Consider the following 56,247-nt stretch of genomic DNA (forward strand, 5'->3'; position numbering starts at 1 on the left):
GGCTTTCGGTCTTGGCCTCAGCCTCTTCAGACTTCTCCGCCTGAACCTTCGAGGCCTCCGCTTGCGCTTCAGCCTCGGCCTTTTTCGCCTCTTCAGCGGCTTTTGCTTCCGCTTCGACGCGCGCCGCTTCCGCGGCAGCCGTTTCTTCCGCTACCCGTTGCGCTTCGGCCTCGGCTTCCGCTTCCGCCTGTGCTTCCTGAGGATCACGCTTCACGTAGGTGCGTTTTTTACGCACTTCCACGTTAACGGTCTTGCGCGCGGAGCCACTGCCCGTTTTGAGGGTAGTCGTGGTTTTACGCTTGAGCGTAATTTTCCGGGGCCCGTCCGAGGACTCACCGTGGCTGGTTTTGAGGTAAGTCAGCAGGGTTTGCTTCTCCTCGTCAGACACCAGCGCGTCTTCGGTTTTCTGGCTCAGGCCGGCCTCTTGCATTTGCTTAAGCAAACGCTCGACCGGTGCGCCCACAGATTTGGCGAGTTCGCTAACTGTTACTTCTGCCATTATGTATCCTCAGTGTTGTTCGTTGCCCGCGATGCTCGACCTGAATAACAGCTTCAGGGATCAGGCAAACCAGGGCTCGCGCGCCTTCATAATCAGCGCCGCTGCGCGCTCTTCGTCCATGCCTTCAATCTCCAGCAGATCGTCAATCGCCTGCTCGGCCAGGTCTTCCATGGTAACGATGCCGCGCGCCGCTAGGGTTTTGGCCAGGGCCTCATCCATGCCCTCCATGTTGAGCAGGTCTTCCGCCGGTTCAGAGTCGCCGTGCTCCTCCGAGGCCAGGGCCTGGGTCAGCAGGGCGTCTTTGGCTCGTGCTCTGAGTTCTTCGGCAATGTCTTCATCGAACCCTTCGATGGCCAGCATTTCATCCAGCGGTACGTAAGCAACCTCCTCCAAAGAGGTGAAGCCTTCCTCGACCAACACGCCGGCGACGTCTTCATCCACGTCCAGAGCGTTCATAAAGAGCTCGATATAGCTGCCGGATTCCTCTTCCTGCTTGGACTGCCACTCTTCCAGGCTCATCACGTTGATGTCCCAGCCGGTCAGTTCACAGGCCAGGCGAACATTCTGCCCGCCGCGACCGATCGCCATGGCCAGGTTGTCTTCGCTGACGGCCAGGTCCATGGAGCCAGCATCTTCATCCACCACAATGGATTCGATTTCGGCGGGGGACATGGCGTTGATGACAAACTGCGCCGGATTGTCGTCCCAGAGGACAATATCCACCCGCTCATTGCCAAGCTCGTTGGAGACCGCCTGCACCCGCGAGCCGCGCATCCCAACGCAAGCCCCCACCGGATCAATTCGGCCATCATTGGTGTTGACCGCAATTTTGGCACGCAGCCCCGGGTCGCGCGCGGCGCCCTTGATCTCGATGACTTCTTCGGCAATTTCCGGAACTTCGATTTTGAACAGCTCGATCAGCATTTCCGGGCAGGAGCGGCTCAGGAACAACTGGGGGCCGCGAACTTCGCTACGCACGTCCTGCAGCAGGGCGCGCACCCGATCACCGACACGGAAAATTTCCCGCCCTACCAGCTGATCGCGTGGCAATAGACCTTCGGCGTTATTGCCGAGGTCCACAATGATACTATCGCGCGTGACTTTTTTCACGCTGCCGCTGACCAGTTCACCGACCTGATCCCGATACTCTTCCACCATTTGAGCCCGCTCGGCTTCGCGCACTTTCTGCACGATGACCTGTTTGGCGGTCTGGGCGGCGATGCGACCAAATTCAACGTTCTCGATTTTTTCCCGATACACGTCGCCCACCTGGAGGTTCGGGTCTTTCTCCGCAGCCTCCTCGGTGGTCAGCTGGGTACCGAGCTCGGCCAAAACGTCGTCGGAAACCACTTCCCAGGTGCGGAAGGTTTCGTAATCGCCCGTGGCGCGGTCAATCTGAACGTCGATGTTGGAATCTTCGTCAAACCGCTTTTTGGTGGCCGTGGCCAGCGCGGACTCAATGGCCTGGAAAATAATCTCTTTTTCCACACCTTTTTCGTTTGACACCGCATCGGCGACCAACAAAATTTCTTTGTTCATGAAATTGCCTCGTTAAACTCCATCACCTGACATTGCAGGGCTTCTAACAACCCGACAACGCAGAGGGCTAGAAGCGTGGGACCAAATTCGCTTTTTCAATCGACCCGAATGACAGTACGTGCTCTGCACCGTCCACTATCAAAATTACCGAGCCCCCTTCTACGGCCTTCAGCTGGCCTTTAAATTTCCTCCGCCCGGCAATGGGCGCCCGGGTCTTCAGTGCAACCACCTCACCAACATAGCGACCATATTGCTCGGGTGTAAATAACGGGCGATCCATTCCCGGCGATGACACTTCCAGGGTGTAGCGACTGCTGATGGGGTCTTCCACATCCAGCACACTGCTCACCTGGCGACTGACCCGCTCGCAATCTTCGAGCGTAACGCCTTCTTCGCCCTCGCGGTCGATATAAATACGCAAGGTGGAATAGCGGCCCTGGGTGAGAAAGTCCAACCCCCAGAGTTCGCAATCCAGTGCCGCGACAACGGGCGCGATCAGCGCATGCAGCTGTTCTTGTTTGGACGCCATGAAACAAATCACCTGTGTGGCGGGGTGCCGCCCAAACAAAAAATGGGCCAGAGGCCCATTTTTTGAAACTGCGGCCACAGGCCTCTGTGGCAGGGGAACACCCCTTTTTTCAAATACAAAAAAGCCCCATAACAGGGGCTTATTCGAGCGCCGGCTTCTTTAAAGGCCGACTGGGAAAGCTGAAAACCGTTCAAAAGGTCCCTCATCAACTTTCCGAAAAGTGGTAGCGGGGGCTGGATTTGAACCGACGACCTTCGCCGGCTTTGCCGCCCCGGTAGAAAGCGAGACCGACTCGTCGGGCTGCTAACTACTGGCACTACACTAGAATTTGGTAGCGGGGGCTGGATTTGAACCAACGACCTTCGGGTTATGAGCCCGACGAGCTACCAGACTGCTCCACCCCGCAACTGCAACTCAGCGAGCAGGTCACTGCCCGTCTGAGGTGGCGCATTATAGGGGTAGCCCCTAGGTGGGTCAACCCCGATTTCAGTTTATTTCCAAGGACTTGCCCATAATCGTTCTTTACACTCCAAACGGCCGGTTCAGGTATCGGTTTGGGGGCAGCCTCCCTATAATGGCCCGCAATAAAGTCAATCCCATTAATGCACGGAGGTTTTTCATGACACACCCACTGCGCACGCTCACCGCCACCGCGCTGCTGAGTCTTTTCGCCCTGGGCTCCCAGGCGCAAAGCGCGTACATCATCTCCCCGGCCGACGGGGAAACCGTGACCAGCCCAGTGACGATCAAGTTTGGTCTTCAGGGGGCGGGCGTCGCACCCGCTGGCGTGAAACAGGACAACACCGGCCACCATCATCTGCTGATCGACCTGGACAAGCTCCCCGCACTGGACAAGACTATTCCAGCCGATGACCGACATGTGCACTTCGGCGGCGGCCAGACCGAGGCCACCATTGAGCTTGAGCCCGGCGAACACACCCTGCAGCTACTGCTGGGCGATCACATGCACCAGCCACACACGCCACCGATCATGTCGAAGAAAATCACCGTAACCGTCGAAGAGTAACACCTCTACTCAGCAGTCCGCCGGCCCACACCTGGGCCGGCCTCTCGCTTCCTTTCTTTACACCACCCCCTGAGTCCAGGCGATGAAGTAACTGATGCCGCTGAGGAGGGTCAGCACCACCAGAATCACACCCAGCAGTAGCCAAGGGCGAAAAGGCTTGCGCTCCACACTATTGACTCCGCGATGTACAACGGCATCGACTCGGGCTTGGTCTTCCGGGGAAAGTTTGGGTTTATGCACGAGTAGCCTCCAACAAAGGTCGTCGCAAACCGGGCTCGCGTCCGGCAGTCAGGGAGAAAGAAGTATAAAGGGATTACAAGACAGATGTCAGCGAATAAGAACGCGGACGGTGGGTATTATACGCGCTGATCCAGGCGGCCACCCGACTCTCGGGGTTCCGTCAGCGCGGATAGCTCAACCAGCTGAACATAGGTGTCAATGTGGCGACGACGGGCGTCCTCCGCGATCACTTGGCGAGTGTCTTCACGGGCTTCCCGATCGCTCTCTTCCCGCCGCGACCCGTCAGACTCCACTGTCTCGGACCGGACCTGCTCTACCGAGGATTTCTCGGAGGCGGCTTCGGTCTCCGGGCGACTTGCCTCCATTTGCTGTTGACGCAGTTCCACCCGGGCTTGCGCCTCCAATTGAGCCGCTTCCGCCGCCACCCGGCGATCGGTGTCCGAGGGCTCCGCCGGCGCGAACGCGGCGCGGCGAATTTGCTGCGCTTTTTCAATCGTGGCCTGGGGGTCATTGGGCACGGGACTGGTATCGATAGGCACTTCGCCCGATACCGCATAAGAGACGCCGTCGGGTCCGCGCTCATACTCGTACTGCGGAGCCCCGGCGTAGCGGCCTCCCAATGCGGCATGCGCCTGCTCATGCTGGCGAACCTCGCGGTCTCGCGCGACCAGTTCGCGAACCTGCTTCTGCACTTCCAACTCTTCTTGCCGCTCAAGGCTGGCCCGAATATCACCCTCCGCCCGCGCCTGATCTTCCGCCGTTTGCGCCTCGGAAACACGCTGCTGCTGAGCCGAAACCAGGGGCCGCTCAGCTACATCAGGAAGGGGGGCCGAAGCGGCTTCGGACGCGAATGCCGCCCGGCCGCCACGGGATATGGAGACGTTGTCCGCGCGGGGCCCTGCGCCTTCGGCGCCAAGGCTTCGGCCATTGTCGTCGCTACGGCGACCGAGGGCCAACCGGGCCTGCTCTTCGGTTTGTCCGGCACGATGATCGGGAGAGCGGCCGTTCTCCCCCCGGGCGGCTTCCGCCGGCTGCTCCAGCGGTTTAAGGGTGCTGGCGCGTAACTCCTCCGCCTCCTGGCCAACAGGCGCTCCGCCCAGCGGCGCATAGGGCGCTACGGCATTGGCGTAATTGGAGGGGATTGAAGGGGTCATTGCGGCGGCGCCTGAGCTTATGCTGTGGTGTCAATCAGGCGGCCGAGGTTCTCGTCGGCGGCTTCAAGGACACGCGCCGAGCTGTCAAACACCTGCTGCTGAGCTTCGATGTTCATCAGCGGCTCGACAATCTGCATGCTGGAGGCGGGCTGAGTGGCCGGCGCGGCCGAGACCTCGGCGATTTGCTGCGCCGAGCTGGTCATTTCTGACTGGCTGCGCTGCATACCGATCAGCGCTTGGTTAACCGCTGCACCTATTTCCATCGTTCACTCCCACTAAACATTGCCCGAGGGCATGTAGACATTATCCAGGCCCAGAGAAGGTTGGCGCCCCAATGGACCTTTGGTCTTTATAGTTTAGCCGCTTGCCTGCTCAAAAAACAGTCAGAATCGGCAAACCCTCAGAGCATTTGGGATTAAAACGGGAATTTATAGAACAAAATGGATGGCCCAATTCATGGCCGCTCTGGCTCGGGCTGCAGCGGTGCCAATGACAGATGCTCGGCCACGGCGCTGGGCGAGGGGTCCGTCAGAAAGGGCACGCAGCCCAGGCAGGGGGCGCGCAAGCGCTGCCCCAGGGCATCAACATTCTCACGCAGGCGAGGCATTTCCGGGTCGATAATATTGGCGACCCAGCCGGCGAGCTTCAGTCCGTCCCGCGCGATGGCTTCGGCGGTGAGCAAGGCATGATTCAGGCAGCCCAGCCGCACGCCAATCACCAGAATGACCGGCAGGCCGAGGGCGCGGGCGAGGTCGGCCAGGGTTTCAGCGGGGTTGAGGGGCACCCGCCAGCCGCCGGCCCCCTCGACCAGGGTGAAATCCGCCTGGCCCAATACGCCCCGGCAGTAACCCGCCAGACGATCGGCGGAAAGAGGACGGCGCGCTTCCAGCGCGGCGATGTGGGGGGCGATAGCCGGCTCCAGCGCCACCGGGTTGATCTGCTCGTAGACCATGGGACGGTTGATCACCGCTTGAAGCGCCAGCGCGTCCTCGTTGCGCAGGCCCTCGGGCGTGGTATCGCACCCCGCCGCCACCGGTTTCAGCGCGGCGGTGCTGAGCCCCGCATTGCCCGCGGCTTGCAGCAGCCCAGTGGCAATGGCGGTTTTGCCGACACCGGTATCGGTGCCGGTCACAAAAAAAGCGGATCGTGACATGGCTGTTCCCTAGAATGTTGGCGTCAAAAGGTTGCAGTCGGTGGCGTCTGGGACGCGGAACCGGCCGGTTTAGTGGCGCGAATATAGAATACTTCGTAACTGGCCGGCAGGCGGCCGTCTTCGCGGCGAAACCCTTCGTAGGCGGACTTGAGCGCCATCACCTTCTGGCGGCCAGTCAAGCCTTCAGGCTGGCCGCGGTTGACGTTGTGGGCTCCGAGCGCTTTCAACTCCCGGGTCAAATCGCTCAGGGAGTCATACGCCAGCACCCGCTCTTCCGTCTCATGGACGACCTTGGAAAAACCCGCCCCTTCCAGCGCACTGGTAACGCTCGTCTGGGCTGAGAAGCGGTTGACATGCACATAGCCATCTACCGCCTGCCATGCGCTTTTCAGCTCCCACAGGGTACGGGGCCCAAGGGTGGAAAACACTATTTGGCCTCCAGGGCGCAACACGCGCCACAGTTCGCCAAACAGACTGGGGAGGTGTTCGCACCACTGCACCGCCAGGCTGGAGAACGCCAAATCGACGCTATTGTTCGCCAACGGCAACGCCTCCGCGTCCGCGCACAGCCACACCGCCGGGACCGACCGCTCGCTGCGGGCAAAGCTCAGCATGCCTTCAGCGATATCCAGACCGATCAGCTGCACCTCGGGCAGTCGTTGAGAAAGTCGCTCGGCGAAGTAGCCGGTGCCGCAGCCCAGGTCCAGCACTCGCTCGGCTCCCGCCGGAGCCACCTTACCCAGTTGATTGAGCAGCGTTTCCCCGACGGCCCGTTGCAGGCGGGCCACACTGTCGTAGCTGCCCGCCGCGCGGCTGAAGGAATGGGCCACCCGCCGCTTATCCAGTTGCCCGGCGCTCAGGCGCAGGAACTGCAAAATGCTCTCCCCCACCCGCGCGGGCTGACTCCAATGGGGCGCATGCCCGGCGCCCGCCACCACCGAGACGCGCTGGCGCTGATTGAGCGTCGGGATGGGGCCGGCGGCCGCCTGCGGAACCAACGCATCGTGCTCACCCAATAAGTGGAGGCCGGGTTGTCGCAAGCGGGCCAAGTAGTCGGTGTTGTCCAGGTGCGCCAAGCAATGCAGCGCATCGGCCCAGCCTTCGCTCCTTTGCTTCCAGGGCTCGAAAGTCGACAGTTCGGCGCGCACAGACCGCTCGTGGTCATCACCGTGGGCCACCAGCCCCACGAACCGCTTCAGCCCCTTTTCGGGGGAGCGCTCGAAATCGGCGTTAAAGCGACAATTCACCGAGGCGGCCATGGCATGCGGCCACTGCTTATCGGCGACAAAGCGCACATTCGCCGCAATGGTCACCAAACGTGTCACGCGCTCGGGGTGGCGCGCCGCCAGGGCCACGGCCAGCATGCCCCCGAGGGACCAGCCCATCAGCGTCGCCCGCGCGGGAAGGCTGCGCAGAATCTGCTCCAGCACCGCCTCCAACTCAAACCGAGCACCGGCTGGGCTGTCTCCAAACCCGGGCAAGTCCAGAGCGATCACGTCGCTGAACTGGCGCAACTGAGGGATAAGGGGCTCCCAGCTACGACTGTCGAAGCCCCAACCGTGCAGTAATACGATGGGCTCTTCGCCGGTCGGGGTCAGCGCCGGATAGTAATGGGCCGCCAGGGCCGCATCTTCCGACCGGGGAGCCGTGATGGGAGTCATGGATTCGTTCACGGTGTCTCCAAGCTTTTTAGAGGCCGCCCTGGGCCAAGCTCTCCCCCAGGGCGCTCAGCAGGCCATTGACCTGGGCTTCGGTATGGGCGGCGCTGAGCGTCACCCGCAGGCGAGCACTCCCAGCCGGGACCGTCGGCGGGCGAATCGCCACCACCCAGTAGCCGCGAGCTTCCAGGGCCGAGGCGAGGGCCAGCGCCCGCTGCTCATCGCCAATCAACAGCGGCTGTACCGCGGTCTGGGAATCCATCAGGGTCAACCCTAGCGCTCGCGCGCCTTTGCGAAACTGAGTAATGCGGGCCTGAAGGACATCGCGCCGCCATCCCTCTTCACGGACCAGGCGCAGGCTCGCGCGGGTGGCGGCGGCCACGGCGGGAGGCAAGGCGGTGGTGTAGATGTAAGGGCGGGCGAATTGAATCAGCGTTTCGATCAAAGCCTCGCTACCGGCCACGAACGCGCCGGCGGTGCCCAGAGCCTTGCCCAGCGTGGCCATATAGACGGGAACCTCGGCCCCTCCCACACTCTGGAGTTCGGGCGTCCCTCGGCCTTGCGCCCCCAGGCAACCGAAACCGTGGGCGTCATCGACCATCAGCCAACCGTCGTGCCGGTGTGCGGCCTCAGCCAGATTCGATAAGGGCGCGCAGTCGCCATCCATACTGAAGACCCCGTCCACCACCACCAGCTTGCGCCGCGCTTCCGCGCGGGCCAGGCGGCGGTCGAGGTTGTCGGTGTCATTATGAGTAAACCGTTGGAACCGGGCGCCGCTGAGCAACCCGGCATCCAACAGGGAAGCGTGATTGAGCCGGTCTTCAAAGATGCCATCCCCCTTGCCCACTAACGCGGTAACGGTGCCCAGGTTGGCCATGTAACCAGTAGAGAACAGCAGGGCGCGTTCGCGGCCGCAAAAATCGGCCAACTCTTCTTCCAGTGCATGGTGCTCTCGGGAGTGACCGCATACCAAGTGGGAGGCGCCGCTGCCTGCCCCGAGGGAATCCACACCGGCTTTGAGCGCGGAGCGGACCTGCGGGTGGTTGGCCAGGCCGAGGTAATCGTTACTGCAAAAGCCGATGTAGGCCCGCCCGTCCACCACGACTTCGGCGCCCTGGGGGGACTCGATAACACGCCGCTGGCGGTAGAGCGAGCGGGCCCGGCGCTCCTCCAGAGCGGGCCGCAGTGCCGCATCGAGAGAAGCGCCGGCCATGGGCTTACTTGGCGGCGTTGTAGAAGTAGGGGTCGTTGCGGACCTCTTCCACCATGCCGGCAAGCTCGACTTCGTCCTGCTCGGCTTCGTCCACATGCACTTCGCGCTCTTCGGGCTTGATGCCCAGGCGCTTGAACAGCTGCATGTCTTTGTTGGCTTCGGGATTGGCGGTGGTCAACAACTTTTCGCCGTAGAAAATGGAGTTGGCGCCGGCCAGAAAGGCGAGCGCCTGCATCTGATCGTTCATATCCTCGCGCCCGGCGGAGAGCCGCACGTGAGATTTGGGCATTAGGATACGGGCCACCGCGATGGTGCGAACGAATTCGAAGGGGTCCAGCGCGGCTTCTTCCGCCAAAGGAGTGCCGGCCACGCGCACCAGCATGTTGATGGGAACGGATTCGGGGTGATCCGGCATATTGGCCAGTTGCTGCAGCAACCCGGCCCGATCGGTCTGCTCCTCACCCATGCCGACAATACCGCCGCAGCAGACCTTCATGCCCGCCCGACGCACGTTGTCCAGCGTTTCGAGCCGATCCTGATAGGTGCGGGTAGTGATCACCTCGCCATAGTATTCGGGGGAGGTATCCAGGTTGTGGTTGTAATAATCCAGCCCGGCATCGGCCAGGGTTTTGGCCTGTTGCTCGTCCAGCATCCCCAGGGTCATGCAGGTTTCCAACCCCAGCGCCTTCACGCCCTTGACCATATCGGTGACGTAGTTGAGGTCCCGGTTTTTGGGACTGCGCCAGGCCGCGCCCATACAGAAGCGACTCGCGCCCCCCTCTTTTGCCGCCTTTGCCTCTTCCAGCACCTTTCCCACCGCCATCAGGCGCTCCCGTTCCAGGCCGGTGTCGTAGCGAGCGCTCTGGGGGCAGTACTTGCAGTCCTCGGGGCAGGCGCCGGTTTTGATGGAGCAGAGCGTGCTTACCTGCACCTGATTCGGGTCAAAGTGGGTACGATGGACGCTCTGCGCCTGAAACATTAGGTCGCTAAACGGCAGATCGAACAGGGCGAGAATCTCGTCCCGGCTCCAGTCGTGGCGAATCGGCGGTTGGGCAATGGCGTTCATGGTTCTGTCCCGAGTCTGGTTGTGTTCCAAAAGCCCTCTATACTAGCGGGCCTTCCGGCGCTGTCAACCTGGAAAGCACTTTTTGGTTTACCGCCAGACAGAGTTCACATTGGCACAATTTTGTCTTCCAGGCGCTGGACTTTGAGTGCCCGCTCTAGCATCATGTGTTCTATTAATGAATAACAATCCGCTCACGGAAGGATTCAAACCATGTGGAATGGACTCTTGGCCCAGTTCCCCTCGATTCCTCAGCCCTGCTTGCTGTGCGATCAGCCCAGCTCCGAACGCCTGTGCCAAGGCTGCCGTTTTCAACTGCCGTACCTGACCCGGTACCGGCATCGCTGCGTCCTTTGTGCCTTGCCGCTGAGCACGGATAGCGCTTACTGCGGCCACTGCTTGCGGGAGCCGCCACCGTTTGAACGCTGCCGCCTGGCCTGCAGCTATGAATTCCCGCTCGACCACCTGATCCACGCCTTCAAATATGAACGCCGACTCCCCGCCGGGCGAGCCCTCAGCGAGCTGTTGATCGAACACCTACAGGCCGAACGGGCGGAGACGGATGAAGGCGACTGGCCGCAGTGCTTGATTCCCGTCCCCATGCATTGGTCGCGACGCCTTAAGCGCGGATTTAACCAGACCGAACTGCTCGCCAAGGACCTCGGCCGCGCCCTGGCCCTGCCGGTACACCACCGCCTGTGCCGCAGGCATCAGCGCACCCGGGCCCAACAGGGGCTCACTCGAACCGCGCGTATTCACAACCTGCGACACGCCTTTGAACTGCGCCCGAGCGCGAGCCGAAAACTGGCCGGAAAACGGGTGGCCCTGGTGGACGATGTGGTGACCACCACGAGCACCGTGCGCGCCTTAAGCCGCCTTCTGGCCGATGCCGGTGTGGCCTCCGTTGAGGTCTGGGCCCTGGCTCGAACCCCGGAAAGCCAGTAACCCCGTTCACGAAGTCAGTGTGTGTCAGTCAGGCTTGAGTGAGTGGTGACTTGGAGCGCAATTCACGGAGCCGAGGTGTTCATTGGAGAGCGGCGCTCGCTAGAATGAGAACTCACAAAGGCCGCCCCATAACCGTTACAATGAACGTTTGGGAGGGCAGCCATGAGTGATATACCAAGCACACACCCTTACGAAGCGCTCTCGCCGGATCTGGTTCTGGATGCGGTGGAGAGCTCCGGTCACCTCAGTGACTTGCGCATCCTCGCGCTGAACAGCTACGAGAACCGGGTCTATCAGGTGGGCATGGAAGACGGTCCACCGTTGATCGCCAAGTTTTATCGCCCGGAACGCTGGTCCGACGCCCAAATTCAGGAAGAACACGACTTCACCCAACAGCTTCTGGACCTGGAAGTGTCGGTGGTGCCACCCTTACCCGATGCCGAGGGGAAAACCCTGCGGGAGTATCAGGGCTTTCGCTTCGCGCTCTACCGCCGCCAGGGCGGTCACGCCCCCAACCTGGACGACTTTGATGCTTTGCTGACCCTGGGCCGGGTCCTTGGGCGAATTCACGCCCTGGGGCGCACGCGGGAGTTTACCGAGCGCCCCACCCTGGATATTCAAAGTTTCGCCGTTAACAGTTACGAGTTTCTGCTCAGCAATGACTTTATACCGGGCGGGCTGCGCGAGTCCTACGAGACCTTGGGCGCGGACTTGATTCGCCGACTCGAACGAGTATTCGCCGAGACGGAATACACCCCCATCCGTTTGCACGGGGACTGCCACCCCGGCAACATTTTGTGGCGCGGAGACGCCCCGCACTTCGTGGACTTCGACGATGCCCGAAACGGGCCCGCGGTTCAGGATTTGTGGATGTTGTTATCCGGCGAACGCGAGCAGCAAACCGCCCAGCTATCGGAAATCATGGAGGGGTATCAAGAGTTCTGTGATTTCAACTTTGGCGAGCTGAACCTGATAGAAGCGCTGCGCAGTTTGCGCATTATGAACTACAGTGCCTGGCTCGCGCGCCGCTGGCATGACCCGGCCTTTCCGAAAAGTTTCCCCTGGTTTAATACCGAGCGGTATTGGGGCGAGCATATTCTGGAGCTGCGCGAGCAGCTGGCGGCTCTGGATGAGCCGCCACTCGCGCTGTTCTGATCAGCACTGCGTGTTGATCAACGCTCTTTGTTTTCCACGTAGCGGAAGAAGTCAGAGTCCGCACGAATCATTAGGGTGGTGTTATCGCCCAGGTTGGAATAGGTTTCCAGAGTACGTAAAAATGCGTAAAACTCTGGGTCCGCCCCGAAGGCTTCACCGTAAATTTTGATCGCTTCGGCGTCGGCCTCACCGCGAATTTCCTCAGCTTCGCGAGCCGCTTCGGAGTTGATCTTGCGCAGCTCGCGCTCCATTTCACCGGTAATTTCCAGACTGCGGCCCTGCCCCTCGGCGCGGAAGCGCTCGGCGATGGCCTGGCGCTCGGAAATCATCCGGTTTTCCACCTGGCGGCGAACCGAGTCGATGTAATTCAACCGTTTAATCCGTACATCCATCAGCTCAATACCCAGGCTCGGGGTCATTTTAGCGGCACTTTTCAGGATCTCCGCCTCAAGCTTTTCCCGGCCCAACTTCGGACGTTTTGTAAGTGCCACATCGTCCCGGTCCTGCTCGACTTCATCGAGATCCTCAACATTCACATCCCAGTCACCGGAGCGGACGATCTCCTCCAGCTCCGTACCCGAGACGATATCCCGCACTACCGAATCGACAATATCGTCCAGGCGGTTGCGACCACCGCGCTCATCGCGCACGCTGCGCAAGAATTCCAGGGGTTCGACAATACGCCAGCGCGCGGTGGTGTCCACCTGAATGAATTCCCGCCCGAGAGTCGGTATCTGGGTAACGTCGCCGTCCCAAATTAACAGGCGCTTATCGAAGCGGCGCACTTCCTGAATGAAGGGCATCTTCCAGTGAAGCCCGGGCTCGCTGACCACCTCGCCTTGGGGTTCGCCGAACTGGACGATAATGGCCTGTTCCGCCTCATCCACCACAAACGCGGCAGAGAATACGGTCAGGGCGACAATGGCAACAATAATTCCGAGGATTCCGGCTTTCATTATTTGGCCTCCTGGCGCGAGTCACGAATATTCATCAGAGGCAAGGGGCCGACCTGATCTTCCTGAACCATCAAAACCTGGCCTACCTTGGGCAGCAGCTCACCCAGGGCCTCCAGGTACAATCGCGAGCGGGTGACCTCCGGCACGTTCTGGTATTCCCCAAGCATGGCGCGGAAGCGGGCGGTTTCCCCGTAAGCGCGATTGACCCGCTCGGTGGCATAACCCTCCGCTTCGGACACCAAGCGCAGAGCCTCACCCTCGGCGCGGGGAATCTGCTGGTTGGCGCGCTTGGTGGCTTCGTTGATCATCCGCTCGCGCTCCTGCCGAGCTTCATTGACTTCGTTGAACGCCGGGCGCACCGCCTGGGGCGGGACCACATCCTGAAGCTCCACGGTAATGATGTGCAGCCCGGAGTCATAGCGATCCATTACCTGTTGTATTTCTTCCCGGGCGAGCTGGGCAATTTCCACCCGGCCCACGGTCAGCACTTCCGAGCCCAGTCGGTTGCCCACGACCCGCCGCATGACCGACTCCGAAATATCCCGCAGGGTGGTGTCCGGCTCACGCTGTTCATACAGGTATTTGATCGGGTCCTGAATGCGGTACTGCACCACCCACTCCACATTGATGACGTTGAGGTCGCCGGTCAGCATCGCAGACTCGCCATCGAAGTCCTGGTTGGAGTAACGGCTCGCTTCATTGCCGCGCTGGCCGACGGTGCGAAAACCAAACTCCTGCTTGAGCACCCGTGCCGAGGCCACGCGCTGTACCTTGTCAACGCCAAAGGGGATCTTAAAGTGAAGGCCGGGGTCGGTGATGGCCACCACGGCACCAAAGCGTTTGACCACCGCCTGCTCTTCGGGCTGAACGGTGTAAAAACTGGTAAAACCACCCCAGAGAACGATAAGGGCGAGGGGAATCAGTAACCCCAGACCGACACCCGGAAGACGAGGGAAATGCTTGGTAAGATCGGCAAAGTCGTCCTTCAAGTTTCGTTGTGAATTGTTCATTGTTTGCTCCATGGTCAAAGGCGGGGCCTATCGGGCCAGGCCCGCCGAGCGCAGACCATAACAGAAGCCGGGGCGAGTGTCGCGCGCCCCTAAAAAGGCCGGTAGTTGGTGAGCACCTCATCCACCCCCGCTTGCAGCGCCCACTCCGTTTCTCGCTCGGTCTCGGGCAGGAAGGCCAGCACTCGGCCGTCGCGGCGCTGATAGCGGTCGACCACTTGCGGCTTTAACAACCGCACGCCCCGCAACTGAGGCGGTAAGGAGTAGGTCATTCCGGGGCGAATGCCCGCCAGGGGCGGCACGCCCGCGACGCACGCCAGCCCGGCGCGCCGGCACTCTGGCATGGGCGCCATGCACTCGATTTCGGGCTGGCGGTCCAGTAAAAGCCGCTGCTGAGCATTGTCCCAGAAAAGAAACCGGGCGCGCTTGTTGAGCAGGGCTCGTCCCTCCCCCTGCCAGTGTTGAAGCAGTGCCTCCAGCGTCCGGTGACCCTGCTCGGGCTTAATATCCAAAACCCAGTTATAGTCTCCGAACTCTTCCAACCATTGGTCAAAAAATAACAGCGGCTCCCCGCCCTGCAAACGCACCTGCTCAAGCTCCTTCCGGTTCGCTTCGGTCACCTTGAGCGGCACCCCCGCTACCCGGCTGAGGCTTTCATCATGCGCCAGCACTAGGTGATTGTCCGCGGTAATGCGCAAATCGGTTTCCAGGTGAGTGAACCCCGCTTCAAGCGCCGCCCTAAAAGCGTTGGCGGTATTCTCGGTGGCGTACTCACACAAACCGCGATGGCTGATCCAAACGGGATCGGGCATAGTGGGAATCCTTGTTCAGTGGTGGTGTTCAATCAGCACAGTGGCCGGCGGCATACACGCTTGCGACCGCCTTCATGATACCCCGCTGTCATTTCTTTGTGGGCTCAATGCGGTAGCATGGGCGCCAAGATACCGATTTTCAGCCAAATGGAATGCCTATGTTCTATTGGATTGTCGCGTTATTTCACCTAATTATTATGCCGGTGGCCGCGATCCACGCCCTGATCTACAAGCGAGACCACCGCGCGGCACTGGGTTGGATCGGCGTTATTCTGATTTTCCCGGTGGCCGGGCCGTTGCTGTACTTTCTCTTCGGCATCAACCGGCTGCGCACCAAGGCCCAGCTGTTCGCCGGCCACCATTTACCGGTCATGTTTTTCGGCTACGACCGCAGTAGCCCGCCCCTACCCTACAAACACCACGATGCGGCCGAAGAGCTGCCTTACCCCCAACTGGCCAGAGTCGGCGGCCGCGCAACGGGGGCGCCGCTACTGCCGGGAAACCAGGTACGGCCACTGATCAATGGGGAAGGGTTTTTCCCCGCGCTGCTGGAGGCCATCCAGGGGGCAAAGCACTGGATTTTGCTCTCCAGCTATTTATTCGGTCATAAAGGGGTCGCGGCAGAGGTCATCAGGGCGCTGACCGACGCCCGCACTCGGGGCGTTACCGTCTACGTGCTGGGCGATGGCATCGGCACCTGTTACTCCTGGCGCGTGGCCATGCGCCAGTTACGCCGGGCCGGCGTTGAGGTCGCCCTGTTTACGCCGCCCTCGCTAGCGCCCCCTTCGCTGGATATCAACCTTCGCAACCACCGCAAAATTGCGGTGGTGGATCAACGGCTGGGCTTTTTCGGGGGGATTAACATCGACGCCCGCCATATGGTGACCGATAAGGCCAACCCCCACCCTACCGAAGATGTGCACTTTCTCGCCGAGGGGCCGGTAGTCGCCGAGCTGAGCCGGCTTTTCTGCCATGACTGGGAACTGGTCACCGGACAACCTCCGGACCTGGAGAGGCTCCCCTGCCCACCGGCGGGGCAGAGCTGGTGTCGGCTGATTGACGACGGCCCGCACGACAACCTCAATCACTTGTCGATGACCCTGATTGGCATTTTTTCCGCCGCTCGTCAGCGCATTCGAATTATGGTGCCCTACTTTCTGCCCAATCACGAAATGGTGGCGGCACTACAGGCGGCCGTGCTGCGTGGGGTCAAGGTAGAGGTGATATTGCCGGAGCGGAGCAATCTGCGCTTTGTGGACTGGGCCTCGCGCAATATGTTGTGGGAGCTGCTGCTTTGGGAAATGGACGTGCGTCTAAAACGCGCTCCGTTCGCCCACACCAAACTGATTCTGGTGGACGATCACTACGCCATGACCGGCTCAGCCAACCTGGATGCCCGCAGCCTGCGGTTAAACTTCGAGCTGGGTGTGGAGTGGTTCGATAAGATACTCGCGGCCGAACTGCACCGCTATATGGATGAGGCGCGAAGCAACAGCTGCGCCCTCAGCCTGGATGAGCTGGACCGCCGCCCCTTTTGGCAGCGGTTACGGGATGCGTTTTTCTGGCTGTTTTCCAGCTATCTTTAGCCCGCTGAGCGCCGCTATTGCACATCGTTGCGCCAGCTGATTTTGCCCCCTTGAACGCGGCAAGCGTCAATACCGTGCGCCCCCAAAGGTTCGATATGAACGGTAGCCGTCACACCGATGCCCGCCAGTTGGCGCTCGGCCAGATCCGCCAAATCATGGGCTTGGTCAACGCTCCAGTCCCCGGGTACTTGCAGGTCCACCTCGGCAAACTGCTGCGCGCCGGCCGCCCGGGTACGCAACCGGTGAAAGGCACAACTGTGGGGCGCGGTCTCTTGGAGCAGGCGCTCCAAACGGCTCACTTTTTCCGGGCTCAGGGCGCGATCCATCAACCCATTGGCGGATTTCACCAAAAGGCCGCCCCCTTCTTTCACGATGTTGATGGCCACCCCGATGGCCACCAGCGGGTCCAGCCACAACTGTTCCGTCCACTGAGCCAGCGCCACGCCCACCACAACACCCGCGGTGGTCCATACATCGGTCATCAAGTGCTTGCCATCACCCTCCAGCGCCGGAGAGCGCAGCTGCCGACCGACGCGCAGCAGCAAGCGAGCCACCACCAGGTTAATAAGGCTTGCCAGCACTACCAGCACGGTGCCAATGTTGAGTGACTGCAGGGGCTCGGGGTTGAGCAGCCGCTCCACCGCCGCGATCATGATTGCCACCGCGGCAATCACGATCATCCCGCCTTCAAAGGCCGCCGCAAAGTACTCGGCCTTGCCGTGGCCGAAGGGGTGGCCTTCATCGGCGGGCCGCCGGGCGTAGGTAAACATGGCCAGCGCAAACGCCGCCCCCAGCAAATTGACGATGGATTCCATCGCATCGGACAAGTAACCCACCGAGTCGGTCAGGTCCCACGCCCAGGTTTTCAAGGTCATGGTCGCCAACGCGGCTGCCAAGGACAGCCAGAGAACCTGCTGCGCTCGTCGATTGGTCATTTGTGGTTTCCGGTGTGAATAAACGCTCAGTGTAACTCAACAGGGGTGGAAATCCTGAGCCCATGGCCCAATAATGGCCCCTGAATATTCCGCAAACCCGACAGGATAGCCCCATGACCGCCCAGCTCGCCCCCGTGACCAGCGACCCCGTGTGGGAGGAAATCCGCCGCCAGACGCGCGCCCAGGCCGAGGCGGAACCGGTACTGGCGAGCTTTCTGCACACCACCATTCTGAACCATGACACGCTGGAAGCGGCGCTGAGCTTTCACCTGGCCAACAAGCTCGACAGCCCCGCCATGCCCGCCATGCTGATGCGTGAGGTGATCGAGAAGGCGTTGGGGGACGATCCCTCCATTGGGGAGGCGGTGCGCGCCGACCTGCTGGCCATCAATGAACGCGACTCGGCCTGCGACTCCTCCAGCACCCCCTTTCTCTATTTTAAGGGTTTCCACGCCCTGCAGGCCTACCGGGTGGCCCACTGGTTGTGGCGGCACAAGCGCGAATCCCTGGCACTGTTTCTACAGAATCGGATTTCCGTGGTCTTCGCCGTGGACATCCACCCGGCGGCCCGTATTGGCAAGGGCATTATGTTCGATCACGCCACCGGCATCGTCATCGGCGAAACCGCCGTGGTGGACGACAACGTGTCCATTATGCAATCGGTCACCCTGGGCGGCACGGGAAAGGAAAGCGGGGACCGCCACCCGAAAGTGCGCAAGGGGGTGCTGATCGGCGCGGGCGCCAAGATCCTGGGGAACATCGAAATCGGCCAATGCGCCACCGTAGGCGCCGGAAGCGTGGTACTGAAATCCGTGCCACCGCGCAAAATCGCGGCCGGAGTGCCCGCCAAGATCATTGGAGACACCCGTTGCCCTCAACCTTCTCGCACCATGGACCACCGTCTGGAGGACTCACCATGACCCGACCGTTGCATTTGAGCGTCGCTCTAACCCTATTACTGGCTCTGGGCGCCTGTGGCGAAACCGCCGAGCCGGAGACCACTGCCGAGGCGGACCCGCCCGCTTCGGAGCCCGCGAACGATGCAGAAGCCAAGGCGCTGACGATCTACAAGAGCCCCACCTGCGGCTGCTGTGGGGACTGGGTTACGCACATGGAAGAGGCCGGCTTCCAGGCCAGCACTGAACACCCTCAACAAATGCGGGCCATTAAGATGCAATTGGGCATCGAGCCGGAGTATAGCTCTTGCCATACGGGGGTATCGGATGAGGGCTACGTCTTCGAGGGCCACATCCCGGCCAAGGTGGTGCAGCGCTTTTTGGAAAACCCACCCGAAAATGCCCTTGGGCTAGCGGTACCCCGTATGCCCGTGGGCAGCCCCGGGATGGAAATGGGTGAGCGGTTCGAGCCCTATGATGTGCTTCTTCTCAAAGAAGACGGCAGTAGCGAGGTGTACGCTCACATTGACACTGCGGAGGAGCAGTATTGACCAAGCTCGCACTAGGGTGGTGCAAAACTTTCTCACTTCACTCTCCCCCACAAGGAAGGACGCCTTAGCCCCTCCTGTGGCACTGAGGTCCGGGTCGAGGTAAAGCCTCCCGGGACCGTAGAGCGCGGGATTCGCGGTTGCGAGCCTACAGGGACGTATTCATGGCGTGTCCCGGGAGGCTTTACCTCGACCCGGACCGGAGCTCTTCCCACTTCCAGTATCAGTCCAGCTCTCACCCTCCGCGTCAATGGCCAGCTTTTTGCAGCATTTCCCAGCCGTTCGCTTCCCCAAGTCGGAGACTGGAATGCAGTACACCAAGCCAATGATTGAACTGGTGTTTGAAATCCGTCGGCGTGTGCCCGCCGACATGAAGCCCGCCGTAAAGCTGGCCAACCCGGAACTGCTGGACGAACTGGTCCTGCACCACCGGAAAAGCAAGGACGTGATCAGCCAAACCCTGATAAAGGAACTGCTACAGCTGGCGGGAGCGCCCTGGGACCAGGCCCTGAGCGATGTGGCACACGATGAGGAAATCGCCAAACGGCCCAGGCAGGTCATCAAAGTTTACCGAGGGCAGGTAACGCTGGAGGAGACACCCCCCAAAAAAGCCGCAGAGCCCCACCGCCGCAAACGGGTCTATCGGGGGCAGGTCATCGACTGATGGCTGGCCGTTCGTCCGAAGAGCTCAGACCATCAACGCCATTTCAGCCCAGTCCCGCCGACGGGAGAACTGGGGCCGTAAAAACTCCATTTGATCGCCCCGGATGCGGTCGCTGTTGATCAACGCCAGATACTCGGCCGTGTTCGGGCAAAAAGGCAGGGCCAGCAACTCCATACCGACTTCCGAGAGCAGGTGATTCCCCTTGTGCTGATTGCAGCGCTTGCAGGCGGTCACCACATTATTCCAGCGGTCCCGGCCACCACGGCTGATGGGGTGCACGTGATCCCGAGAGAGGTTGGCCGGTTCGAACAGGCGGCCGCAATAGAGGCACTGACGGTGGTCGCGGGCAAACAGGGCCGCGTTGGTCAGTGGCGGCACCAGCCGCATTCGCGCCAGCCGGTTGCCGCCGCAGGCAATAATCGCCGGTAGGTCAATTTGGGTTCGCAGCCCCGTGATCCGGGAGTGACCGCCGTAGACCCGTCGGACGTGACCGCCGTGGCTCCAGCGAACCAGATCCCGAGCGTAAAGGCAGACCGCATCTTTCCAGTTCAGCCACTCGATCGGCTGACCCGCAATATTGAGTCGTAAAATACGCGCTTCCATCGACACCTCCAGTGACCGCTCGGTGCGCTCACGAAAGCCGACTAACTGCGGTCTGGAACCGCCAGCGTCCGTCGCGTACCGGCGTAGACGTCGTACCGATACTCTGTACCCTAACTATGACGCGAATATGTCAAAAGTTCTAGTAATTTATCTGAGGAATATGCAAGAAAGGCGTTTCGAGGGGTGGGTGCAGGCACGTCCATGTGCTAACCACCGCGCCGGAGAGGAAAGCGGCACACAGACGTGCCCTTTCCACCAAAGGCGTGAACGGGGCTCCCTGCCAAAAAAACCCCGCGATAGGGGGTTATCGCGGGGGCCATTCGCTTACAGGATGGGGCCCGTCCCGGGCCGGGTTGGCTCGCATCCGTTCATTTCCGTGCCCTGCGTCCAGTGCCTGTTTCCATAAGCACTCATTATGCCCACAGGACCGGTGGCCCTCCAGTGGCCAATGGCGGAAATACCTGTGCGAGATATCTCACAAGCCGCCGACTAAAAGATCTCCTCCGGCTCCAGATCGAACATGTACTCCGGGGTAATCTCCATGTTGCGCAGAATATCCTCCCCTTCTTCTTGCAACAGCTCTTGTTCCTGTTCATCCAATTTGTCATCCAGGCCTTGCTGCACCACTACCTCTACCCGACGGTTGCGAGCGCGGTTGGCGGCGTTTTCGTTCGGGGCGAGAGGTCGGGTATCGGCAAACCCCGTCACTTGAAAACGCTCTTCATCAATATAATCCCCTTCCATCAAACGGTGGGCGACGGACACGGCCCGAGCGGCGGACAGCTCCCAGTTGGAGCGGAACCGAGGGGAGTTAATCGGAATGTCATCGGTGTGCCCCTGAACTTTAATGCTCCCGGACTGGAGCATCAGCACCGCCTGGATTTCATCGAGAACGTCGTCGTAATCCTCGGCCAGCTCCGCCGAGCCGGAACGAAAGGAGCCCTGCTCCCGAATGCGGATAATAATCTGGCGCCCCCGGGTTTCGATTTCGATCTGGCCGGCTGAAATTTGAGGCTGCAGGCGGCGAGCGAGCGCCATGGCGTCCTGCTCGGTCTCCTTGACCAGCTCTTCCAGCCTCTGCTGCAACTGCCGACGGGCGGCCTCGTCGTATTCCGGATCGCCCTGCTGAACATCAAACTCCTCGGCACAGTAGACTTCGAGGCTCATCTGGGTCTGATCCTCGGTACTTTGAAATATCTCGTTAATGGGGGTCGGCTCCGGCTTGCCGGGGCTAAACTCCCGGGCGATGACGCTGGTCCCCTTCGGCACTTCAGTGACCTTCAGCTCCGCCTGCACCCCAAAAGCCTGAGCCAGGGAGCCGGCCAGGCGTTTGAACTTCATGGCGTCCATTTCCGAGAAGGAGAGCAACAGCACGAAGAAGCACAGCAACAGCGCCATCAGGTCGGCAAAGGTCGCCATCCAGGCGGGGAGGCCCTTGGAGTCTTTCTTCCGAGGCAGTGCGTCATCATCCATCTCTTACCTCCTAAGCCGCACCGGGGTCGGTCACATCCCGCTTACCCGTGGGAAGGTAGGTACGTAGCATGGCATCGATCACCCGGGGGTTCTGGCCACTCTGGATCGCCAGCAGGGCGTCGATAATCAGGCTCTTCACCTGCACCTCTTCCTCCGCCCGCAGGCGCAGCTTATCGGCAATGGGAAGAAAGACCACGTTGGCCAGCAGAGTACCGTAGAGGGTAGTCAGCAAAGCAATCGCCATGGCGGGCCCGATGGATTTAGGGTCTTCCATGTTGGAGAGCATCGCCACCAGACCGATCAGGGTCCCGATCATGCCCATGGCGGGGGCCACATCCCCCATCGCCTGAAAAATGGAGGCTCCGCGGTCGTGACGTTCATACGCCAGGTAGCGGTCTTTGGACATCATGGCCTTCACCACCTCCGGGTCGTGGCCGTCCACTAACAGCTGAATGCCCTTTTGCAGAAAATCACTGCTCACCTCCTTGCCCTCCAGCGACAGCAGACCGCCTTTGCGCGCGGCATCGGCCAGCTCCACAATCTCCTCGATCAGCTCCGCCGGGTCTTCGAGCTTGAACACAAAGCTCTTGGTCGCCACCTTGGTTGCGCTGAAAAATTGCCCCAGGCTGAATTTTGCCATGGCCGCGAACAAGGTGCCCCCGACCACAATCAGCAGCGAAGGGGCATTGATGAAAATGCCGAGATCTCCGGACATAATCATCGAGGCGATGATTAGGCCCAACGCGCCGATAATACCGACGAGGGTTGCTAAATCCACGAGTGACTCCTCACACTATATACCTGGACGGCGGACCAAGATCCCGACACAAGGTACCATGGCCGCGTTTAACCGACGGATAAGCCTGCATCTTAGCAGCAGTCCGTTTATAATTGCGCTCTTTCCCCAAACAGACAGCCCGCCAGGGTTATATCGGCCGGAGTCGCGAAAACTTCACCGGTTGCCTGGCCCAACCGACACAATTGACAGGTGTGCCATGCCCACGAAAAAGAAGTCCGTGGACTTTGAACAGTCTCTCAGCGACCTCGAAGCGCTGGTCAACCAGATGGAGCAAGGCGAACTCTCGCTGGAAGAGTCCCTGAAGGCGTTCGAGCGCGGAATTCAGTTGACCCGCGACTGCCAGGAGCGCCTCAGCGCCGCCGAGCAGCAGGTACAGACGCTGATGGAGCAACATGGGCAAATTACCCTCCAGCCCATGGCGGACGCCGACGGCGAGAACCCTGCTGAATGAGCCCGGAATTCGACCATTACGCTCGCCCCTGGCGCTCGCGTTTCGAGCCGCTATTGCGCCAATACCTGCCCCAGCCGGACCCGCAGCGCCCGGCACTGGCCGAGGCCATGGCCTACAGCCTGGGCAGCGGAGGCAAGCGTATCCGGCCGATGCTGGTCTACGCCGCGAGCGCGGCCCTGAACCGGGCGCCGGATTCGTCACTTGACCGTGTGGCCCTGTCGGTGGAATGTCTCCACGCTTACAGCCTGGTCCACGACGACCTCCCGGCAATGGATGATGACGACTTGCGCCGGGGCCACCCCACCTGCCACATCGCTTACGATGAAGCCACCGCCATTTTAGCGGGCGACGCCCTGCAGGCCCTGGCCTTTGAACTGCTGGCCGGCTGCGAGACGCTCACCGCCGCGCAGCGGGTTGCTCTGGTCTGCGATCTGGCGCGAGCCTCCGGCGCCTCGGGCATGGTGCTGGGCCAGGCCATCGACCTTGGGGCCGTCGACCAGCAGCTGACTTTGACAGAACTCGAGCGCATGCACCGGCACAAAACCGGTGCCCTCATCCGGGCCAGTGTCACCATGGGGGCCCGGGCCAGCGAGGCCGGGGAGCGTCAGTTGGTTAATCTGATTGAGTATGCCGAAGCGATCGGGCTGGCCTTCCAGGTGCAGGACGACATTCTCGATGTGACCGCTGATACCGGTACCCTGGGGAAACGCCAGGGGGCCGATGTCTCCCGCCACAAGCCCACCTACGTCTCCCTTCTGGGCCTGGATGGCGCCCGCGCCAAGAGCCATGAGCTTCTGGAGCAAAGCCTGGGCGCATTGAATGATTTTGGCGCCGGCGCGGATGCCCTGCGCCACCTGGCCCGGTACGTTGTCGAGCGAGACCACTGACAGAACGCTAGGCAGACACCCTTGAGCCCCCTACAATGGCCCCTTTCCAATAACGACGTGACCCATGTTTGACGAAATCCCCACAAGCCGACCGGACACACCCCTGCTGGACCGGGTCGATACCCCTGCGGACCTGCGCGAGCTGAGCGAGAAAGACTTGGCGCCCCTGGCCGAAGAGCTGCGCGCCTACCTTCTATACACCGTGGGCCAGAGCGGCGGGCATTTCGGGGCCGGCCTCGGGGTCGTCGAACTGACGGTCGCCCTGCATTATGTCTACCATACCCCGAAAGATCGGCTGGTATGGGACGTCGGCCACCAGACCTACCCCCATAAAATCCTCACCGGCCGACGCCATCGTATGGGCTCCATTCGCCAGGGGGGCGGGCTGGCCGGTTTCCCGAAGCGAGGGGAAAGCGAATACGACACCTTTGGCGTGGGGCACTCCAGCACCTCGTTGAGCGCCGCCCAGGGCATGGCCATCGCCAGTGCCATGACCGAGAGCGAGCGCAAATGCGCCGCCATCATCGGCGATGGGGCCATGACCGCCGGCATGGCGTTCGAGGCGCTCAACCATATCGCGCACACCGATACCGACCTCTTGGTGATTCTGAACGACAACAACATGTCGATCTCCCCCAATGTGGGCGGGCTGGCGACCTATCTGTCCAAGGTCTGGGGCAGCAAGTTCTATAACTCCCTTCGGGAGGGCAGCAAGCAGGTGTTGACCAAGCTTCCCTCGGCGTGGGAGTTTGCCCGGCGCACCGAAGAGCACTTCAAAGGCTTTATGTCCCCCGGCACGCTGTTCGAGGAAATGGGGTTCAACTATGTGGGCCCCATCGATGGCCACGACCTGGGCAGTTTGGTGCGCTACCTTCGCAACTTGCGTGGCGTCAAGGGGCCCAAGCTTTTGCACATCATTACCCGCAAGGGCAAAGGCTTTGGGCCGGCCGAGGACGACCCGGTGGGCTACCACGCCCTGAACAAACTCGAACCCAAGCCCACCCCCAAAAAACCCAGCGGCCCCAAATACCAGAAGGTGTTCGGCGACTGGCTGTGTGATATGGCGACGCTGGATGATCGCGTGGCCGGTATTACCCCCGCCATGTGCGAGGGCTCAGGCATGGTGGAGTTCGCCCAGTGTTTCCCCGAGCGCTTTTACGATGTGGCCATTGCCGAGCAGCACGCCGTTACCTTGGCGGCGGGCCTCGCCTGCGAGGGCCAAAAGCCGGTGGTGGCGATTTACTCCACCTTTTTGCAGCGGGCCTACGACCAACTGATTCACGATGTCGCGATTCAAAACTTGGATGTGACCTTCGCCATCGACCGGGCCGGCCTGGTGGGCGAGGACGGGCCCACCCACGGCGGCGCCTTTGACCTGACGTATTTGCGGTGCATCCCGAATATGGTGATCGCCGCCCCCAGCGACGAGAACGAGTGCCGGCAACTGCTGTACACCGCCTGGTACCACAAGGGCCCGGCGGCGGTGCGTTACCCGAGAGGCACCGGCCCCGGCGCGAGCATTGAGCGCGAGATGACCGCCCTCCCCCTGGGCCGCGGCCGCGAATGCCGACAAGGCAAAACCGTCGCCATCCTCAACTTTGGGGCCTCCTTGCGCACGGCCCTGGAGGTGGCGGAAACACTCGACGCCAGTGTTTGCGACATGCGCTTCGTCAAACCATTGGATACGGCGTTAATCGAAAAAATGGCGGCCAATCACGACCTTCTGGTTACTCTGGAAGAAAACGCCATTGCCGGCGGCGCCGGCTCGGCGGTGAGCGAGTACTTGGCGCTACAGGGCATTACCACGCCCTGGTTACCGCTGGGTTTTCGCGACGAGTTCGTCGAGCACGACACCCCCAAACGGCAGCTTGCCAGCCAGGGGCTGGATATTTCTGGAATCGAGGCGGCCATCTCGCATCGGCTAAGCGCACTTTAGGGCCCGACCCCCAACTCGGGGGTCACTTCCGCACCACCAGCACATTCGAAATCCTAATGAAGCATCCTTTCATCTATTCACAAATAAGCTAACTCTTCAGTTGCCTGGCGGGTGATAAATCGTTAATCTTTTTGTAATCGGTTACAGCAAATAGGGAAATACCCGTCAGGGATTTATCAGTGCTTAGTCGCCCGACACTTCAAGGGCACTTAAGAGTGGCTTTCCTTTTAGGAAATCCCTTTTTTATCAGATAGTTAACGAATCCCGCGCGGAGAAAAGCGGTTGTCTACAGTGCCGACTTCCTTTCGGAAGCATAGCCTTTAGTTGTAACCGGTTACCAAAACAACCAATAACACACCCATAAAGCCCCGTAGGGCCACAATAACGAGGACATTTTCTATGAAATCATTCCTTCGCCACACGGCTTCCATCGCGCTCATGAGCCTAAGCCTTTGGGGCCTTCCCAACGCTCACGCCGACATTTCCGTCTCCGGCACCCAAGTGTTCGATGGGAATGGCCATTCCTTCAAAATGCGCGGGGTTAACGTGCCTCACGCTTGGTTCACAGGCCGGACCGACCAGGCCCTACAGGACATCGCCGCACTCGGCGCCAACAGTGTTCGGGTGGTGTTAAGCAATGGCGCTCAGTGGACTCGCACCTCCGAGTCTGAGGTCGCCAGCATCATCAGCCGGGCCAAGGCCGAGGGGCTGATTACAGTTCTGGAGGTGCATGACACCACCGGTTATGGCGAGTCGGGCGACGCCGGCACGATATCGGGGGCTGTGGATTACTGGCTTGACATCCAAAATGTCCTTCAAGGGGAAGAGGATTACGTGATTATCAATATCGCCAATGAACCCTTTGGCAACGGTCCCTCGGCCAGCACCTGGGTCGACGCCCACACCCAGGCCATCAGCCGACTACGCAACGCCGGGCTGACGCATACGCTGATGGTGGACGCCGCTAACTGGGGGCAGGACTGGGAAGGCATCATGCGTAACAATGCACGCCAAGTGCTGAACAGCGACCCTCAGGGCGATGTCATTTTCAGTGTGCATATGTACGAGGTGTATGACAGCGATAGCGCCGTGAACAGCTACCTATCGTCCTTTAGCAGCCAGGGGCTCGCCCTTGTGGTGGGTGAATTCGCCGCGGACCACTACGGTTCCTACGTCGCCGCCGATGCGGTCATGGCAAGGGCCGAGCAGTACGGTTACGGTTATTTGGGCTGGTCCTGGTCCGGCAATAGCTCCGAGCTGTCTTCTCTGGATATAGCCAACAACTTTGATGGCGGCAGCCTGACCAGTTGGGGCGAGCAGCTTTTTTACGGCGCCAACGGCATTGCCCACACAGCACACCCGGCCAGCACCTTTGGGGAAAGCGCCGGGAGTTCGAGCAGTTCCAACAGCTCGGAAAACTCCGGCAGCACTAGCTGCGGGACCGCCGCCAACGGCTACCCCTATTGCTGTGACTCGAGCTCGGATACCGGCGGCGGCTGGGGCTGGGAAAACGAACAGAGCTGCGTGGTACCCGAACGCACTACCAATGACACCTCGGGCAACGACGGCGCCGATAATACCGGGGATGAGGACGCCTCAAGCGGTGGCACCTGCGACTGGTACGGCACGGCCTACCCCATGTGCCAGAACCAGACCGACGGCTGGGGCTGGGAAAACGGCCAAAGCTGTATCGGTCAAATCACTTGTAACAACCAATAACGTGTGCCCGCGGGGAGCGGCCTGCCGGCTACTCCCTGCAAACTTTCCACCCGAGCACAGGGGCGGTTGGACACCGGCTTTCCTGCTAAGGTATAAAGCGCCTTCGATTGAAAGAGCAAAGGTGCGCATTTATGCCAGCCCCAAGTCTTAACCCCCGCCCGGTGCGCGAGTGGCACGATGTCACGCTCGAGCGCTTCCAGACCGAGATCGCTCCACTTTATGAGCCCGCCATCCTGCGCCAATACGTGGCGGATTGGCCTGCCGTCGCGCTGGGAGCGAAGTCTCATTCCGACCTGCGCGATTATCTGGTGGGCTTTAGCCGGGGGCAACCAGTGGAGCTGTTTCTGGGAAAGCCCGAGATACAGGGGCGATTTTTCTATAGTGAGGACTTGCAGGGTTTTAACTTCGCCCGGCGCAAGGACCACTTTGCCCAGGCCATGGGCCGGTTGGCCGCCATGGAAACAGAACCGCAACCGCACGGCTTTTATATCGGGGCCACCTCCATTCCCCGAACACTCCCCGGACTGGAGAAAGACAATCCGCTGGACTTGGTGGATGAACGGGTTCCCCCCAATATCTGGATAGGCAACCGCACAACCATTCCGCCCCACTACGATGTGTCGGACAACATCGCCTGCGTGGTGGCTGGCCACCGGCGGTTCACGCTTTTCCCGCCCGAGCAGATAGGCAATCTATACGTGGGCCCCATTGACTTTACCCCGGCCGGGCAACCCATCAGCTTGGTCAACCCTTATGAGCCCGACCTGGAGCGCTTCCCGAAATTCGCCGAGGCCATGGAAACGGCACAGGTAGCCGAGCTTGAGCCCGGCGATGCGCTCTATATTCCCTCGCTGTGGTGGCACCAAGTGGAATCGCTGGACGCGTTCAATGTGCTGATCAACTACTGGTGGGAGTACGGCGTGCCCAATACGGGCTCGCCGTTTGAAGCGTTGGTGCACGGCCTGTTGACCATCCGACACCTACCGTTGGAGAAGCGCAAAGCCTGGCAGGTGTTTTTTGAGCACTACCTGTTCAGTGAAGAGGACCCGGCGGCGCATATGACCGAGGAGCAGAAGCGTGCCCTGGGCACCATGACGCCGGAGCTGGCGAAGTACCTGAAACACTTTTTGCGCGGAGCGCTGAATAAGTAGCAGGCTCGACTCCATTTATTAATACTGTAGAGGTGGAGGGCCGTAGACTTCTCACAAAGCTGCCCTAAACACCTACTCCCATCGTAAAAAAGGCCGGTTAAGAACGGCGTGATAACCTCTCACCCCGTCCTTAACCGGCCCTTTAGCAACCGCGCCAGCTCAATCAGACACTACCGGTCCCCGGCTCCTCGGACCCGAGCTTAACGGCGCGGTAGCCACCTTTCTTGCGGTCATAGATAAACATGCCGGCGAAGAAAGCAGCCACAATCAGAGCGATTGGCGCCACCCAGCGGAAGGCCATTCGGCCACCGTAGTTGTCCGCCGGGCGCAAAACCGCCCCCGCCTCCTCTCTCAGTTCAGCCGCTTGCGGAACGTTCGAATCCAGCACCGCCCGCAGCGCATTGCCGGTCAGCGGCCCATCCAGGCTGCCCTGCTCACGGTAATGCGCCAACGCCGTTTCATTGTGCTCAATCACGTTGCGTACATCGGCGGGCAAATAACCCAGCTCCGCGAGCGCTTCGGTATCCCCCGCGGCCTGCTCGGCCCGCTCAAGGTACTCCGGAAAGTTCTCCTCGACCTGGCGCAGTACCGACACCGTTTGCTCTTCGGGCAAGGCATCGGGCATATAGCGGTCGGCAATCACGCCCATTTGACCCTGCAGGGTACCGGAAACCGCCATGCCCGCGCCGATCATCAAGACAATCCCCACCGAACCGGCCTTGGGAAAGCGTTCGCTCATCAGCCCTACCATGGTGGGGAAGAAGAAAGCCACACCGAAGGCAAATACTGTGGCGGCAAACAGCAGCTTAAACATACCGGACTCAAAGATGGAGAAAAGCAGCAGGCCGGTGCCGGTCAATATCGCGGCGAGGAAGAGCATCCCCGTCGGGGCAAGACGCTCCACAAAGGGGCCGGCAAACAGGCGCAACACCGCCATCAAACCGGTCAACCAAGCAAACACCAACATGCCGTGAATACCGGCATTTTCCAGTACGTCAGGAATCCAACGCATGGGCCCCAACTCCAGCGAGAGGGTGATCATCTTAATCACGATCAACAACAATACGATGGGGTGGGTAATGGTGTAGAGCAGCACATCCTTGACCGGAACGCCCGCCTCGGCGGTTTCGGTTTTGGGAAATTTCAGCGGGAGCAGCATGGCACCGTAAATGAAGATGGGGATATACATTACGGCAATATGCAGGGTCCAGTGCCCGAGGTTAATCGCCCCGAGGTCCCCGATCTGGGCCATAAAGAAGCCGAGCAGTGCGCCCACCACCATGCCGCCGGGAAAGAAAGCGTGAAAGTGGTTGAGCTTGATGGTTTTGCGCTCAGGGTAGAGAGCCGCCGTCATCGGGTTACCGGTGGCTTCAATCAGGCCGTTACCTATCCCCATGATAATGGCACCCAGAAATAAGACCCAGTAGCCGCTCGGGTCGCCCGCAAAAAAATAGGCCGACAACACGAGGCTGACGCCGATCAAGTGGCTAAAGAAAGCGCCCGTGGCCGCGACACGAAGCCCAATTTTTTCCAAAAACGGCGCAACAAAAATCAGTGACAACGCCATGCCCCAAAGCACCGCGCCGCCGATCATGCCGATATCAGCGTTGGTCAGAATAAATTCGGTTTTGAGCTGCCCGAGAATGCCGCCCACCAGGGCAAAGGAGAAGGCGGTGGGAAACAGGGCAACGCAGGCTCCGGCGAATAGCCGCTTACGATTGATGCCGTTGGCATCGGCGGTGGCTGTACTCATAAACTCGTCCTCATTATTGTTATCACTACCCCGCGAGCGCGGCCCGCAAGGCAAGACTCAATGGGGTGGCTCAGAGCCGCCCCTTGTTTTTAACGGTACTTAGGATGTCAGCGGGGTCCAGCGGCCGTCGGCCTCGGAGGAGTCCAGCACGGCTTGAATAAAGCGCATGCCGAGCACCCCGGTTTCGATGCCGGGAACCCAGGCGGCCATTGGGTGTTGTTCGCCCTTGCGTTTGGCTACCAACACATCCGCCACATCGGTGTACAGCGTCGCAAAGGCTTCCAGGTAGCCCTCGGGATGGCCGAACGGAATACGCATACCGCGCACGGCCACCTCGCTGTCGAGGTTGTCATCGCGCCGGGTGATGCGTTGATGGTGACCGGCCAGCGGGGTCAGCCACATTTCGTTCGGCGTTTCCTGGGCCCAGGTGAGCCCGGCCTTATCCCCATAGATGCGAATTTTCAGACCGTTTTCACACCCGGGAGCGACTTGGCTGGTCCAGAGCATGCCCTTGGCACCGCCCTTGAACCGCAGCATGGCGTGGACGTTATCGTCCACCTCGCGTCCGGGAACAAAAGCGGTGAGGTCGGCGCTGACCGAATCCAACTCCAGTTGGGAGATAAAAGTGGCCAGCTGGAAGGCGTGGGTACCGATATCCCCAAGGCAGCCGGCCTTGCCCGAGCGCTTCGGGTCGGTACGCCAAGCGGCCTGCTTGTTATCGGCTTCCGGCGCCTGGGTGAGCCACTCCTGGGGATACTCGATCTGGATAAGGCGAATATGACCCAAATCGCCCCGCTCGACCAGCTCCCGGGCGTAGCGCACCAGTGGGTAGGCGCTGTAGTTGTGCGTCAGCGCAAAGAAGGCATCGCTCTTGGCAACAATCTGTTCCAGTTCCACCGCTTCTTCCAGGGTGCGGGTAACCGGCTTGTCGCAAATGACATTAATGCCGGCTTCCAGAGCGGCCTTGGCCACCGGGAAGTGCATATGGTTGGGGGTCACGATGGCGACCGCCTCAATGCCGTCCTCACGCTTGGCTTCGGCCTCAAACATTTCCTCGTAGGAAGCATAGGAGCGGTCCGGGGCGATGTGCAGCTCGTCGGCCGAAGCCTTGGCCACGTCCGCTTTGGAGCTCAGCGCGCCCGCCACCAGTTCGTAGCGGTCGTCAATACGTGAGGCGATGCGATGAACGCCCCCGATAAAGGCGCCCTGGCCGCCGCCGACCATACCCAGGCGAACTCGTGCATCAGCCATCATTTACCTCCCAAGCCCAGAATACGGCGGTTACTCTCTTCATCGGCATCTGCACCGGCGAAATCGTCAAAGGCCTTCTCGGTGACGCGGATAATATGGTCATTGACGAACTTCACGCCTTCTTCAGCGCCGGCTTCGGGGTGTTTCAGGGCACACTCCCACTCGATCACGGCCCAGCCGTCGAAACCGTTGGCGGTCAGAATAGAGAAAATGCGCTTGAAGTCGGTCTGTCCATCGCCCAGTGAGCGGAAGCGACCGGCGCGCTCGACCCAGCCCTCGTAACCGCCGTAAACACCTTGTCTGGCGCTGGGATTAAACTCGGCGTCTTTGACGTGGAACATTTTGATGCGATCGATATAGCGCTCGAGAAAGCCGATATAATCGAGGTTTTGCAGGACCAGGTGGCTGGGGTCGTACAGGATATTGGCCCGGGGGTGATTGTCCACTTCCTTCAAGAAACGCTCGAAAGTGGCCCCATCATGCAGGTCCTCACCGGGATGGATTTCGTAGCACAGGTCCACACCCGCCTCATCGAACGCATCCAGGATCGGCAACCAGCGTTTGGCCAGCTCTTTGAAGCCTGTGTCCACCAGGCCCGCAGGGCGCTGGGGCCAGGGGTACATAAAGGGCCACAAGAGCGCGCCAGAGAAGGTCCCATGGGTGGTCAGACCCAGGTTTTTACTGGCCTTGGCCGCCAGCATCAATTGATTCACCGCCCACTTCTGCCGCTCGTCGGGCTTGCCGTGCAGTTCCGGTGGGGCAAAACCGTCGAACATCTCGTCGTAGACCGGATGCACCGCCACCAACTGGCCCTGCAGGTGGGTCGACAGGTCGGTAAGCTCCAGCCCGTAGCGTGCGAGCGTGTCTTTCACTTCTTGGCAGTAATCGAGGCTTTCCGCCGCTTTTTCCAGATCGAACAGGCGCTTGTCCCAAGAGGGAATCTGGATGCCTCTGAAGCCCAAGCCACCGGCCCACTTGGATACGTTCTCAAGGCTGTTGAAGGGTGCTTCATCACCGGCGAACTGGGCTAAAAATAGCGCGGGTCCTTTCATCGTCTTCATTATTGTCTCCCCCATCTGTTTGCTGGGTTTATTAAACAGGTGCCGAGAGCATCTAGACCGAGCAGCCGGGCTCGGCACCCCACTTTAGTGCCGTTTACGAGTGTTGCCCTCAAGCATAGACGACATGAGGGCCAATCAAGTCAACCGATTATGGCATTAGCTTGGTTATATCTCTACCGTGGGTGCGGCCAATATATATGATGAATGTGTTGAAGTCGATTCGACCACTATAGACCGAAAATTTCAAGAGGAAAGGTGTTTTTATATAAAAAAGCCCCGCTGTCAGAATTGACGGCGAGGCTCGGGCCCGGCTGTTCAGCGAGCACCCACTAGATTTTCATATCGCCAAAGAAATTTTTCATGCCGTCAAACCAGCTGCTCTGGCGAGGGGAGTTCTTTCCACCTTTCATGGTGGATTGAAATTCACGCAGCAACTCTTTCTGCTTGTGGGTCAGGTCCACGGGGGTTTCCACCACTACCCGGCACATCAAGTCACCGCGTGGGCCACCGCGAACCGGCGTCACGCCCTTGCTGCGCAGGCGAAAGAGTTTACCCGTTTGAGTCTCGGCGGGGACTTTCAATTTAACCCGGCCATCGAGAGTGGGCACTTCCAGCTCACCCCCCAGGGCGGCATCGACAAAGTCCACCGGCACTTCACAGTACAGGTCGGCTCCATCGCGCTCGAAGATCTCATGGCGCTTAACGTGAACCTCGACATACAGGTCGCCGGCTGGTCCGCCTTCGGCACCGGCTTCGCCTTCCCCGGACAACCGGATGCGATCTCCGGTATCCACACCGGCGGGTACCTTAACCGACAGCTTTTTGGTTTGTTCGACCCGCCCCTGACCGTGGCAGCTGCCACAGGGGTCGGTGATAATGGTGCCCTTGCCGCGACAAGTCGGGCAGGCCTGCTGCACCGAGAAAAAACCCTGCTGCATCCGGACCTGACCCATACCGCCACAGGTGGTGCAGGTTTTCGGAGAGGTGCCCTTCTTGGCACCACTGCCATCACAAGTCTCACAGCCCACCAGGGTGGGCACCTTGATCTGAACATTGGTGCCCCTAACGGCATCTTCCAGGCTCAGTTCCAGGTTGTAGCGAAGGTCCGCGCCACGACTGGGGCCACCGCGGCGGCCGCCGCCTCCGCCGAAAATATCGCCGAAGACGTCGCCAAATATATCGCTGAAGCTGCCAAAGCCACCGGCGCCCGCGGCGCCACCGCCCATGCCACCGCTTTGGTCCACACCGGCGTGCCCGAACTGGTCGTAAGCCGCGCGCTTCTGCGCATCGGACAACACTTCGTAGGCTTCGCTCGCCTCTTTGAATTTGTCTTCCGAGGCTTTATCTCCCGGATTGCGGTCCGGGTGGTGCTTCATCGCCACTCGGCGATAGGCCTTTTTCAGCTCGGCGGCGGAGGCATCCTTGGACACGCCCAGCACTTCGTAGTAGTCACGTTTTGCCATGCTTCAGTCGCTTTTTTGTTAATTACCACTGATACAACAAATGCGGGCAAGCCCGCATTTGTTGATACCGTTTCACTTTCAGGGCCGGTTCTGACCGGCGCGGGGCTTATTTTTTCTCGTCGTCCTTCACTTCTTCAAACTCGGCATCCACCGCGCCGTCTTCACCCTTCGCTTCGCCTTGCTGGGCGTCGGCGCCGCCTTCGGCCCCTTCCTGACCCTGCTGCTCGGCATAGAGCTTCTGGGCCAGTGAGCTGGAGGCTTCGGTCAGTTTGTTGGTGGCCGCTTCCATCGCGTCCTTATCATCGCCCTTAACCACTTCTTCGGCTTCCTTGATGGCTTCTTCGATCGCTGTTTTCTCCTCTTCGGTCGCCTTGTCTCCGGCGTCCTTCAAGGTTTTCTGGGTAGCGTGGATCAGCCCTTCAAGCGAGTTGCGAGCATTCACGGTTTCGGCAAACTTCTTGTCCGCTTCGGAGTTGGCCTCCGCATCCTTCACCATTTGCTCGATCTCGTCATCAGACAGACCGGAAGAGGCCTTAATCACAATGGACTGCTCTTTGCCGGTGCCCTTGTCTTTCGCGCTCACGTTCAGAATACCGTTGGCATCGATGTCGAAGGTCACTTCGATCTGCGGCATGCCACGGGGCGCGGGCGGAATGTCGGCCAAGTCAAACCGACCCAGGGACTTGTTCTGAGAGGCTTGCTTGCGTTCACCCTGGACCACGTGAATGGTCACGGCGCTTTGGTTGTCTTCCGCAGTGGAGAACACCTGTGACTTTTTGGTCGGCACGGTGGTGTTCTTATCAATGAGCGGCGTGGCGACGCCGCCCATGGTTTCGATACCCAGGGTCAGCGGCGTTACGTCCAGCAACAGTACGTCTTTCACATCGCCGGCCAGAACCGCGCCTTGAATGGCGGCGCCCACGGCGACGGCTTCGTCCGGGTTCACGTCTTTGCGCGGATCCTTACCGAAGAAGTCGGCCACCGCTTTCTGCACCATGGGCATGCGGGTTTGACCACCGACCAGGATCACATCGCTGATGTCGTTAACCGATACGTCGGCATCGGCGATGGCGGTCTTGACCGGCTCCAAAGAACGGTTGACCAGTTCTTCCACCAGGGACTCGAGCTTGGCCCGGGTCAGCTTGACGACCAAGTGCTTGGGACCGGTGTTGTCGGCGGTAATGTACGGCAGATTCACTTCGGTCTGCTGGCTGGAGGAGAGCTCGATCTTGGCTTTCTCCGCGGCCTCTTTCAGGCGCTGCAGGGCCAGGGGATCCTTGTGCAGGTCAATGCCCTGCTCTTTCTTGAACTCATCCGCCAGGTAGTCGATCAAGCGCAGGTCAAAGTCCTCACCACCGAGGAAGGTGTCACCGTTGGTGGAGAGCACTTCGAACTGGTGTTCGCCGTCCACATCGGCAATTTCGATGATAGAAATATCGAAAGTACCGCCACCGAGGTCGTAAACGGCAATGGTACGGTCGCCTTTCTTCTGGTCCATACCGTAGGCCAGCGCGGCGGCGGTGGGCTCGTTGATAATGCGCTTCACCTCAAGACCGGCAATCTTGCCCGCATCTTTGGTGGCTTGGCGCTGGGAGTCGTTAAAGTAAGCCGGAACGGTAATGACCGCTTCCTTCACTTCTTCGCCGAGGTAGTCTTCGGCGGTTTTCTTCATCTTTTTCAGCACTTCGGCGGAAACCTGCGGCGGTGCCTTCTTGTCGCCCTTCACTTCGACCCAAGCGTCACCATTGTCCGCCTCGACGATTTTGTAGGGCACCATCTTGATGTCTTTCTGCACGACATCGTCTTTGAACTTCCGACCGATCAGACGCTTCACCGCGTACAGGGTGTTATGCGGGTTGGTCACCGCCTGACGCTTGGCGCTCTGGCCGACCAGGATTTCACCGTCGTTGGTAAAGGCCACAATCGACGGGGTGGTACGATCGCCCTCGGCGTTTTCAATTACCTTGGACTTGCCGCCCTCCATGATGGATACACAGGAGTTGGTGGTCCCCAGGTCAATACCGATAATCTTACTCATGAAATATCTCCTAAGTATTCTTTCCGTCAGCGGGGCTCGAAGGGCCACCGCCTGTAGTGTGTTTTCCCGGCCCCATTCCGCTCTCGGTGCCGGCTTTGCAATGTGCAATCTGAGTTACTGTGTTTATTGGTCCGTCCGCGGCGTTTTCAAGGGGCGCGGCGCACCTTTGCGGCTTACTCCGCTCCTTTGGAGACCACCACCATGGCCGGGCGCACCAAGCGGCCGTTAAGGGTGTACCCTTTCTGGAACACCTCGACCACGGTGTTGGGCTCCACATCGGGGTTGGGCACCATGGTCATGGCCTGGTGAAGCTCCGGGTCAAAGGGCTCACCGGTGGGGTCGACCGATTCGACGTTGTACTTGGCCAGGGCATCGATAAATGACTTATGGGTCAGCTCGATTCCCTCAATCACGGCCTTAAAGTCCTCATTGTCCCGATCCATTGACGCCAGGGCCCGCTCCAGGTTGTCCACGACCGGCAGCAGATCCTGCAGCAGCTTTTCCTGACCGAACTTATGGGCCTTTTCTACGTCTTTTTCCGCCCGGATCCGGGCGTTCTGGGCCTCGGCCTGGGAGCGCAAAACCTGCTCCTTGGCCGCTTCCATCGCGGCGTTCACGGAATCGAGCTTCGCCTTGAGGTCGTCAACCGTCTCTTCTCCGCCGGTTTGCTCGCCGCCTTCGGGCGCCTCGGCGCCCTGCGCTTCGGCAGTCTCCTCAACCGGCTCCTCTTGTGTGTCACGCTTGTCTTCGTTAGCCACGCTAATCTCCATTGTCGTTTGCTGTGGCAGCGCTGGGGCGGCGGAGACCAGATCCCGACGGACTCGCTCGGAGGCCGCCGGGAATTGATCAGCGCACCCCCCGGCTGCAGAATAAGAATGTGGCTCCTATATGGGGCTGCCGGGTGGGGATTCAAGGGCCACCGGAGCGGGCGTGCGAAATTTCCGCACCGGGTCTAGCCGAGCCCGCTTTTTTACTGTATAAAAACACAGATCATTCTCTCGCTTTGTGAGGGTCTCTATGCTCACGCACCTCAGTATTCGCAATTTCACCCTGGTCGATCAGCTCGACCTGGACATTAAGCCGGGCATGACCGCCATCACCGGGGAGACCGGCGCCGGCAAATCCATCGTGCTCGACGCCCTGGCCCAGACCCTGGGCGACCGGGCGGATGGCCAGCGGGTCCGAGCTGGCGCCAAGCGGGCCGATGTTCATGCCAGTTTCGACGTCCGCCACATCGGTAACGCCAGCCGGTGGCTGGATGAGCACGAGCTTCTGGATGAAGAAATGCCCGGGGACTGCCTGCTGCGCCGGGTCATCACCGCGGAGGGGCGCTCCAAGGCCTTTATCAACGGGCGGCCCGTGACACTCCAACAACTGCGGCAATTGGGCGAGATGCTGATCGATATTCACAGCCAGCACGAGCACCAGTCCCTGCTGCGCAAGGACACCCACCGCCAGTTGCTGGACGAGTACGCCGGCCAGAGCGAGCTGGCAACGCAGGTGCGCCAAGCCTTTCGCCACTGGCAGGAGCGGCGCAACGCTTTCGAGACGTTGCGCGACAACGCTGAGGAAATGAGCGCCCGCTTTCAGCTGCTCAGCTACCAGGTGGACGAACTTGAGCAATTAAACCTGACCGAAGGCGAGCTCGATGAGCTCGAAGCCGAACAACGCCGCCTCGCCAACGCCGAGGGCATATTGCGCTCCAGCCACGAGCTGGCCGCCTTGTGTGCCGATGACGACCAGGGTCTGAGCGTGATGCTTCACCGAGCGTTGCACCTGCTGCGCGACATGCCGGAAAAAACCGACGCCCTGAATGAGGCGGAACAACTGCTCAATAGCGCTCAAATTCAAGTAGACGAAGCCCAGCGGGAAGTGGATCGCCACATTGACCAGTTCAACCTGGACCCCGAGCGGTTGCGGGAGGTAGAGGAGCGCCTGAGCGCTATCTACGAGGTAGCCCGCAAGCACCGAATCGGGCCGGAGCAGTTGCCCACCCTGTTCGAGGAGTTAAGCCGGGAACTGGCGCAACTTCAAGGCGGCGATGAGCACCTGGAACAGCTGGAACAAGAAGCGGAGGCCGCCGAGGCGGCGTATCGAAAGGTCGCCAAGGCGCTGTCCCAGGCGCGTCAGAGCGCCAGCAACAAGTTGGCCAAGGCCGTGAACCAGCAATTGAGCAACCTGGCCATGCCCAATGCCCGGCTGGAAGTGAGCCTGAAACCGCTGGAACACAAACCGGGGCCTCACGGCCTGGAAGAGGTGGAGTTCATTATCAGCACCAACCCGGGCCAGCCGGCGCGCTCGCTGAACAAAGTGGCCTCCGGCGGCGAGCTCTCCCGGGTCAGCCTGGCCATTCAGGTGGTAACCGCTCGCACCTCCGCCACCCCGACGCTGGTATTCGACGAGGTGGATGTGGGGATCGGTGGCGCCACCGGCGATGTGGTCGGCCGCCTACTCCGCCAACTGGGCCAAGGGGGCCAGGTGCTCTGTGTCACCCACTTGGCACAAGTGGCCAGCAAGGGGCACCAGCACCTGCAAGTTTCCAAAACCGCCAACAAGAAGTCCGCTCAGTCCACCTTGGTGGCCCTGGAGGGAGAAGAGAAGATCGAGGAAATCGCCCGGATGTTGGGCGGCATGAAGGTCACGGAGCAGTCGCTGGCTCATGCCCGGGAAATGGTGGCGGCAGGCGAGGGCTGATGGCGAGCCAGGGTGTGGAGGAGGCGCCGTGGCGCCCCTCACCCCACCGGCAGCTTAAAGGTTCTTTTTGGGCTTTACGTACAGTACGAGGTTGTGATCCATTAGCTCATAGCCGTGTTCTTCGGCAATTTGCTTCTGCAGGCGCTCGATTTCCTCGTTGTGGAACTCGACCACTTCGCCTGAGTCAATACACACCATGTGATCGTGGTGCTCCCCACGGGCAATCTCAAACACCGAGTGACCGCCATCAAAATTATGGCGCTCAACCAACCCGGCACTTTCAAATTGCGTCAAAACCCGATATACCGTTGCCAAGCCGACATCATCACCCGCTTCCATCAGCGCCTTGTACACGTCTTCGGCGCTCATATGGTGGTTTTCGGACGACTCCAGCATCTGCAAAATCTTTACGCGGGGCAGCGTGACTTTCAGCCCCACTTTGCGCAGTTCTTGGTTCTCTTCGGCCATTTAACCCCCAAACCCTTCTCAGTGTTCATGTCAATCGGGTATTATCCCCGTTCATTTTGCCAAGTGGAAGCCCTAGTATGAAAATAGCCAGCAAACTCTCACTGGTCGCCGTTTTATTTGCCAGCCTGATGGGTTGCTCCTATTTCCAGTTCCCCGGTGTCCATAAAATCTATGTACAACAGGGGCATATCATCACCTCGGAGATGCTCGAGCAGCTCGAAACCGGCATGACCAAGCGCCAGGTTCGCTTCGTGCTCGGCACCCCGCTGCTGGAAGACGAGTTCAACCAGGACCGCTGGGACTACCACTACACCCTGCGTCGCGGCGACAAAACCCTGCGTGAGCGCCATTTGACGGTCTATTTCGAAAACGACCTCCTCACTCGCTACGAGGACAGCTTGCCCAAGAAGGAGGAGGAAGAACAGGACGCGCCCCCGGTTCCCACCAACATTGAGGGCGACCCGCTGCCCATACCGAGTAATGCGCCGGCCACGGGCAATGAAGAGACCCCGCTTCCCAGCAACACAGACCGCTAGCGGTCGGTAGAAAAATGGCCCCCGAAGGGGCCGTTTTTAGGCCTCACCTTCCTTTTTCTTCTGCGCCCGCTTGCGCCGGGCCTCTTTCGGGTCGGCAATCAAGGGGCGGTAAATCTCCACCCGGTCTCCAGGCTGCAACTCATGCTCCTTCGGCGGCTTCAGGCCCTTGGTACCGAGCGTTTGCCCAAAGATTCCCATTTTGGACGATTCCAGGTCGATTTCCGGAAATACCTTCACGATTCCAGAGCGCTCAGCCGCCTGGAAGGCCGTCGTTCCCGGCTCTACGAGTACTTCGATAATCCGTTGCTTGTCCGGCAAGGCGAAGGCCACTTCCACCGTAATCAAATCACCATCTGACATTTGTCACCCTCACGTACCGTAAACCTGACGAGCGCGGCTGCACAGCGCATCCACTTGTTGGCTCGCCGCCGCCTCGAAAAACTTTCCCGCCGCCATGCTGAGCAAGCGGTTGCGCATGGCGAATTCCAGCTCGAGCGTTACTCTACAGCCGTCGGCAACAGTGTCAAAACTCCATTTGCCCTCCAGGTGGGAAAAGGGACCGTCCACCAGGCTCAAGGTCATTTCTCTGGGCGGGCGCAGCTCGTTGCGGGTAACAAAGCTCTGGCGAATGCCGGCCTTTTGCAGTTCGAGCTTGGCCTCCAGCCATCCCTCGCCCCGGCGCAAGACCTCGGCGCTCACACAGTCACTCATATATTGAGGGTAGGCCTCAATATCGTTCACCAGATCAAACATTTGTTGCGCACTATGATTAACCAGGGCGCTTCGCTTTACACGATGAGTCAAAAACACTCTCCCGTTATGTTTAAGCCAGAATACCGGCCAGGAGGATCACCAGCAGCGCCGGCGGACAAAGGTACCTTAGCAGCGCCAGCCACAGTCTGAACTGGCTGTCGCTCTCTTGGCGCAGCTCATGACGCAGCAGCTCGCGCTTGGCCACCCAGCCCACAAAAAGGGCCATAAGTAGTCCGCCAAGCGGCAGCATCACCCGCTGCGTGAAGAAATCGAGAAAATCAAAAATGTTCATGCCGAACAAGCCACTGAACTCCGCCCAACGGTTGAACGACAGCACCGAGCCGATGCCCAGCAACCAGGCCGATCCGGCGATGACCATGTTGGCCTTCACCCGCCCTACCCCGAAACGCTCGGTCACGTAGGCGACACAGGGCTCCAGCAAGGAAATGGTCGAACTCCAAGCCGCCAGAGTGACCAAAATGAAAAAGGCCGCTCCAAACAGAACCCCGGCGGGCATGTTGCCAAACGCCACCGGAAGGCTGACAAACATCAATCCAGGTCCCTCGCCCGGCGATATACCGGCGGTGGCAAACACGATGGGGAACATGGCCAGGCCCGCCACCAACGCCACGAGTGTGTCCAGGGCCGCGACGGTCAGCACCATCTTCCCTATGGAGGTCTTCCCCGGCATGTAAGAGCCATACGCCATAATCGCCCCCATGGCCAGGCTCAGGGTAAAAAAGGCGTGCCCGAGGGCCACCGAGGCCGCCTTCCAGGACAGGTCCGCCGGATTGAAGCTGAACATAAACCGCAAACCTTGCACAAACTCTCCCGCCACGGCGGCATACCCCAACAACAGCAGCAACAGCACAAACAACAGCGGCATCAAGACCCGAACGGCGGTTTCCAGGCCTTTGGTCACGCCAAAGACCACCACCATTACCGTCATACCGATAAAGAGCGTCTGCCAGAGCATCAGCCGCAGCGGGTTGGCCAGCAGCTCATCAAACGCGGTGCTGGCCGCCTCTCCGCTCCACCCGGAGAAGCCGCCCTGGATGGCGGTGCTCATGTAGTCGAGCGCCCAACCGGCCACGACGCTGTAGAACGATAAAATCAGGAAAGCAGCGAGAACTCCGCTCCACCCGATGGCGCCCCAGAGTGGGGAGACGTGGCTTTGACGCGCCATTTTCGCCACCGCGCCCACGGGGTTGGCCCGCCCATGGCGCCCGAGCAAGACCTCCGCGATCATCACCGGTACGCCGATCAGGGCGATAAACACCAGGTACATGAGTACAAAAGCGCCCCCACCGTTTTCGCCGGTGATATAGGGAAACTTCCAGATGTTGCCGAGCCCTACCGCCGAGCCGGTGGCGGCAAGCACGAAGGTCCCTTTGTGGCCCCAAATGGCGTGTTGTTTTATTCGATCCACGGTATAGCTCCGCGCTTCCAGCTGTGGCGCGCCCCGAGCAAGAGTGTCTCGGAGGGCACAAATAGCAGGCACAAAAGCGGCATTGTAACGGCAATTGTGCTGATTGTGCAGGGTTCCTACCCTTACCCGGGCAGACAGGGAGCCCACTGAGCCTTTATAATGCCCGTCGCACACTCACGCGCCGAGTAAGGTTGATCATTTTCATGAGCAAGAAGAAGGGCAACAAATCCAATAGCAATACGATTGCTTTGAATAAGAAGGCGAAGTTTGATTTCGCTTTGCAGGACCAGTTGGAAGCTGGGCTGTCACTTCAAGGGTGGGAGGTGAAGAGTCTGCGCCAAGGCAAGGTGCAGCTGACGGATTCGTATGTGTTGTTCAAAAATGGCGAGGCTTGGCTGCTGGGGGCTCATATTACCCCGCTGCCGACGGTGTCGACGCATTATGTCACGGATCCGACGCGCACGCGCAAGCTGTTGATGAAGAGTAAGGAGATTGCGAAGTACCAGCAGGCGGCGGAGCAGAAGGGTTATACGGTGGTGGCGACGGCGCTGTATTGGAAGAAGCATTTGGTTAAGTGCAAGGTGGCTCTGGGTAAGGGTAAGCAGCAGCACGATAAGCGTGAGACGGAGAAGGCGCGCGATTGGAATCGCCAGAAGCGGGCGATTATGAAGGAGCAGAACAAGTAAGCTTATCTAATCCTCTCCAATCACTACCTACCCTCCAGAAAGCCCGGTGCCGCTACCGGGTGTTCCCTTCTGAAAACGCGATGAATACGTCCCTGTAGCTCCCTCACTTCGTCCCTGAAGTGAGGGTTTCAGAAGGGAACACCCGGCATCGGCCCCTCAGTGGTAAATTTGTACACCAAGCTCTCGTAGGGCGAATAAGGCCAACGGCCGCATCCGCCATCCATAGAGGCAGTTCGGTGCCACAAAACGTGAAGACACCTCGGAGGGCACGGTATCGGGGACCCTGTTCTCAAGCCCTCACTTCAGGGAAGAAGTGAGGGAGCTCCAGGGATGGATTCATGTGTTTTGAGAACAGGGTACCCGATGGCGGGCCCGGGCTCCATGGAGAACCCGCTCTGAAGGGTCCAAGCCTGCCACCCTTCAATTTCAATTAAGCCGAGAACGGATGCCGCAGGACGATGGTTTCGACGCGGTCGGGACCGGTGGAGATGATGTCGACCGGGGTTTTCAGCAACTCTTCCAGACGGCGGATGTAAGCGCGGGCATTCTCCGGCAGCTCGTCCAGGGACTTGGCGCCGACAGTGGACTCCTTCCAACCCGGCAAGGTCTCATACACCGGCCTGACCGCCTCCCAGCCTTCCGCATCAAACGGCATACCGATCGAATTGCCGTGCTCATCCTGATAGTCCACACAGATCTGAACCTCATCCAGCCCATCCAGCACATCCAACTTCGTCAGACACAAACCGGTGACACTGTTAATTCGGTTCACATGATGCAACGCCACCGCATCGAGCCAGCCGCAGCGGCGCTTGCGGCCGGTGGTCGCGCCAAACTCATGGCCCTTTACGCCCAAGTGCTGACCCACGTCACAGTCCAGCTCCGTCGGGAAGGGGCCGGAGCCCACGCGGGTGGTGTAGGCCTTGGTAATACCCAGCACGTAATCGAGATACATGGGGCCAAAACCCGAACCGGTGGCGGTGCCGCCAGCGGTAGTATTGGAGGAGGTCACAAACGGGTAAGTGCCGTGGTCGATGTCCAGCAAGGAGCCCTGGGCCCCTTCAAACAGGATGCCTTCACCGCGCTCGCGCGCATCGTGAAGCAGTTCGGTCACATCGGCAATCATCGGGCGCAGTTCTTCCGCCCAGGCTTTACAGGTGTCGAGTACCTGCTGGTAATCAACCGCATCGACGCCGTAGTACTGCGCCAGCATAAAGTTGTGATACTCCATCACCTCCTTAAGTTTGATGGCGAAGCGATCCATGTGCAGCAGGTCGCCCAGACGCAGGCCTCGACGGGCCACCTTGTCTTCGTAGGCCGGGCCGATGCCCCGGCCGGTGGTGCCGATCTTGGCATTGCCGCGGGCGGTTTCCCGGGCTTGGTCCAGGGCAATATGGTAGGGGAGAATCAACGGGCAGGCTGGAGACAGGCGCAAGCGCTCGCGCACGGGCACATCCTTGGCTTCCAGTTCGGCGATCTCCTTGAACAGCGCCTCGGGAGAGAGCACAACACCGTTCCCGATCAAGCAGGTGACCCCAGCGCGCAATACGCCGGAGGGAATCAGATGCAAGACCGTTTTTTTACCGTCGATCACCAGGGTATGGCCGGCATTGTGCCCGCCCTGGAAACGGGCCACCAGCGACACCTGATCGGTCAGCAGGTCGACGATTTTACCCTTGCCTTCGTCACCCCACTGGGTGCCCAAGATTACGACGTTCTTACCCATGTTGTGCAACTCGTTTTGTAGCTTGATGAAATGTGCTCCCCGGCCATCAGGCCAGGGAAATAACCTGATAACGTCCGCCTTTCAGAACCAACTGACGATCACAGCCCGGGGGCGGTTCGGATTGCGCCCCGCAGACCACTCGCTCGCCCTGGGCTCGCAGGGCCTGGATGGCGTCCCACTGAGCCGCCGCGTCCGTTTCAACCGCCCAGATGGCGGTGGGCGGCACGGCCTTGATCAGGCCAAGCTTGTTCAGCGCGGTAATGTCCACGGCAAAGCCGGTCGCCGGACGGGAGCGGCCGAATACTTCGCCAATGTGATCGTAACGGCCACCACTGGCGATGGGGTTCCCGTAACCCGGCGCAAAGGCGGCAAATACCAGACCAGTGAGGTAGTGGTAGCCGCGCAGCTCGCCCAAATCAAAGTAGAGTTCGGCGTGCGGGTATCGGGTCTCAATGACCTCAGCGACCTGTTCCAGTTGATCAATCGCCTCGCGCGCAGCGGCCGGACACTGAGCGAAACACTCCCGGGCCCGGGTAAGCACCGACCGATCCCCGGCCAAGGAGGGCAGCTCGAGGAAAACGGGTGCCAAGGGAGAGCCTTTCAGGTTCACCTCAACCCAGGCACGGATTTCCGTCACCGCCTTGCGCTGGAGCAAGTCGAAGAAACTGTCTTCCTGCTCCTGGCTCAGTTCCGCCGCTTCGGCCAGGGCTCGATAGATGCCCACATGGCCCAAGTCAATGTGCTGTTGGGACAACCCGGCCAATTTGAGCGATTCGAGCAACAGCGACACCACTTCCACATCCGCCCGGTTGCCCGGCTCACCGAAGAACTCCACGCCCGCCTGGATCGGGGTGCGGGTGGCGAGGGGGTTTTTGGGGCGGGCGTGCACCACGTGGCCGGCATAGCAGAGGCGGTTGGCCCCTTGCCGGTTTAGGCTGTGGGCGTCCATTCGCGCGGTTTGGGGCGTAATATCGGCTCGGATGCCCAGGGTACGGCCGGTGAGCTGGTCGGTGACCTTAAAGGTCAGCAGATCCACGTCCCGGCCCAGGCCGATGAGCAGCGAATCGGTAAACTCCAGCAACGGCGGGATGACCAGGTCGTAGCCCCAGGTCTGGTATAGATCCACGAGGCGACGACGCAGTTGTTCTATGGCTTCCGCCTCGGCGGGCAGAATTTCTTCAACACCGTCGGGCAGGAGCCAGCGGTCAGCATAGGTCATAACAGACTCGAACAGTTGTTGGATTCAGCGCATCGGGCCGGTCAGCGCAGAGCGAGCAACAGGCCCGCGCCAATCAGCATACTCACCAGCCCCATTATTCGAAGCCGGCGGTCGTCCACCAGCGCCAGACTCGCCACCAGTTGGCGCCAGCGCTGAGGGTATAAAAACGGAATAATGCCTTCGATGACCAGCATCAGGCAGAAGGCGCGCGCGAGATCGTCCCACATGGCGGCCCCTCGTTGACCGAACCGGACACAAAAAACCGGGCGCACAACGCGCCCGGCGGCGGGATTTTAGCACTTTTTGCGGGCAAATGGTGCCCGCCACTGTGCTATTTTTGACCCTCGGCGTTCTTGAGGTACTCGAAGAAGTCGCTGCTGGGGTCCACTACCATCAGATCGCTGCCGGAGTTGAACGACTTCTTGTAGGCTTCCAGACTACGGACGAAGGCGAAAAACTCCGGGTTCTGGTTGAAGGCGTCAGCGAAAATGGCGGCCGCCCGGGCATCACCGTCACCGCGCAACAGCTCCGCGTCCCGATAGGCGTTGGCCAAAAGAACCGTTCTCTGACGATCGGCGTCTGCCCGGATCACTTCGGCCTGCTCGCGCCCGGTCGCCCGGTACTCCCGCGCTTCTTTCTCCCGGTCCGCAGCCATACGGTCAAAGACAGACTCACTGACGTCCTCCGGCAGATCGATTCGCTTGACCCGAATGTCGATCACCTCAACACCCAGCACTTCCATGGCTGTCTTGGTCATGTCACGGGTCAGATCCTCCATCAGCTTATCCCGCTCGCCGGAGACCACCTCATGCAGCGTACGACGCCCCACTTCGTTGCGAAGACCGTCCGCAATACGGGAGGCGAGGCGGTTATCGGCCACCACTTCCTGGCCACCGGTGGCCTTGTAGTACATTTCCACATCCTTGATGCGCCACTTGGCATATGAATCTACAATCAGCCGCTTATTCTCAACGGTGTAGTAGCTTTCCGGGCTGGCATCGGAGGTCAGAATGCGTCCGTCAAATACCCGCACCTTGTCGGCAAACGGAATCTTGATGTGCACGCCCGGCTCGACATCCGGGTTAACGAGGGCCCCGAAACGCAGCACCACAGCGCGCTCGTATTCATTCACGATGTAAAACGTGTTGGCGCCCACCAGGACGACCACACCCAACAGAATAAGGGCGAGTAAACCTTTATTGGACATTAGCGAAGATCCCCCCGGCCGGTGTTGCGACTGGTAGTGACGGAGCGGCGATTCAGTTCACGCCCCACCTGCTCGGTCACTTCTCTGAGCATTTCGGGGGTCATGCCGCTGCCGGCATTCCCCGTTTGGCCGCCGGTGTTGTCTCCCGACGTGTTGCGCTGCAGTCTGTCCAGCGGCAAGTACATCATGTTGTTGCCGCCTTCGACATCGACCATGACTTTACTGGCTTTGCTGAGCACCTGCTCTACCGCATCGATATACAGACGGCGACGGGTCACTTCGGGCGATTTTTCGAATTCCGCCATCAGCAGCTCGAAACGCTTCGATTCACCTTCGGCCTCGGCCACGACGCGCGACCGGTAAGCTTCGGCTTCTTCGATTCGCCGCTGAGCCTGGCCGCGAGCTTCGGGAATCACCGAGTTGGCATAGGCCTGAGCTTCATTTTTCAGGCGCTCTTCGTCCTCTTTGGCTTTGATCACGTCATCAAAGGCGCCGCGAACTTCTTCCGGTGGCCGAGCCTCCTGAATATTGACCTCTCTGACGGCAATACCGGTCCCATAGCTGTCCAGGTAGTTCTGCAGCCGCTCCTGAACCTCTCTGGCAATCTCCTGGCGGCCGCCGGAGAGCACCTGATCGATTTCACTGGAACCAACCACGTGGCGCAATGCACTGTCGGCCGCCTGACGAAGGCTGTTTTCCGGTGCTTTCACATTGAGCACATAGGCTTTCACATCATTCACGTTGTACTGCACCGTAATGGGCAGCTCAACGATGCTTTCATCCTGAGTGAGCATCAGCCCTTGGGTAGGGTATTGGCGCTCCTGGGTGACGTTTTCGACAAACACCGTGGTGATCAGGGGGGCGTTCCAGTGCAGGCCCTGGTCCTTGATCTCCTGGAAGGCACCAAAGCGCAAGACCACGGCCCGCTCCCGGGCGTCGACCATGTAAAAACCCAACACAAAATAAATAGCCGCGGCGACCAGCAGCACAATGCCGATCAGGGGCAAGGCGCTACCGAGCCCGCCGCCTTGATTGTCACCACCGCCGCCGGAGCCGCCGAAGAGGCCGTTCAGGCGATCCCGGAACTTCTTCCAGGCCTCGTCCAAGTCGGGCGGGCCACCATTGCCGCCGCCCCAGGGGTCTTTGCCCCCGCCTCCCGGTTCATTCCAGGCCATATTCTGTCTCCGTCAATATAAGTGAAAATCCGGGCCGAGTGCCCGGCATCAGAAATCGGCGCGGCCGCCTTCGGCCGCCAATCGCGGGATTCTATCAAAAGCCATGCCCGCTCTAACAGGCAATTCGACCCGAACCGTCTTTATCGACCCAATCGAGCTGCTCAGAGGTTAGGTCTTCGGCACTGAGAATTCTCATGAGATCGCTTTTGGGCAGGCGCACCTGAAGCTCGCTGGCACCGTCATCGCAGTGGGCCTCTTCCGCCACGGCCTGCTGCTGGTACAGCCGGGCGCGCAAACGCCCCTGTTCGGGCTTCAGGCGCAGAACCCCGGAGACCATCTCCCGCCCAAGAGCGTCCGAGATGGCTTCCACCAACAGGTCGACACCCTCCCCGGTCTGAGCGGAGAGCCACACGGCCACGGGCTTGCCGTGGTCGTCCCGGTCGATACGTGGCTCCATGCCGAGAAGATCAATTTTGTTGAACACCCGAAGCTCGGGCAGCTCGGCGGCGCCGATTTCTCCCAGCACCTCTTCCACCTGGTCTATATTGTGAATCCGTTCTTCGGCGGCGGCATCAATAACGTGCAGCAAGAGGCTCGAGTTGCTGGCCTCTTCCAATGTCGCTCGAAAGGCCTGGACCAGTTTGTGGGGCAGGTGGCTGATAAAGCCCACGGTATCGGCAAGAATCAAGGCTCCCACATCCGGCACTTCCAGCCGGCGCATGGTCGGGTCCAGGGTGGCGAAGAGCTGGTTTTCCACATAGACGTCGGCATCGGTAATCCGGTTGAAAAGGGTGGACTTACCGGCGTTGGTGTACCCCACCAGGGATACCGTGGGAATATCCGCCCGCTGGCGGGACCTGCGCCCTTGATCGCGCTGGGTTCGGACCTTGGCCAGGCGTTTCTCAATGGCGGTGATCCGCCCTCTGAGCAGGCGGCGGTCCGTTTCCAGCTGGGTTTCGCCCGGGCCGCGCAGGCCAATACCGCCTTTTTGGCGCTCAAGGTGGGTCCAGCCCCGCACCAGGCGGGTGGACATATGCCGAAGCTGGGCCAGCTCGACCTGGAGTTTGCCTTCGAAAGTGCGGGCCCGCTGGGCGAAAATGTCCAGAATCAGGCCTGTGCGGTCCAGCACCCGGCATTCAAGCGCCCGCTCAAGGTTGCGCTCCTGACTCGGAGAGAGGGTGTGGTTGAAGATGACCAGTTGCGCCTGATGTTCCTTAACCACGGCCTGCAGCTCTTCAAGCTTACCGGTACCGACAAAGTACTTGGCGTGGGGCGCCGCGCGCTGACCACCCACAAGTGCAATGGGGTCGCCGCCTGCGGACAGGACTAGCTCTTCAAATTCTCGGGGGTCTTCCGGCGCCTGGCCGTGGGAGAGTTCCAGGTGAACCAGCACCGCTAGCTCACCGGAATCGGGACGATCAAAAAACAAGTAGTTACCTCAGCGGCAAAATTACTCGGCCGGCGTTTCCTCGCCTTCACCTTCCGCTGGGTTCAGCAGAGGCACACGAACAGCGCGGGACGGCACGACGGTGGAAATAGCGTGCTTGTACACCATCTGGCTGACGGTGTTCTTTAGCAAGACCACAAACTGGTCAAACGATTCAACCTGACCCTGCAGCTTAATGCCGTTGACCAAATAAATGGACACGGGCACACGCTCTTTACGCAGGACGTTCAGGTAAGGGTCTTGTAAACTATGCCCTTTTGACATGGTTATTCTCCTTATCGAGATAGAAATTTATTCGCCTAAGTCTCTCCCGCGTTCCGGAAAAGGGGGCGGCCACAAGAACATGAAAAACTGACTAGGATTCTCACACCGCTATTATATGGTCTCAGCACCTATATAATTCAAGGTATTCTTTACAATTTCTTGCAAGTTCGTGTCTTCCCCTGCTTCGCGCTGCGTGTAAATCCACCTAAGCGAGGGCCAGCCTCTGAGCCAGGTCACTTGCCGTTTTGCCAGCTGTCGAGTCGCGATAATCCCTTTTTCCTTCAGCTCATCCACACTCATGGCGGGGCCTTTACCGTCCAGCCCGTCCAGATAAGCCCAGACTTGCCGATAGCCCACTGCCCGTATCGCGGGTAGCGTCGGGTTAAGATCACCGCGCGCTCGGAGCCTTTTGACCTCGTCAATCAGCCCCTGTTCCAGCATTTGGTCAAACCTTAGGGCTATACGCTGGTGGAGGATGCGCCGATCACGGGGGGCAATGGCGATTTGGCTTAGGTCGAACCGCTCGGCAAAGGCCGGCCCCGCTTCGGCCTGTTGAATACGACGCAGCTCGGACATGGTTTTGCCGCTGGCCCGGTACACTTCCAGGGCGCGGGAAAGTCGCTGGGAGTGGTTGGGGTGGATGTCGGCGGCGGCCTCGGGGTCCACGTCCGCCAACTGGGCATGAATATAGGGCCAGCCGTGCTCAGCGGCCTGGGCTTCGATTTCGGCGCGAATGGCCGGGTCGGCTTCGGGCATGGGGGCCAGACCGTCGAGCAGGGCTTTGTAGTAGAGCATGGTGCCGCCTACGAGCAGGGGGATTCGCCCGGCGGCGTGGATGTCGGCGATTTCGCGCTCGGCGTCGGCCCGGAAGTCGGCGGCTGAGTAGGGGGCGGCGGGGTCGCGGATATCGATGAGCCGGTGTGGGGCCTGGGCCAGTTCGTCGGGGCCGGGTTTGGCGGTACCGATGTCCATGCCTTTGTACACGAGGGTGGAGTCGACGCTGATAAGCTCAACCGGGAGGTGTTTGCGCAGCTCGATCGCCAGGGCGGTTTTGCCGGAGGCGGTGGGGCCCATCAGGAATATTACTTTCTTTTGGCTGGTCATCGGAGTTCGTCGTTATGGTTTAGTGGCCTTGTAGAAAGTCCGGGCCGGGGAGGGAGCACCCCCTCGGGACCCGCCGTGAATACATCCCTGTAGGCTTCTCATCGGCATCCATGCCTCAGAGAGTCCCGAGGGGGTGCTCCCTCCCCGGCCCTCAGTGGCAAATTTGACCGTCCGTAGGCTGGATAAGCGCCAAGCGCATCCGGCACAAAGGTCCGGCAGCCACACGGAGGGCGGTCAGTGTAATACCCCCGAACACCTCCCAAGTTCACGGCCTTGTGTCGGTAGGTGGCGCTTCGCTTACCTACCCTACGCCACCTCAATACCTCAGAGCGGATCGCCTCAAAGGGTTAAATATGGCACTGAGGTCGGGGCTGGGATATGGCCTTCCGGGACCGTGGAGCGGGGGACCCGCGATTCGAGCCCCCAGGGGCCGCTCCATGGCATCCATGCCATCGCGGCATTAGTGAATCCCTTCACGTCATGGGTTTACGGCGTGTCCCGGAAGGCCATACCCCAACCCCGACCGGACCCAAAACACACACTCTTACTGCCCGCGCATAAACAGTTTGTCGAGCTCATCCAACGACTGCAGAGTCCAAGTCGGGCGGCCGTGGTTGCATTGGCCGCTGCGTTCGGTCGCCTCCATGTCGCGCAGTAATGCATTCATCTCCGGAATCGTCAGGCGGCGGTTGGCGCGGACAGACCCGTGGCAGGCCATGGTCGAGAGCAACTCATTTATCCGCTGCTGAATCCGCTCACTGCTGCCGTACTCAATCAAATCCGACAACACATCCCGCACCAACTGCGCCACCGGGGCGCGGTTTAGCAGCGCTGGCACCTGGCGCACCAACAGACTTTCCGGGCCCGCCCGTTGCACCTCAAAGCCCAACTGCGTGAACGTCTCCGCATTTTGCTCCGCGCAATCCGCCTCTTTCTGACTGACCGCAATACTCTCCGGCACCAACAGCGGCTGAGTCTGAATACCGCCCTCGGCGTAAGCCGTCTTCATCCGCTCATAGGTAATACGCTCATGGGCCGCGTGCATATCCACAATAATCAGGCCCTGAGCATTCTCTGCCAGGATATAAATTCCCTTTAACTGCGCCACCGCAAAACCCAACGGCGGCACCTCCCCGTCCTCGGACTCCGGCATTGGCTGGGGCTGAGGCGGGGCGCCGGCCGGGCCGCCGTAGGGCTGATGCAGGCTGCCGTAATGGCGCATCTGCTCGGCGACGTTTCCCGGGGCGCCCGAGCCCGGTGGGCGGTAGCCCCCAAAGCCCGACGGGCCGCCGCCCCCGGAAGACAGCCCCATGGGGGCCTGCTGAAACTCCCCGGCCGCCGCGCCGCTGAGGGCGGGCTCGGCGGTGCGCTCCTCCGGCTCAAACTGATCCCCGGGGCGGACCTTGGCCAGAGCGTGGTGCAGGCTGCTGAAAATAAAGTCGTGCACTCGCCGGTTGTCTCGGAAGCGGACCTCGTGTTTGGTGGGGTGCACATTCACATCCACCGTGGCGGGGTCTACCTCCAGGTAGAGCACAAAGGCCGGATGGCGGCCGTGGTAGAGCACGTCCTGATAAGCCTGGCGCACGGCGTGGCCCACCAACTTGTCCCGAATGGCCCGGCCGTTGACGTAAAAGTGCTGAAGGTCGGCCTGGCTACGGTTGAAGCTCGGCTGGGCCACCCACCCCCAAAGCCTCAGGCCGGAGCGCTCCATATCAATGTGCAGCGCCTGCTCCATAAACGCTGGGCCGCACACTTGGGCCACGCGGCGCTCACACTCAAGTTGGGTCTGCGCCGCCCGCCAGCTGTAGACCGCGCGGCCGTTGTTGCGCAGGGTGAAGCCCACATCAAAACGGGACAGGGCCTGGCGCTTGATGACATCGTCCAGGTGGTTGTACTCGGTTTTCTCCGTGCGCAGAAACTTGCGGCGCGCGGGGGTGTTAAAGAACAGATCCCGCACTTCCACGGTGGTGCCTTTGGGATGGGCCGCCGGCGCGAGTTCGGCCTGCATGTCCCGCCCCTCGGCGGACACCTGCCAGGCCGCGCCTTCATCGTTGGTGTTACTGGTCAGCGCCAGGCGAGCCACGGAGCTGATACTGGCCAGCGCCTCGCCCCGAAACCCCAGGGTGGACACCGCCTCCAGGTCATCCAGTTCGCGTATTTTGCTGGTGGCGTGCCGACTGAGGGAGAGAGGCAAGTCGTCCTTGGCGATTCCGCCGCCATTGTCGCGCACCCGCATCAGCTTGATGCCGCCGTCTTCCACATCGATTTCGACTCGGCTCGCCCCGGCATCCAAGCTGTTTTCCAACAGCTCTTTGATCACCGAGGAGGGCCGCTCGACCACCTCACCGGCAGCAATCTGGTTGGCCAGTCGGGGGTTGAGTAATTGAATTTTAGTCATGCATTTCCAATAGCGTTGTGCCCCCGTGCCCCTTCAAGGGCAAAGAGGCTGAGTGTTACAGAATTAGCCGCATGGACCACTAAACTAGCTCGAAGGAATTTTTAGCACCTGGCCGACTTGGATGACGTGGCCATCCAGGTCGTTCTCGCGCTGTATGGCGTCCACACTCACATTGTGGCGCCGAGCGATGGCGCTCAAAGTATCGCCCCGACCGATGGTGTACTCATCAGAGCCGCCGCGACTCTGATGCCGAGCCAGGTAGGTGCCCGCCGGAGGTTGGCGCTCGAAATAGTCGCGAATACCCTTTCCAATACTGGAAGCCATTTGCTCCCGGTACTGGGCGGTGGCGAGCTTGCGGGCCTCGGAAGGGTTGGAGATAAACCCGGTCTCCACCAGAATCGAGGGTACATCCGGTGACTTCAATACCGCAAACCCGGCCTGCTCCACCTGGGGTTTGTGCAGCCGGGAGATGCCGCCCATGGATGAGAGCACGTCTTTGCCCACGGTGAGGCTGGAGTTGAGCGTCGCGGTCATGGACAAATCCACCAGGACACCGGCCAGCACCTCGTCTTTATCCTCCAAGCTGACGCTGCCGACACCGCCGATCAAGTCCGCTTCGTTTTCCCGCTCGGCCAAAAAGCGGGCGGTTTCACTGGTGGCGCCGCTGCGGGACAGAGCGAAGACCGAACTGCCGTTGGCCGAAGGATGGGTAAAGGCATCGGCGTGGACGGAGACAAACAGGTCGGCCTGCATTTTGCGCGCGATATTGCGCCGCTCGCGCAGGGCCACGTAATAGTCCCCGGTGCGCACTAGCTTGGCTTCGTAGCCGGGCACGGCATTTAGTTGCTTAACGAGGCGTTTGCTGATGTCGAACACCACGTTCTTTTCATAGAGCTTGCCGGGGCCGATTGCTCCCGGATCTTCCCCGCCATGGCCCGCGTCCACGGCAATAATGACATCGCGCTCCCCGGCGGGGCTTTCGGGGGTCTTATCCGCCAAGGCTTCGGCTCGGCTTTTCCCCCGATCGTGTAAATCGATGACCAGCCGATCATTGACGCCGGCGTGACGCTTTAGCAGGAAGCTTTTCGGGCGGACGGAGGTTTTCAGGTCAAACACCACCCGAAGGGTGCCGTCCTGACGGTGAGCGCTACGCACGCGGCGGATGGGGGTATCCTCCAGGGCGAGATCGTCCAGGCTGTCTTTCAGGCGCGTGTCCGCCACGTCCACGACCACCCGGGTCGGAGAGGAAAGCGTAAACAGCTTGTGCTCGACCGGGGCGCTCAGATCAAACACCAGACGGGTGTGATCCGGGGCTCGCCACAGCCGGACGCTGTCGACGTCGGCGGCCTGTACCAGGGTCGCCCCCAGCAGCCACAGCAACGCCAGCCCCTTTAGAAGCCAGTTGTGTCGGGACCTGAAACTCAAAGCCTTCCTCACTACAATCCGGTTAGTGTTACTGCCAGTGGCCGTCTGCTGACGGCGCCAAGAACCGCGTCTCCAAAGAGTCTGGAAGCGCCAAGAGGTTCAACTGACGAGCCCCTTTTGAAGTACCCGCCGTCAATATGGCCCTTCGCCCACTGGCCTCCGCGGTCAATCTCAGTCGCAAATCGGGAGCCGGCAATACCCCCTGCCCTCGCTCAGGCCACTCAATGATGCAGACGTCACTAGGCCTAAAATAATCCCGAATGCCCATATATTCCAGCTCTTCCGGGTCTCCCAGGCGATAAAGATCAAAATGATTCACAGTGAGCCGCCCCAGCTCATAGGGCTCAACCAGCGTATACGTGGGGCTCTTAACGGCGCCTGAATGCCCGGCACCGCGCAAAAGACCGCGACAAAAAGTGGTTTTGCCCGCGCCCAGATCCCCCTCCAGGAACAACACCAACCCCTCACCGGCGCCGGACAGCGAACGACCCAGGCTCTCGCCCAGAGCCAGGGTATCCGCCTCGTTCGACAAGAAGGCAGAGAGCCCGGACTCAGCGATCATCCCCACCCTCCAATGACAACAGTTGAGAGAAAGCCGGAATTAGGTCAGCGGCCAACAGGCTGCGCTCGCCCCAGTCGCCCACCGCCAGGTCGGCGGCCTCGGCGTGCAGGCAGGCTCCCAGCTCCGCCGCGACGCCCACGCTCAGCCCTTGGGCCACCAAGCCCCCCAGCAAGCCGGACAGGACATCGCCCATACCGCCGGAGGCCATGCCGGGATTCCCTGCGGCCACCAGGCCCGTGCGGTTCGGCTCGGAGCACACCAGGGACCCGGCGCCCTTGAGGATAGCGGCGCCGCCGTAGCGTTGCTGAAGCTGGTGTACCGCCGCGAACCGATCGCGCTGCACTTCGGCGGTTTGGGTTTGCAGCAACCGCGCCGCCTCGCCCGGGTGAGGTGTCAGTATCCAATTATCCCGCGCTTTCCCAGCGGGTTTTTGCGCCGCCAGCAAATTCAGGGCATCGGCGTCGACCACCAGCGGCAAGCCGGACTGCAACGCCTGCTGCAACATTTGCTCGGACCAGGGGGACTGCCCCAACCCCGGCCCCACCACCAGGACCGTGGGGCGCTCCAGCCAGGGCTCAAGCTCCTGGCCGGAGGTCACGCCACAGACCATGATTTCCGGGCGGCGTGTCAGCATGGGCGCCACGTGCTCGGGGCGGGTGGCCAGACTGACCAGCCCCGCGCCGGCGCGGGCCGCCGCTTCGGCCGCCATAATGGCCGCGCCGCCAAAACCGGTATCGCCGCCGATGACCATCACGTGCCCGAAATCCCCTTTGTGGGCATCCGGCGCGCGCCGTCCCAGGGCGGGCAGCACATCGTTCAGAGCCAGCCGCCGACACGCCGCTGGCACCGCTTCGTAGACGGCATCGGGCACGCCCAGGCGGGCAAACACCAAATCCCCGCACAGCGCCGCGCCCCGGGCGGTCAATAGCCCCCGCTTGGCGCCGATAAAGGTCACGGTGACTGTCGCCTTGACGGCGCAACCGAGCTCCG

54 protein-coding genes and 1 tRNA gene (2 of these 55 running past the window's edge) are annotated in these 56,247 nt (G+C 60.5%); 15 read left to right on the top strand and 40 right to left on the bottom strand.

The window, feature by feature from the left end:
* From infB to AAE514_RS11940, 4 genes are all read right to left on the bottom strand, one after another.
* A protein-coding gene (gene infB / locus AAE514_RS11925; protein WP_347331770.1) for a translation initiation factor IF-2 crosses the window boundary here: on the bottom strand, positions 1 to 499 show its beginning. 2,231 nt of this gene lie to the left of the window's left edge; only the first 499 of its 2,730 coding nucleotides appear in the window; its start codon is at positions 497 to 499; its stop codon lies beyond the left edge, outside the window.
* Between the two features lie 60 nt (positions 500 to 559).
* The gene (gene nusA, locus AAE514_RS11930; RefSeq protein WP_347331771.1) at positions 560 to 2,038 is read right to left on the bottom strand and encodes a transcription termination factor NusA; all 1,479 of its coding nucleotides are present in this window, start codon (positions 2,036 to 2,038) and stop codon (positions 560 to 562) included.
* Between the two features lie 67 nt (positions 2,039 to 2,105).
* The gene (gene rimP / locus AAE514_RS11935; RefSeq protein WP_347331772.1) at positions 2,106 to 2,567 is read right to left on the bottom strand and encodes a ribosome maturation factor RimP; all 462 of its coding nucleotides are present in this window, start codon (positions 2,565 to 2,567) and stop codon (positions 2,106 to 2,108) included.
* Positions 2,568 to 2,896: 329 nt separating this feature from the next.
* Positions 2,897 to 2,973: transfer RNA gene (locus tag AAE514_RS11940), tRNA-Met, on the bottom strand.
* A 213-nt stretch (positions 2,974 to 3,186) separates the two neighbouring features.
* On the opposite strand from AAE514_RS11940, the gene AAE514_RS11945 reads away from it, so the two are divergent.
* On the top strand, positions 3,187 to 3,594 hold the full coding sequence (locus AAE514_RS11945) for a DUF4399 domain-containing protein (RefSeq protein ID WP_347331773.1): 408 nt from the start codon (positions 3,187 to 3,189) through the stop codon (positions 3,592 to 3,594).
* A gap of 57 nt (positions 3,595 to 3,651) precedes the next feature.
* On the opposite strand, the gene AAE514_RS11950 is transcribed toward AAE514_RS11945, so the two are convergent.
* The 7 genes from AAE514_RS11950 to bioB form a co-directional block, all read right to left on the bottom strand.
* Positions 3,652 to 3,834 (bottom strand): DUF3094 family protein, encoded by a 183-nt coding sequence (locus tag AAE514_RS11950; protein ID WP_347331774.1) that lies wholly within the window; start codon positions 3,832 to 3,834, stop codon positions 3,652 to 3,654.
* Positions 3,835 to 3,950: 116 nt separating this feature from the next.
* A complete protein-coding gene (locus tag AAE514_RS11955; protein WP_347331775.1) occupies positions 3,951 to 4,988 on the bottom strand; it encodes a putative metalloprotease CJM1_0395 family protein in 1,038 nt (345 codons plus the stop codon).
* A gap of 17 nt (positions 4,989 to 5,005) precedes the next feature.
* Positions 5,006 to 5,251, bottom strand: coding sequence for a hypothetical protein (locus AAE514_RS11960; RefSeq protein ID WP_347331776.1), 246 nt, complete (start codon positions 5,249 to 5,251; stop codon positions 5,006 to 5,008).
* Positions 5,252 to 5,442: 191 nt separating this feature from the next.
* Positions 5,443 to 6,141 carry a dethiobiotin synthase gene (bioD, locus tag AAE514_RS11965; protein WP_347331777.1) on the bottom strand — a complete coding sequence of 233 codons (699 nt, stop codon included), beginning with the start codon at positions 6,139 to 6,141 and terminating at the stop codon, positions 5,443 to 5,445.
* Positions 6,142 to 6,164: 23 nt separating this feature from the next.
* On the bottom strand, positions 6,165 to 7,814 hold the full coding sequence (gene bioC, locus AAE514_RS11970) for a malonyl-ACP O-methyltransferase BioC (protein WP_347331778.1): 1,650 nt from the start codon (positions 7,812 to 7,814) through the stop codon (positions 6,165 to 6,167).
* Between the two features lie 16 nt (positions 7,815 to 7,830).
* Positions 7,831 to 9,012, bottom strand: coding sequence for an 8-amino-7-oxononanoate synthase (gene bioF / locus AAE514_RS11975; protein WP_347331779.1), 1,182 nt, complete (start codon positions 9,010 to 9,012; stop codon positions 7,831 to 7,833).
* A 4-nt stretch (positions 9,013 to 9,016) separates the two neighbouring features.
* Entirely contained in the window at positions 9,017 to 10,078 is a 1,062-nt protein-coding gene (gene bioB, locus AAE514_RS11980) for a biotin synthase BioB (RefSeq protein ID WP_347331824.1), read from the bottom strand.
* Positions 10,079 to 10,288: 210 nt separating this feature from the next.
* Between bioB and AAE514_RS11985 the strand changes: the two genes are divergently transcribed.
* Both AAE514_RS11985 and AAE514_RS11990 read left to right on the top strand, forming a co-directional pair.
* Positions 10,289 to 11,020: a ComFC family protein gene (locus tag AAE514_RS11985; protein WP_347331780.1), complete on the top strand. Its 732-nt coding sequence runs from the start codon at positions 10,289 to 10,291 to the stop codon at positions 11,018 to 11,020.
* 162 nt (positions 11,021 to 11,182) lie between these two features.
* Positions 11,183 to 12,175 (top strand): serine/threonine protein kinase, encoded by a 993-nt coding sequence (locus tag AAE514_RS11990; protein WP_347331781.1) that lies wholly within the window; start codon positions 11,183 to 11,185, stop codon positions 12,173 to 12,175.
* A 17-nt stretch (positions 12,176 to 12,192) separates the two neighbouring features.
* Here the strand turns inward: AAE514_RS11990 and hflC (AAE514_RS11995) are convergent, their stop codons facing one another.
* The 3 genes from hflC (AAE514_RS11995) to AAE514_RS12005 form a co-directional block, all read right to left on the bottom strand.
* Positions 12,193 to 13,131 (bottom strand): protease modulator HflC, encoded by a 939-nt coding sequence (hflC, locus tag AAE514_RS11995; protein ID WP_347331782.1) that lies wholly within the window; start codon positions 13,129 to 13,131, stop codon positions 12,193 to 12,195.
* Positions 13,131 to 14,141 carry an FtsH protease activity modulator HflK gene (gene hflK, locus AAE514_RS12000; RefSeq protein WP_347331783.1) on the bottom strand — a complete coding sequence of 337 codons (1,011 nt, stop codon included), beginning with the start codon at positions 14,139 to 14,141 and terminating at the stop codon, positions 13,131 to 13,133. Before hflK (AAE514_RS12000) ends, hflC (AAE514_RS11995) begins: the two co-directional genes overlap by 1 nt.
* Positions 14,142 to 14,230: 89 nt before the next feature.
* The gene (locus AAE514_RS12005) at positions 14,231 to 14,950 is read right to left on the bottom strand and encodes a glycerophosphodiester phosphodiesterase (protein ID WP_347331784.1); all 720 of its coding nucleotides are present in this window, start codon (positions 14,948 to 14,950) and stop codon (positions 14,231 to 14,233) included.
* A 158-nt stretch (positions 14,951 to 15,108) separates the two neighbouring features.
* Between AAE514_RS12005 and AAE514_RS12010 the strand changes: the two genes are divergently transcribed.
* Positions 15,109 to 16,536, top strand: a complete 1,428-nt coding sequence (locus tag AAE514_RS12010) for a phospholipase D-like domain-containing protein (protein WP_347331785.1) — start codon at positions 15,109 to 15,111, stop codon at positions 16,534 to 16,536.
* A 14-nt stretch (positions 16,537 to 16,550) separates the two neighbouring features.
* Here the strand turns inward: AAE514_RS12010 and AAE514_RS12015 are convergent, their stop codons facing one another.
* Complete coding sequence (locus AAE514_RS12015) at positions 16,551 to 17,471, bottom strand: cation diffusion facilitator family transporter (protein ID WP_347331786.1); 921 nt, start codon at positions 17,469 to 17,471, stop codon at positions 16,551 to 16,553.
* Between the two features lie 113 nt (positions 17,472 to 17,584).
* Here AAE514_RS12015 and cysE point away from each other — a divergent pair, with 113 nt between their 5' ends.
* From cysE to AAE514_RS12030, 3 genes are all read left to right on the top strand, one after another.
* Positions 17,585 to 18,391, top strand: a complete 807-nt coding sequence (gene cysE / locus AAE514_RS12020; RefSeq protein WP_347331787.1) for a serine O-acetyltransferase — start codon at positions 17,585 to 17,587, stop codon at positions 18,389 to 18,391.
* Positions 18,388 to 18,918 (top strand): DUF411 domain-containing protein, encoded by a 531-nt coding sequence (locus tag AAE514_RS12025; protein WP_347331788.1) that lies wholly within the window; start codon positions 18,388 to 18,390, stop codon positions 18,916 to 18,918. The genes cysE and AAE514_RS12025 overlap by 4 nt, the downstream gene beginning before the upstream one ends.
* A 304-nt stretch (positions 18,919 to 19,222) precedes the next feature.
* Complete coding sequence (locus tag AAE514_RS12030) at positions 19,223 to 19,579, top strand: hypothetical protein (RefSeq protein WP_347331789.1); 357 nt, start codon at positions 19,223 to 19,225, stop codon at positions 19,577 to 19,579.
* A gap of 24 nt (positions 19,580 to 19,603) precedes the next feature.
* On the opposite strand, the gene AAE514_RS12035 is transcribed toward AAE514_RS12030, so the two are convergent.
* From AAE514_RS12035 to pomA, 3 genes are all read right to left on the bottom strand, one after another.
* Positions 19,604 to 20,182, bottom strand: a complete 579-nt coding sequence (locus tag AAE514_RS12035) for an HNH endonuclease (RefSeq protein WP_347331790.1) — start codon at positions 20,180 to 20,182, stop codon at positions 19,604 to 19,606.
* Positions 20,183 to 20,671: 489 nt separating this feature from the next.
* Positions 20,672 to 21,655 carry a MotB family protein gene (locus AAE514_RS12040; RefSeq protein WP_347331791.1) on the bottom strand — a complete coding sequence of 328 codons (984 nt, stop codon included), beginning with the start codon at positions 21,653 to 21,655 and terminating at the stop codon, positions 20,672 to 20,674.
* Between the two features lie 10 nt (positions 21,656 to 21,665).
* Entirely contained in the window at positions 21,666 to 22,433 is a 768-nt protein-coding gene (gene pomA / locus AAE514_RS12045; RefSeq protein ID WP_347331792.1) for a flagellar motor protein PomA, read from the bottom strand.
* 217 nt (positions 22,434 to 22,650) lie between these two features.
* Between pomA and AAE514_RS12050 the strand changes: the two genes are divergently transcribed.
* The 5 genes from AAE514_RS12050 (at position 22,651) to AAE514_RS12070 (ending at position 28,598) form a co-directional block, all read left to right on the top strand.
* Positions 22,651 to 22,905 (top strand): exodeoxyribonuclease VII small subunit, encoded by a 255-nt coding sequence (locus AAE514_RS12050; RefSeq protein WP_347331793.1) that lies wholly within the window; start codon positions 22,651 to 22,653, stop codon positions 22,903 to 22,905.
* Positions 22,902 to 23,792: a (2E,6E)-farnesyl diphosphate synthase gene (ispA, locus tag AAE514_RS12055; protein ID WP_347331794.1), complete on the top strand. Its 891-nt coding sequence runs from the start codon at positions 22,902 to 22,904 to the stop codon at positions 23,790 to 23,792. Before AAE514_RS12050 ends, ispA begins: the two co-directional genes overlap by 4 nt.
* Positions 23,793 to 23,856: 64 nt before the next feature.
* Entirely contained in the window at positions 23,857 to 25,728 is a 1,872-nt protein-coding gene (gene dxs / locus AAE514_RS12060) for a 1-deoxy-D-xylulose-5-phosphate synthase (RefSeq protein ID WP_347331795.1), read from the top strand.
* A 399-nt stretch (positions 25,729 to 26,127) separates the two neighbouring features.
* Positions 26,128 to 27,447 (top strand): cellulase family glycosylhydrolase, encoded by a 1,320-nt coding sequence (locus AAE514_RS12065; protein WP_347331796.1) that lies wholly within the window; start codon positions 26,128 to 26,130, stop codon positions 27,445 to 27,447.
* A 131-nt stretch (positions 27,448 to 27,578) separates the two neighbouring features.
* Positions 27,579 to 28,598, top strand: coding sequence for a cupin-like domain-containing protein (locus AAE514_RS12070; RefSeq protein WP_347331797.1), 1,020 nt, complete (start codon positions 27,579 to 27,581; stop codon positions 28,596 to 28,598).
* Between the two features lie 163 nt (positions 28,599 to 28,761).
* On the opposite strand, the gene AAE514_RS12075 is transcribed toward AAE514_RS12070, so the two are convergent.
* From AAE514_RS12075 to grpE, 6 genes are all read right to left on the bottom strand, one after another.
* The gene (locus AAE514_RS12075; RefSeq protein ID WP_347331798.1) at positions 28,762 to 30,351 is read right to left on the bottom strand and encodes an MFS transporter; all 1,590 of its coding nucleotides are present in this window, start codon (positions 30,349 to 30,351) and stop codon (positions 28,762 to 28,764) included.
* A 99-nt stretch (positions 30,352 to 30,450) separates the two neighbouring features.
* The gene (locus AAE514_RS12080) at positions 30,451 to 31,602 is read right to left on the bottom strand and encodes a Gfo/Idh/MocA family protein (RefSeq protein WP_347331799.1); all 1,152 of its coding nucleotides are present in this window, start codon (positions 31,600 to 31,602) and stop codon (positions 30,451 to 30,453) included.
* Positions 31,602 to 32,663, bottom strand: a complete 1,062-nt coding sequence (locus tag AAE514_RS12085) for a sugar phosphate isomerase/epimerase family protein (protein ID WP_347331800.1) — start codon at positions 32,661 to 32,663, stop codon at positions 31,602 to 31,604. Before AAE514_RS12085 ends, AAE514_RS12080 begins: the two co-directional genes overlap by 1 nt.
* A 329-nt stretch (positions 32,664 to 32,992) precedes the next feature.
* On the bottom strand, positions 32,993 to 34,126 hold the full coding sequence (gene dnaJ, locus AAE514_RS12090) for a molecular chaperone DnaJ (RefSeq protein ID WP_347331801.1): 1,134 nt from the start codon (positions 34,124 to 34,126) through the stop codon (positions 32,993 to 32,995).
* Between the two features lie 106 nt (positions 34,127 to 34,232).
* Positions 34,233 to 36,164 (bottom strand): molecular chaperone DnaK, encoded by a 1,932-nt coding sequence (gene dnaK / locus AAE514_RS12095; protein WP_347331802.1) that lies wholly within the window; start codon positions 36,162 to 36,164, stop codon positions 34,233 to 34,235.
* 173 nt (positions 36,165 to 36,337) lie between these two features.
* Positions 36,338 to 36,934 (bottom strand): nucleotide exchange factor GrpE, encoded by a 597-nt coding sequence (gene grpE / locus AAE514_RS12100; RefSeq protein ID WP_347331803.1) that lies wholly within the window; start codon positions 36,932 to 36,934, stop codon positions 36,338 to 36,340.
* Between the two features lie 247 nt (positions 36,935 to 37,181).
* Here grpE and recN point away from each other — a divergent pair, with 247 nt between their 5' ends.
* The gene (gene recN, locus AAE514_RS12105) at positions 37,182 to 38,858 is read left to right on the top strand and encodes a DNA repair protein RecN (RefSeq protein WP_347331804.1); all 1,677 of its coding nucleotides are present in this window, start codon (positions 37,182 to 37,184) and stop codon (positions 38,856 to 38,858) included.
* Between the two features lie 54 nt (positions 38,859 to 38,912).
* Here the strand turns inward: recN and fur are convergent, their stop codons facing one another.
* Complete coding sequence (gene fur, locus AAE514_RS12110; RefSeq protein ID WP_347331805.1) at positions 38,913 to 39,326, bottom strand: ferric iron uptake transcriptional regulator; 414 nt, start codon at positions 39,324 to 39,326, stop codon at positions 38,913 to 38,915.
* Positions 39,327 to 39,403: 77 nt separating this feature from the next.
* Between fur and AAE514_RS12115 the strand changes: the two genes are divergently transcribed.
* On the top strand, positions 39,404 to 39,862 hold the full coding sequence (locus tag AAE514_RS12115; protein WP_347331806.1) for an outer membrane protein assembly factor BamE: 459 nt from the start codon (positions 39,404 to 39,406) through the stop codon (positions 39,860 to 39,862).
* Positions 39,863 to 39,898: 36 nt separating this feature from the next.
* Here AAE514_RS12115 and AAE514_RS12120 read toward each other — a convergent pair whose 3' ends face one another.
* From AAE514_RS12120 to AAE514_RS12130, 3 genes are read right to left on the bottom strand one after another with little or no spacing between them, the layout of a single operon-like run.
* Positions 39,899 to 40,222 (bottom strand): RnfH family protein, encoded by a 324-nt coding sequence (locus AAE514_RS12120; protein WP_347331807.1) that lies wholly within the window; start codon positions 40,220 to 40,222, stop codon positions 39,899 to 39,901.
* Between the two features lie 9 nt (positions 40,223 to 40,231).
* Entirely contained in the window at positions 40,232 to 40,666 is a 435-nt protein-coding gene (locus tag AAE514_RS12125) for a type II toxin-antitoxin system RatA family toxin (RefSeq protein WP_347331808.1), read from the bottom strand.
* Between the two features lie 19 nt (positions 40,667 to 40,685).
* Positions 40,686 to 42,044: a sodium-dependent transporter gene (locus AAE514_RS12130; protein ID WP_347331809.1), complete on the bottom strand. Its 1,359-nt coding sequence runs from the start codon at positions 42,042 to 42,044 to the stop codon at positions 40,686 to 40,688.
* 203 nt (positions 42,045 to 42,247) lie between these two features.
* Here AAE514_RS12130 and smpB point away from each other — a divergent pair, with 203 nt between their 5' ends.
* Positions 42,248 to 42,730: an SsrA-binding protein SmpB gene (gene smpB / locus AAE514_RS12135; RefSeq protein WP_347331810.1), complete on the top strand. Its 483-nt coding sequence runs from the start codon at positions 42,248 to 42,250 to the stop codon at positions 42,728 to 42,730.
* 430 nt (positions 42,731 to 43,160) lie between these two features.
* Here smpB and AAE514_RS12140 read toward each other — a convergent pair whose 3' ends face one another.
* From AAE514_RS12140 to AAE514_RS12195, 12 genes are all read right to left on the bottom strand, one after another.
* Positions 43,161 to 44,456 (bottom strand): adenylosuccinate synthase, encoded by a 1,296-nt coding sequence (locus tag AAE514_RS12140; RefSeq protein WP_347331811.1) that lies wholly within the window; start codon positions 44,454 to 44,456, stop codon positions 43,161 to 43,163.
* A 46-nt stretch (positions 44,457 to 44,502) separates the two neighbouring features.
* A complete protein-coding gene (locus AAE514_RS12145) occupies positions 44,503 to 45,675 on the bottom strand; it encodes an ATP phosphoribosyltransferase regulatory subunit (protein WP_347331812.1) in 1,173 nt (390 codons plus the stop codon).
* 41 nt (positions 45,676 to 45,716) lie between these two features.
* Positions 45,717 to 45,902, bottom strand: a complete 186-nt coding sequence (locus tag AAE514_RS12150; protein ID WP_347331813.1) for a DUF2065 domain-containing protein — start codon at positions 45,900 to 45,902, stop codon at positions 45,717 to 45,719.
* A gap of 104 nt (positions 45,903 to 46,006) precedes the next feature.
* The gene (hflC, locus tag AAE514_RS12155) at positions 46,007 to 46,882 is read right to left on the bottom strand and encodes a protease modulator HflC (protein ID WP_347331814.1); all 876 of its coding nucleotides are present in this window, start codon (positions 46,880 to 46,882) and stop codon (positions 46,007 to 46,009) included.
* Entirely contained in the window at positions 46,882 to 48,057 is a 1,176-nt protein-coding gene (gene hflK / locus AAE514_RS12160; protein WP_347331815.1) for an FtsH protease activity modulator HflK, read from the bottom strand. The genes hflC (AAE514_RS12155) and hflK (AAE514_RS12160) overlap by 1 nt, the downstream gene beginning before the upstream one ends.
* A 112-nt stretch (positions 48,058 to 48,169) precedes the next feature.
* Positions 48,170 to 49,486 (bottom strand): ribosome rescue GTPase HflX, encoded by a 1,317-nt coding sequence (gene hflX / locus AAE514_RS12165; RefSeq protein WP_347331816.1) that lies wholly within the window; start codon positions 49,484 to 49,486, stop codon positions 48,170 to 48,172.
* A 21-nt stretch (positions 49,487 to 49,507) separates the two neighbouring features.
* Entirely contained in the window at positions 49,508 to 49,768 is a 261-nt protein-coding gene (gene hfq / locus AAE514_RS12170) for an RNA chaperone Hfq (RefSeq protein ID WP_027329358.1), read from the bottom strand.
* Between the two features lie 111 nt (positions 49,769 to 49,879).
* Complete coding sequence (miaA, locus tag AAE514_RS12175; protein WP_347331817.1) at positions 49,880 to 50,872, bottom strand: tRNA (adenosine(37)-N6)-dimethylallyltransferase MiaA; 993 nt, start codon at positions 50,870 to 50,872, stop codon at positions 49,880 to 49,882.
* Positions 50,873 to 51,416: 544 nt separating this feature from the next.
* Positions 51,417 to 53,270 (bottom strand): DNA mismatch repair endonuclease MutL, encoded by a 1,854-nt coding sequence (mutL, locus tag AAE514_RS12180; RefSeq protein ID WP_347331818.1) that lies wholly within the window; start codon positions 53,268 to 53,270, stop codon positions 51,417 to 51,419.
* A gap of 84 nt (positions 53,271 to 53,354) precedes the next feature.
* A complete protein-coding gene (locus AAE514_RS12185; protein ID WP_347331819.1) occupies positions 53,355 to 54,695 on the bottom strand; it encodes an N-acetylmuramoyl-L-alanine amidase in 1,341 nt (446 codons plus the stop codon).
* A 28-nt stretch (positions 54,696 to 54,723) separates the two neighbouring features.
* Positions 54,724 to 55,257: a tRNA (adenosine(37)-N6)-threonylcarbamoyltransferase complex ATPase subunit type 1 TsaE gene (gene tsaE, locus AAE514_RS12190; protein ID WP_347331820.1), complete on the bottom strand. Its 534-nt coding sequence runs from the start codon at positions 55,255 to 55,257 to the stop codon at positions 54,724 to 54,726.
* A protein-coding gene (locus AAE514_RS12195; RefSeq protein WP_347331821.1) for an NAD(P)H-hydrate dehydratase crosses the window boundary here: on the bottom strand, positions 55,247 to 56,247 show its 3' portion. 520 nt of this gene lie beyond the right edge of the window; only the last 1,001 of its 1,521 coding nucleotides appear in the window; its start codon lies off the right edge, out of view; its stop codon occupies positions 55,247 to 55,249. The genes tsaE and AAE514_RS12195 overlap by 11 nt, the downstream gene beginning before the upstream one ends.

This window comes from Marinimicrobium locisalis, assembly GCF_039822625.1.
In the GTDB taxonomy this organism is placed as follows: Bacteria; Pseudomonadota; Gammaproteobacteria; order Pseudomonadales; family Cellvibrionaceae; genus Marinimicrobium; species Marinimicrobium locisalis.

Excerpts from the sequence above, each read along its gene's own strand:
- rimP (WP_347331772.1), bottom strand. The coding sequence starts at position 2,567 with ATGGCGTCCAAACAAGAACAGCTGCATGCGCTGATCGCGCCCGTTGTC.
- AAE514_RS11985 (WP_347331780.1), top strand. The coding sequence starts at position 10,289 with ATGTGGAATGGACTCTTGGCCCAGTTCCCCTCGATTCCTCAGCCCTGC.
- AAE514_RS11990 (WP_347331781.1), top strand. The coding sequence starts at position 11,183 with ATGAGTGATATACCAAGCACACACCCTTACGAAGCGCTCTCGCCGGAT.
- AAE514_RS12145 (WP_347331812.1), bottom strand. The coding sequence starts at position 45,675 with ATGACCTATGCTGACCGCTGGCTCCTGCCCGACGGTGTTGAAGAAATT.
- AAE514_RS12140 (WP_347331811.1), bottom strand. The coding sequence starts at position 44,456 with ATGGGTAAGAACGTCGTAATCTTGGGCACCCAGTGGGGTGACGAAGGC.
- AAE514_RS12015 (WP_347331786.1), bottom strand. The coding sequence starts at position 17,471 with ATGACCAATCGACGAGCGCAGCAGGTTCTCTGGCTGTCCTTGGCAGCC.
- grpE (WP_347331803.1), bottom strand. The coding sequence starts at position 36,934 with ATGGAGATTAGCGTGGCTAACGAAGACAAGCGTGACACACAAGAGGAG.
- AAE514_RS12065 (WP_347331796.1), top strand. The coding sequence starts at position 26,128 with ATGAAATCATTCCTTCGCCACACGGCTTCCATCGCGCTCATGAGCCTA.
- bioF (WP_347331779.1), bottom strand. The coding sequence starts at position 9,012 with ATGGCCGGCGCTTCTCTCGATGCGGCACTGCGGCCCGCTCTGGAGGAG.
- cysE (WP_347331787.1), top strand. The coding sequence starts at position 17,585 with ATGACCGCCCAGCTCGCCCCCGTGACCAGCGACCCCGTGTGGGAGGAA.
- AAE514_RS12075 (WP_347331798.1), bottom strand. The coding sequence starts at position 30,351 with ATGAGTACAGCCACCGCCGATGCCAACGGCATCAATCGTAAGCGGCTA.
- AAE514_RS12080 (WP_347331799.1), bottom strand. The coding sequence starts at position 31,602 with ATGGCTGATGCACGAGTTCGCCTGGGTATGGTCGGCGGCGGCCAGGGC.
- nusA (WP_347331771.1), bottom strand. The coding sequence starts at position 2,038 with ATGAACAAAGAAATTTTGTTGGTCGCCGATGCGGTGTCAAACGAAAAA.
- bioB (WP_347331824.1), bottom strand. The coding sequence starts at position 10,078 with ATGAACGCCATTGCCCAACCGCCGATTCGCCACGACTGGAGCCGGGAC.
- hflK (WP_347331783.1), bottom strand. The coding sequence starts at position 14,141 with ATGAACAATTCACAACGAAACTTGAAGGACGACTTTGCCGATCTTACC.
- fur (WP_347331805.1), bottom strand. The coding sequence starts at position 39,326 with ATGGCCGAAGAGAACCAAGAACTGCGCAAAGTGGGGCTGAAAGTCACG.
- AAE514_RS12070 (WP_347331797.1), top strand. The coding sequence starts at position 27,579 with ATGCCAGCCCCAAGTCTTAACCCCCGCCCGGTGCGCGAGTGGCACGAT.
- hflC (WP_347331814.1), bottom strand. The coding sequence starts at position 46,882 with ATGTCCAATAAAGGTTTACTCGCCCTTATTCTGTTGGGTGTGGTCGTC.
- hfq (WP_027329358.1), bottom strand. The coding sequence starts at position 49,768 with ATGTCAAAAGGGCATAGTTTACAAGACCCTTACCTGAACGTCCTGCGT.
- AAE514_RS12085 (WP_347331800.1), bottom strand. The coding sequence starts at position 32,663 with ATGAAGACGATGAAAGGACCCGCGCTATTTTTAGCCCAGTTCGCCGGT.
- hflK (WP_347331815.1), bottom strand. The coding sequence starts at position 48,057 with ATGGCCTGGAATGAACCGGGAGGCGGGGGCAAAGACCCCTGGGGCGGC.
- miaA (WP_347331817.1), bottom strand. The coding sequence starts at position 50,872 with ATGACCAGCCAAAAGAAAGTAATATTCCTGATGGGCCCCACCGCCTCC.
- AAE514_RS12035 (WP_347331790.1), bottom strand. The coding sequence starts at position 20,182 with ATGGAAGCGCGTATTTTACGACTCAATATTGCGGGTCAGCCGATCGAG.
- AAE514_RS11955 (WP_347331775.1), bottom strand. The coding sequence starts at position 4,988 with ATGACCCCTTCAATCCCCTCCAATTACGCCAATGCCGTAGCGCCCTAT.
- AAE514_RS11960 (WP_347331776.1), bottom strand. The coding sequence starts at position 5,251 with ATGGAAATAGGTGCAGCGGTTAACCAAGCGCTGATCGGTATGCAGCGC.
- dnaK (WP_347331802.1), bottom strand. The coding sequence starts at position 36,164 with ATGAGTAAGATTATCGGTATTGACCTGGGGACCACCAACTCCTGTGTA.
- AAE514_RS12005 (WP_347331784.1), bottom strand. The coding sequence starts at position 14,950 with ATGCCCGATCCCGTTTGGATCAGCCATCGCGGTTTGTGTGAGTACGCC.
- AAE514_RS11945 (WP_347331773.1), top strand. The coding sequence starts at position 3,187 with ATGACACACCCACTGCGCACGCTCACCGCCACCGCGCTGCTGAGTCTT.
- dxs (WP_347331795.1), top strand. The coding sequence starts at position 23,857 with ATGTTTGACGAAATCCCCACAAGCCGACCGGACACACCCCTGCTGGAC.
- AAE514_RS12010 (WP_347331785.1), top strand. The coding sequence starts at position 15,109 with ATGTTCTATTGGATTGTCGCGTTATTTCACCTAATTATTATGCCGGTG.
- dnaJ (WP_347331801.1), bottom strand. The coding sequence starts at position 34,126 with ATGGCAAAACGTGACTACTACGAAGTGCTGGGCGTGTCCAAGGATGCC.
- AAE514_RS12030 (WP_347331789.1), top strand. The coding sequence starts at position 19,223 with ATGCAGTACACCAAGCCAATGATTGAACTGGTGTTTGAAATCCGTCGG.
- bioD (WP_347331777.1), bottom strand. The coding sequence starts at position 6,141 with ATGTCACGATCCGCTTTTTTTGTGACCGGCACCGATACCGGTGTCGGC.
- ispA (WP_347331794.1), top strand. The coding sequence starts at position 22,902 with ATGAGCCCGGAATTCGACCATTACGCTCGCCCCTGGCGCTCGCGTTTC.
- AAE514_RS12050 (WP_347331793.1), top strand. The coding sequence starts at position 22,651 with ATGCCCACGAAAAAGAAGTCCGTGGACTTTGAACAGTCTCTCAGCGAC.
- AAE514_RS12120 (WP_347331807.1), bottom strand. The coding sequence starts at position 40,222 with ATGTCAGATGGTGATTTGATTACGGTGGAAGTGGCCTTCGCCTTGCCG.
- AAE514_RS12040 (WP_347331791.1), bottom strand. The coding sequence starts at position 21,655 with ATGGATGATGACGCACTGCCTCGGAAGAAAGACTCCAAGGGCCTCCCC.
- mutL (WP_347331818.1), bottom strand. The coding sequence starts at position 53,270 with ATGACTAAAATTCAATTACTCAACCCCCGACTGGCCAACCAGATTGCT.
- AAE514_RS12025 (WP_347331788.1), top strand. The coding sequence starts at position 18,388 with ATGACCCGACCGTTGCATTTGAGCGTCGCTCTAACCCTATTACTGGCT.
- hflC (WP_347331782.1), bottom strand. The coding sequence starts at position 13,131 with ATGAAAGCCGGAATCCTCGGAATTATTGTTGCCATTGTCGCCCTGACC.
- tsaE (WP_347331820.1), bottom strand. The coding sequence starts at position 55,257 with ATGATCGCTGAGTCCGGGCTCTCTGCCTTCTTGTCGAACGAGGCGGAT.
- smpB (WP_347331810.1), top strand. The coding sequence starts at position 42,248 with ATGAGCAAGAAGAAGGGCAACAAATCCAATAGCAATACGATTGCTTTG.
- recN (WP_347331804.1), top strand. The coding sequence starts at position 37,182 with ATGCTCACGCACCTCAGTATTCGCAATTTCACCCTGGTCGATCAGCTC.
- AAE514_RS12150 (WP_347331813.1), bottom strand. The coding sequence starts at position 45,902 with ATGTGGGACGATCTCGCGCGCGCCTTCTGCCTGATGCTGGTCATCGAA.
- AAE514_RS12115 (WP_347331806.1), top strand. The coding sequence starts at position 39,404 with ATGAAAATAGCCAGCAAACTCTCACTGGTCGCCGTTTTATTTGCCAGC.